47 protein-coding genes are annotated in these 56,017 nt (G+C 38.0%); 8 read left to right on the top strand and 39 right to left on the bottom strand.

All coding sequences use genetic code 11. The features are described 5' to 3' along the window. Positions 1-62 precede the first annotated feature (62 nt). The 6 genes from CHI14_RS11300 to CHI14_RS11275 all read right to left on the bottom strand — a co-directional run bounded on the left by CHI14_RS11300 (position 63) and on the right by CHI14_RS11275 (position 7,610). Positions 63-887 carry a hypothetical protein gene (locus CHI14_RS11300; protein ID WP_095288540.1) on the bottom strand — a complete coding sequence of 275 codons (825 nt, stop codon included), beginning with the start codon at positions 885-887 and terminating at the stop codon, positions 63-65. Between the two features lie 72 nt (positions 888-959). After that, positions 960-2,459: a TnsD family Tn7-like transposition protein gene (locus tag CHI14_RS11295; RefSeq protein ID WP_095288539.1), complete on the bottom strand. Its 1,500-nt coding sequence runs from the start codon at positions 2,457-2,459 to the stop codon at positions 960-962. Then, positions 2,456-3,928 carry an ATP-binding protein gene (locus CHI14_RS11290; RefSeq protein ID WP_170948098.1) on the bottom strand — a complete coding sequence of 491 codons (1,473 nt, stop codon included), beginning with the start codon at positions 3,926-3,928 and terminating at the stop codon, positions 2,456-2,458. The genes CHI14_RS11295 and CHI14_RS11290 overlap by 4 nt, the downstream gene beginning before the upstream one ends. Next, entirely contained in the window at positions 3,921-6,047 is a 2,127-nt protein-coding gene (locus CHI14_RS11285) for a Mu transposase C-terminal domain-containing protein (RefSeq protein WP_212676990.1), read from the bottom strand. Before CHI14_RS11285 ends, CHI14_RS11290 begins: the two co-directional genes overlap by 8 nt. Before the next feature lie 23 nt (positions 6,048-6,070). Next, positions 6,071-6,865, bottom strand: a complete 795-nt coding sequence (locus CHI14_RS11280; protein ID WP_170948096.1) for a TnsA endonuclease N-terminal domain-containing protein — start codon at positions 6,863-6,865, stop codon at positions 6,071-6,073. Between the two features lie 175 nt (positions 6,866-7,040). Further along, positions 7,041-7,610, bottom strand: a complete 570-nt coding sequence (locus CHI14_RS11275) for a tyrosine-type recombinase/integrase (protein ID WP_095288535.1) — start codon at positions 7,608-7,610, stop codon at positions 7,041-7,043. A gap of 420 nt (positions 7,611-8,030) precedes the next feature. Here CHI14_RS11275 and CHI14_RS11270 point away from each other — a divergent pair, with 420 nt between their 5' ends. Both CHI14_RS11270 and CHI14_RS11265 read left to right on the top strand, forming a co-directional pair. Then, complete coding sequence (locus tag CHI14_RS11270) at positions 8,031-10,283, top strand: dynamin family protein (RefSeq protein ID WP_170948095.1); 2,253 nt, start codon at positions 8,031-8,033, stop codon at positions 10,281-10,283. A 65-nt stretch (positions 10,284-10,348) separates the two neighbouring features. Beyond that, a complete protein-coding gene (locus CHI14_RS11265; RefSeq protein ID WP_249281070.1) occupies positions 10,349-10,885 on the top strand; it encodes a YkvA family protein in 537 nt (178 codons plus the stop codon). 1,009 nt (positions 10,886-11,894) lie between these two features. Here CHI14_RS11265 and CHI14_RS30455 read toward each other — a convergent pair. The 3 genes from CHI14_RS30455 to CHI14_RS11250 all read right to left on the bottom strand — a co-directional run bounded on the left by CHI14_RS30455 (position 11,895) and on the right by CHI14_RS11250 (position 15,976). Further along, a complete protein-coding gene (locus tag CHI14_RS30455; protein WP_249281069.1) occupies positions 11,895-12,830 on the bottom strand; it encodes a four helix bundle protein in 936 nt (311 codons plus the stop codon). Between the two features lie 509 nt (positions 12,831-13,339). Continuing rightward, complete coding sequence (locus CHI14_RS11255) at positions 13,340-15,067, bottom strand: hypothetical protein (RefSeq protein ID WP_095288533.1); 1,728 nt, start codon at positions 15,065-15,067, stop codon at positions 13,340-13,342. A 132-nt stretch (positions 15,068-15,199) separates the two neighbouring features. Next, the gene (locus tag CHI14_RS11250) at positions 15,200-15,976 is read right to left on the bottom strand and encodes a hypothetical protein (RefSeq protein WP_095288532.1); all 777 of its coding nucleotides are present in this window, start codon (positions 15,974-15,976) and stop codon (positions 15,200-15,202) included. A 796-nt stretch (positions 15,977-16,772) separates the two neighbouring features. On the opposite strand from CHI14_RS11250, the gene CHI14_RS11245 reads away from it, so the two are divergent. Together CHI14_RS11245 and CHI14_RS11240 are read left to right on the top strand one after the other, a co-directional pair. Next, on the top strand, positions 16,773-17,753 hold the full coding sequence (locus CHI14_RS11245) for a ParM/StbA family protein (RefSeq protein ID WP_095288531.1): 981 nt from the start codon (positions 16,773-16,775) through the stop codon (positions 17,751-17,753). Further along, complete coding sequence (locus CHI14_RS11240) at positions 17,740-18,018, top strand: hypothetical protein (RefSeq protein ID WP_095288530.1); 279 nt, start codon at positions 17,740-17,742, stop codon at positions 18,016-18,018. Before CHI14_RS11245 ends, CHI14_RS11240 begins: the two co-directional genes overlap by 14 nt. 474 nt (positions 18,019-18,492) lie before the next feature. Here the strand turns inward: CHI14_RS11240 and brxL are convergent, their stop codons facing one another. From brxL to CHI14_RS11175, 13 genes are all read right to left on the bottom strand, one after another. After that, positions 18,493-20,547 carry a protease Lon-related BREX system protein BrxL gene (gene brxL, locus CHI14_RS11235; RefSeq protein ID WP_095288529.1) on the bottom strand — a complete coding sequence of 685 codons (2,055 nt, stop codon included), beginning with the start codon at positions 20,545-20,547 and terminating at the stop codon, positions 18,493-18,495. 18 nt (positions 20,548-20,565) lie between these two features. Further along, on the bottom strand, positions 20,566-23,127 hold the full coding sequence (gene pglZ, locus CHI14_RS11230; RefSeq protein ID WP_095288528.1) for a BREX-1 system phosphatase PglZ type A: 2,562 nt from the start codon (positions 23,125-23,127) through the stop codon (positions 20,566-20,568). A 78-nt stretch (positions 23,128-23,205) separates the two neighbouring features. Further along, positions 23,206-26,745 carry a BREX-1 system adenine-specific DNA-methyltransferase PglX gene (gene pglX, locus CHI14_RS11225; protein ID WP_095288527.1) on the bottom strand — a complete coding sequence of 1,180 codons (3,540 nt, stop codon included), beginning with the start codon at positions 26,743-26,745 and terminating at the stop codon, positions 23,206-23,208. 83 nt (positions 26,746-26,828) lie between these two features. Next, entirely contained in the window at positions 26,829-30,395 is a 3,567-nt protein-coding gene (gene brxC / locus CHI14_RS11220; RefSeq protein ID WP_095288526.1) for a BREX system P-loop protein BrxC, read from the bottom strand. A gap of 18 nt (positions 30,396-30,413) precedes the next feature. Continuing rightward, complete coding sequence (locus CHI14_RS11215) at positions 30,414-30,980, bottom strand: DUF1788 domain-containing protein (protein ID WP_095288525.1); 567 nt, start codon at positions 30,978-30,980, stop codon at positions 30,414-30,416. A gap of 3 nt (positions 30,981-30,983) precedes the next feature. Beyond that, positions 30,984-31,583, bottom strand: a complete 600-nt coding sequence (locus tag CHI14_RS11210; RefSeq protein ID WP_095288524.1) for a DUF1819 family protein — start codon at positions 31,581-31,583, stop codon at positions 30,984-30,986. 3 nt (positions 31,584-31,586) lie between these two features. Next, positions 31,587-31,877, bottom strand: coding sequence for a TIGR04540 family protein (locus tag CHI14_RS11205; RefSeq protein WP_249281071.1), 291 nt, complete (start codon positions 31,875-31,877; stop codon positions 31,587-31,589). A gap of 107 nt (positions 31,878-31,984) precedes the next feature. After that, a complete protein-coding gene (locus CHI14_RS11200; RefSeq protein WP_095288523.1) occupies positions 31,985-32,929 on the bottom strand; it encodes a hypothetical protein in 945 nt (314 codons plus the stop codon). Between the two features lie 62 nt (positions 32,930-32,991). After that, on the bottom strand, positions 32,992-33,498 hold the full coding sequence (locus CHI14_RS11195; protein WP_095288522.1) for a helix-turn-helix domain-containing protein: 507 nt from the start codon (positions 33,496-33,498) through the stop codon (positions 32,992-32,994). A gap of 502 nt (positions 33,499-34,000) precedes the next feature. Further along, positions 34,001-34,930: a PD-(D/E)XK nuclease family protein gene (locus CHI14_RS11190; protein ID WP_170948094.1), complete on the bottom strand. Its 930-nt coding sequence runs from the start codon at positions 34,928-34,930 to the stop codon at positions 34,001-34,003. 1,414 nt (positions 34,931-36,344) lie between these two features. Continuing rightward, positions 36,345-38,432: a DUF262 and DUF1524 domain-containing protein gene (locus tag CHI14_RS11185; protein ID WP_095288520.1), complete on the bottom strand. Its 2,088-nt coding sequence runs from the start codon at positions 38,430-38,432 to the stop codon at positions 36,345-36,347. Between the two features lie 1,251 nt (positions 38,433-39,683). After that, positions 39,684-39,953: a DUF7669 domain-containing protein gene (locus tag CHI14_RS11180; RefSeq protein ID WP_095288519.1), complete on the bottom strand. Its 270-nt coding sequence runs from the start codon at positions 39,951-39,953 to the stop codon at positions 39,684-39,686. Between the two features lie 32 nt (positions 39,954-39,985). Continuing rightward, complete coding sequence (locus CHI14_RS11175) at positions 39,986-40,684, bottom strand: metallophosphoesterase family protein (RefSeq protein ID WP_095288518.1); 699 nt, start codon at positions 40,682-40,684, stop codon at positions 39,986-39,988. Positions 40,685-40,797: 113 nt separating this feature from the next. Here CHI14_RS11175 and CHI14_RS11170 point away from each other — a divergent pair, with 113 nt between their 5' ends. After that, a complete protein-coding gene (locus tag CHI14_RS11170) occupies positions 40,798-42,114 on the top strand; it encodes a competence protein CoiA family protein (protein ID WP_095288517.1) in 1,317 nt (438 codons plus the stop codon). A 120-nt stretch (positions 42,115-42,234) separates the two neighbouring features. Here CHI14_RS11170 and CHI14_RS11165 read toward each other — a convergent pair whose 3' ends face one another. The 3 genes from CHI14_RS11165 to CHI14_RS30640 form a co-directional block, all read right to left on the bottom strand. Beyond that, positions 42,235-42,552 (bottom strand): hypothetical protein, encoded by a 318-nt coding sequence (locus CHI14_RS11165; RefSeq protein ID WP_095288516.1) that lies wholly within the window; start codon positions 42,550-42,552, stop codon positions 42,235-42,237. Positions 42,553-42,572: 20 nt separating this feature from the next. Beyond that, positions 42,573-42,722 carry a hypothetical protein gene (locus CHI14_RS29970; RefSeq protein ID WP_170948093.1) on the bottom strand — a complete coding sequence of 50 codons (150 nt, stop codon included), beginning with the start codon at positions 42,720-42,722 and terminating at the stop codon, positions 42,573-42,575. 69 nt (positions 42,723-42,791) lie between these two features. After that, positions 42,792-42,923, bottom strand: a complete 132-nt coding sequence (locus CHI14_RS30640; RefSeq protein ID WP_283163818.1) for a hypothetical protein — start codon at positions 42,921-42,923, stop codon at positions 42,792-42,794. An 846-nt stretch (positions 42,924-43,769) separates the two neighbouring features. On the opposite strand from CHI14_RS30640, the gene CHI14_RS11160 reads away from it, so the two are divergent. Both CHI14_RS11160 and CHI14_RS11155 read left to right on the top strand, forming a co-directional pair. Beyond that, positions 43,770-44,048, top strand: coding sequence for a hypothetical protein (locus tag CHI14_RS11160; RefSeq protein WP_095288515.1), 279 nt, complete (start codon positions 43,770-43,772; stop codon positions 44,046-44,048). A gap of 42 nt (positions 44,049-44,090) precedes the next feature. Continuing rightward, positions 44,091-44,438, top strand: coding sequence for a hypothetical protein (locus CHI14_RS11155; RefSeq protein ID WP_095288514.1), 348 nt, complete (start codon positions 44,091-44,093; stop codon positions 44,436-44,438). A 196-nt stretch (positions 44,439-44,634) separates the two neighbouring features. Here CHI14_RS11155 and CHI14_RS11150 read toward each other — a convergent pair whose 3' ends face one another. The 10 genes from CHI14_RS11150 to CHI14_RS11105 form a co-directional block, all read right to left on the bottom strand. Continuing rightward, positions 44,635-44,907, bottom strand: coding sequence for a CPCC family cysteine-rich protein (locus CHI14_RS11150; RefSeq protein WP_095288542.1), 273 nt, complete (start codon positions 44,905-44,907; stop codon positions 44,635-44,637). A gap of 196 nt (positions 44,908-45,103) precedes the next feature. Continuing rightward, positions 45,104-45,562, bottom strand: a complete 459-nt coding sequence (locus CHI14_RS11145; RefSeq protein WP_170948092.1) for a hypothetical protein — start codon at positions 45,560-45,562, stop codon at positions 45,104-45,106. Between the two features lie 447 nt (positions 45,563-46,009). Beyond that, positions 46,010-46,636 (bottom strand): DUF1643 domain-containing protein, encoded by a 627-nt coding sequence (locus tag CHI14_RS11140; RefSeq protein ID WP_095288512.1) that lies wholly within the window; start codon positions 46,634-46,636, stop codon positions 46,010-46,012. Positions 46,637-47,071: 435 nt separating this feature from the next. Beyond that, positions 47,072-47,440, bottom strand: coding sequence for a hypothetical protein (locus tag CHI14_RS30450; RefSeq protein ID WP_249281068.1), 369 nt, complete (start codon positions 47,438-47,440; stop codon positions 47,072-47,074). Positions 47,441-47,458: 18 nt separating this feature from the next. Next, a complete protein-coding gene (locus CHI14_RS30445; RefSeq protein ID WP_249281067.1) occupies positions 47,459-47,698 on the bottom strand; it encodes a MarR family transcriptional regulator in 240 nt (79 codons plus the stop codon). 597 nt (positions 47,699-48,295) lie between these two features. Then, positions 48,296-49,153, bottom strand: coding sequence for a hypothetical protein (locus CHI14_RS11130; RefSeq protein ID WP_141236661.1), 858 nt, complete (start codon positions 49,151-49,153; stop codon positions 48,296-48,298). 110 nt (positions 49,154-49,263) lie between these two features. Next, complete coding sequence (locus CHI14_RS11125; RefSeq protein WP_095288510.1) at positions 49,264-50,190, bottom strand: hypothetical protein; 927 nt, start codon at positions 50,188-50,190, stop codon at positions 49,264-49,266. Positions 50,191-50,378: 188 nt separating this feature from the next. Continuing rightward, positions 50,379-50,672 carry a hypothetical protein gene (locus CHI14_RS11120; RefSeq protein WP_095288509.1) on the bottom strand — a complete coding sequence of 98 codons (294 nt, stop codon included), beginning with the start codon at positions 50,670-50,672 and terminating at the stop codon, positions 50,379-50,381. Positions 50,673-50,714: 42 nt separating this feature from the next. Next, complete coding sequence (locus tag CHI14_RS11115) at positions 50,715-51,071, bottom strand: hypothetical protein (RefSeq protein ID WP_095288508.1); 357 nt, start codon at positions 51,069-51,071, stop codon at positions 50,715-50,717. A gap of 296 nt (positions 51,072-51,367) precedes the next feature. Further along, on the bottom strand, positions 51,368-52,075 hold the full coding sequence (locus CHI14_RS11105; RefSeq protein ID WP_095288506.1) for a Fic family protein: 708 nt from the start codon (positions 52,073-52,075) through the stop codon (positions 51,368-51,370). 258 nt (positions 52,076-52,333) lie between these two features. Here CHI14_RS11105 and CHI14_RS11100 point away from each other — a divergent pair, with 258 nt between their 5' ends. After that, positions 52,334-52,633, top strand: coding sequence for a toxin-antitoxin system TumE family protein (locus CHI14_RS11100; protein ID WP_095288541.1), 300 nt, complete (start codon positions 52,334-52,336; stop codon positions 52,631-52,633). Positions 52,634-52,913: 280 nt separating this feature from the next. Here the strand turns inward: CHI14_RS11100 and CHI14_RS11095 are convergent, their stop codons facing one another. The 4 genes from CHI14_RS11095 to CHI14_RS30300 form a co-directional block, all read right to left on the bottom strand. After that, on the bottom strand, positions 52,914-53,897 hold the full coding sequence (locus tag CHI14_RS11095; RefSeq protein WP_095288505.1) for a hypothetical protein: 984 nt from the start codon (positions 53,895-53,897) through the stop codon (positions 52,914-52,916). A gap of 53 nt (positions 53,898-53,950) precedes the next feature. Next, positions 53,951-55,087 carry a helix-turn-helix domain-containing protein gene (locus tag CHI14_RS11090; RefSeq protein ID WP_095288504.1) on the bottom strand — a complete coding sequence of 379 codons (1,137 nt, stop codon included), beginning with the start codon at positions 55,085-55,087 and terminating at the stop codon, positions 53,951-53,953. Positions 55,088-55,117: 30 nt separating this feature from the next. Then, positions 55,118-55,801: a hypothetical protein gene (locus CHI14_RS11085; RefSeq protein WP_095288503.1), complete on the bottom strand. Its 684-nt coding sequence runs from the start codon at positions 55,799-55,801 to the stop codon at positions 55,118-55,120. A 2-nt stretch (positions 55,802-55,803) separates the two neighbouring features. Then, a partial coding sequence (locus tag CHI14_RS30300; RefSeq protein WP_212676989.1) for a hypothetical protein occupies positions 55,804-56,017 on the bottom strand: 214 nt, incomplete at its 5' end.

Below are 56,017 nucleotides of genomic sequence, written 5' to 3'. Positions count from 1 at the left end.
TAGTAGGGATATAGGTTTGGGGAAATAGGATTTATAAGATTTCGCAAACATAATCCACAAATTTATAGAGATACTACTTGAGATAATTCAGTCTTCATAACATTTTTCAACTTTTCTTTCTCTTGTTTCATTTCCTCCCTAACATTAGAACCACCGAGTATTTCCTCATATGAGCAACCGTATATCTCCTCCAAATCAAGGTATTCCCATAACTTATTAAGAACCTTTCTTGCTTGCTCAGAAACGGATTCTGAAAGATATAATTCGTTGAAAATTAAAGTATCGTTCGCATCAGACCAACTTTCATAAGCTGAATTGATTTTTATTCTCCTTCTCACCGAATTAATTCGCATGACGGCATCTGCATTGGGTTCACCGTCTACCCAAAGATCCATTATTTCTTGCATATCTTTTTTTGTTACACCTTCCATTTCTAAATAAGCCTTAACATCGTCTTTATTTACATTCTCAAAGGACAAGTCCCTATATTTACCGTGCAACGAAAAAATAGCCCCATATGCAGTTTCAATACTTTTATACACCTCTGGATACCTTTCATGTTTTTTGGATATATAAAGCTCGAAGTCCTTAAATGCTCTTTGTTGTTCGTGTTTGAGTTTTTCAATTTCTGCATTAAGCTCATTTCTAAATTTATCATTTACTTTAGCTAATTCACTTTTCTTTTGTTCAGTTTCGGCATTAATCATTTTTGTTAGCTCAGCTTTATGGCTCTCAAGATTTTTATTAAAACTTGAAGTTATCATTGAATTGGTAGTAGTTTTCAAAATAAGAAATATAGCCCCCATTACTAATGCTGTGATACTTATACCTCCTATATACTTCAAGAAATCATCAATTAGAAATTCAATTGTATCTTGACCCCACATGTACTCTCTCTCTCCCTTTTATATCATTTCCTTCTTTATTGGAGTCATATCCAAAATCAATCTGCTTTAGAACTACAAAAATTGCTCTATAGTTAATTTAATTTCTTTATTATTGCCTCCAAACCCTGCATACAACTGAACTTGATAAACCGTTGCCTTCCCTTGCTTCTCCATTAATTCTGCTATCGCCCATTTAATTTTTCTGATTCTATAGCTGTTTATATCCTCTGTGACTGCCAGCAAATACTCCCATGTCTTGCTTAACTTTTTGTGAAGAAACCATCTCTTAACCCCTGCAGCTCTTCTAATGCTTGCTGGAACAATCCTAATTGGTTTGCCATCATTATTTAGAAGTGTCTTAACCGCCTCTTTTGCAAGCCTCAAGCACTCTTCATCCCTTTGGTTCCAATCAATTACTGCTTTTTTATTCTCTCTCTTTCGAATCTTGGGTGTTACTTCTTCATACCAAATTCTATCATGAGCAATAATCCATGTATGAAGCCCCTTCCCGATAACTTTTAACTCAGCTCTCGTAGCCCCCTGATTATCTTGTATTAGCTTTATCCATTTTCTCCTTCGTTCACTTAACTCATAAATGGGTTTTCGATTTGACTTGGATGGAATTCTTCCTACTGTTGAACTACAATTGAATAAGTCTGCGACTTCTAAGCCAAGAAACTCTAACAGTAAAAGATGTCTTAGTGGACTTCTATTCTTATTGTTATTTCTTACAAAAAGCCTCAACCAGTTTGTTTCGTTATTAATATCTATAGCACTTTGCATAAGATTTAAATACTCAATTGGGTAATAATTCACGAAGACTGTTACCAAATCTTTAATATACAAGTTCCCACTTTTTGAGGCGAGGTTTTTCTCGCGTAATCGGTCTATATAGTAATTGTTAATAAAGGAAAGGTCTTTTCTTTCCTCATTAACGTTTAGTAAATAGAAAACATTACGAAGGTATTTCAGATTTAGCCGCTTTATTTCTTCAGAGTAGTTAGTTATTAAGATATTTTCCAAATCACAGACATCCTCATCCGCACAAATAAAATCAACAATATTATCTGAACATCCTACCTTACTGTTTACTAAAGGAACTTCATGCTTTAAACAAAACAATGCCCCAACAATTTGATGGGATCTCCTCCAATAACTTTCTCCTAAGTGTTCGTTATCCTCTATGAGACACGTAGGACAGACCTTCAGATAATCATTTAATTTCACTTTGCTTCCTGCGATACCAACCAGGGCTTCAATTCCAGTTCCTTTTCCTTTGATCATTCCATCTACAACAGTTTTAGAATGCTGATTGGATAAAAAGGCAGTATAGAAATTTATAGGTGTGTGATTTCTGATAAGTTCGTGTACCTCTATTTTTGAATTACAGGGTAAGTTTTCTATCAGCTTGTTCAGATGTTGCGGAAACAACGTTGATTTGAATGCTGTTTTTCCGCCAAATACGTCCCGAATGAGAGCTGTTTTGCTTATCATCCCACACATTCTTTTATATCGTGCCACAACACTATAGAGCACTTCGTCTTCGTATAAGATCGGCAAAAAATTCATCATACAATTAGATCACCTTGCTTATATGTCATTTCATCAATATAGCCCTGTTCTATCAATAGTTGGTATGCAGGTGTACCCGACTTATTAGCTTGGTCAAGGATTAATCTTATATCATTAGATTCATATTCCTGTTTCATTTTGTTCTTGAGCTTGTTTGAAGTTGCTACAGTTCTTTCCTTGGTTCTCGCTTCATTATAATTTTTCGTTGGCTGAGCTAACACCTCGCTTCTAATATTATTTTTCTGTTCACTTTTCCTCAAATCATCATATTTAGCGATTTTATAAGGGTTGCCTGATCGCAGTGCATCCAGCATTGGCTTCATCATTTTAAAATTGTCTCTAACCGTTCTTTTCACAATATCAACTGTTAACTCTTCTTTTCCACTGTGGATTGCCATATGTTGGACGTTGACAAATAACTTGATAATGAGATCCGATATCCCTTGAGTTTCTTCATAGAAAATCTGAATCAATTCATCATTTAGTTGTGTGAATTTTCGGTTCCATTGATATTTCCATATTGAATTCAAAAACAAACGAAACTCCTCGTCATTATTCATGTTATTCCAGATTACCTCGCCACTCCCCGTTACTCTTCTTGCAATCCTAAATTCATTTTGGAAAATTGGATACGATGCTGGTGTACCAATAAAAATTACGGGTACACCGAACGAATTCATAAGAGTAACAAAGTAATTCATCATCTGCTGTACACCACGGTTTTGCAAATGTTGAACTTCGTCAATCACCATCAAACCAAGACCGATATTTTGTGATACAATCCCCATTAGAGGGAGCATCGCATCAACACTTAGATTTCGTGATACATACTTTTTAAAATTATTAGTTCCAAGTATTTCATCTACTTTCATAAAAAACTGAAGTGAAAGTGCCTTTAGGCTTGCATTATGCGGCGTTTGTAAGGTTATATGAACCAATTGTGTTTGGTTAAAATGTTGACCATTATAAGTATCATGCACAATTACTGATGACACGTTACTTAGAATCTTATTAATTGTAGTTGTCTTTCCCATTCCCGAATAGCCAATCACAAGCCCACAACTTGCTGTTGTTCTAAAATCCGTTCTACTATTGATATCAAACGATCTATTAATAATTTGTTTACCCGTTGCATTCACATATCTGCGGTATTCCTTATTAAATGGATTTCTCGCCAAGTATCCCTGAGAAATAAGCGAGAATACCATATTCCAAATTTGGACATGTTGAGGTAAAGGCTGAAAAAGCTTATACAATCGATTAACAATATGCACTCTATATGAGCTATCCAGTTGACGCTCTTCTTCTTTAAAGTTAGGAACGGTCAATAAATTTCTGATTATTGTCTTCTTATCTGCGATTGGGGGTAAAGCTTGAATATAAGGATTTGTGTTATACTCTTCAATCGGAAACTCATTATAGTGGGCTTCCTGAGCTTCCATTCCATTGGGTAGATAGATTTTATTCATCGTAATCTCCATCATCTTTATTAAAAAACATTCGTAAGTCCTCTGTTTCATTATCTGATTCTTCGGCATGAACATCGATCGTTTCAACAATTGATGTTTCATGGAATTCCTTTGCCCGTTGAAATAAACGCTCTTGTTGTTGATTTTCCTTTATACCCGCTAATCTTTGTGATTTACTTTTACCAAAATCCCTTTCGGATGCTGTTTTCCTCTTTGCTTCTTCGACAATATGTTCAATTTCAGCAAAGAGATGAACCTTTTCTTGCAACTCTCTCTCCTTGCTCCTCTCATCCATTGTTTGTTCATGCTTAATCATTTGTTCTATTTCCTCAATTCCTTTATTTTCATATTTTAATAAATGGTCTAATAGAGTCAGTTTGATTAAACCTTCGTCACCCTCACCCATCACATAAATATTTGTTAAATCCCGTGGATCAAAGCAGATATTTACTCTCCAGCTACCATTTATACGAGCTTTCTCAAACCACTGATTTTTTAATGCATATTCCGAAGCGTACAGCATCTTTTTATAAGATACTCCTCTGGCAGAAACCAAAGCACGGTCGATTGGGTAGAGGTGAGTTTTAATCATCTCTTCTGACAAAACCCTCAATTGCCCTTTTTTATGTTTTAATCCATGATTCCAAATTTGGATGGGTATCTTTTCTATCCCCTCTTCTATCATTAGTTCATCTAACACGTAATCATTAAGGACATGGTTTTTATTATGGAACAGCACGCACTTTATAATGATTTTAGTAAAATCCTCAATTGATAGACTTGCCCTCAATCGATGATCGGACTCACCTCTCTCTTTAAAACCCTTTCCATTAATAACAACACCTTCAGCAAAGGGCTTCACTCTCGAATTCATTACTGCAAATGCAACCTCAATTATCCCTTTATAATCTGCATGATATGGCGGGCTGTTTTGTATCGTAATCCCCAAACCTTGTATGGCATTCTCAATCTGTTTGCCAACAAGTTCACCTCTATCTGCCATTACTCTGAGTGGTACGCAGAAGGGCCAATCTTTGTCTTCAATAGTTATGCCATACTTTGAAGCGAACTCTTTCTTGGATGACATACTATTTGCGAGTGCAACCATTGCCCCGCTATACGAATTTAATGATTCAAAGCTGATGTTAATCCCCATAATGAGGCGTGAGTACACATCAACGCACAGAAATACAATTGGGCGACCTACAATTAAATCCCTTGATACGCTGGATGTAAGGTAGATATCGAATAACGTACTGTCGATCTGCAAAAGCGATCCGCATGCTCCACCTGCATCTTGTGTTGAATCGCCAATGATTGTTCTAAAATTTTGTTGATATGCTCTGGTTCCTTTCCTTTTTGAGATCTCCTTTTTAGGATTATTCAATTTCTTATACCAGTACAAAAATTGCTGATAGGTCGGTAAATGGGACTTGTCTATGAGTACGGGTAATTTAATCCCATTTTGTTCAACTTCATCTTTAACAAAGGAATCCCTGAGCATCAGCTCATAAGTGATTTTCAAGGAATTATTACGTTCAGAGTAGTAATACCTATTGAGTGCTTGCTTAAAAACCTTTTTCATCTTATCATCAACATTTATGCCGATGCCTCTTTCACCGCTACGTGGTCTTCCACGCTTATGGTTCCCGCTAATTCTCTCCCTTCGCTTAGCCCCGCATCTATGATAGCTTGGTAACAAGCTATCTTTAGTTTGTGCTCCATGCCAATAGCGAATTAACAAGTTTTTTACTCCGTTATAGCTCAGCTTAAACATCTGCATCGCTTCCTTAATTGCTGGTTCTCTATATTTACTGAGATACAGATGTTCTTCAGTTTCGACATTATTTAGTATGTATTTTACGATCCCCCAGGCATGCTCCCTCTTCCTCTTCTCCGCATCGCTTAAATCCTCTTCGATAAAAATTCTGCAATAGATATCTTCTTCCAACAGTATAATTTCTGACTGCTCCTGAAACCGCCTCAGTTCATCCATCTTCAGAGGATACGCCCATCTATTACTCGCCATATCGATCACATATATAATTGATGAAACTCGATTAATATGTAGAATTCTAATGACTTTACCATCACCATATTTAAACAGCATATTCTCCATGAATTTCACAGTAATCCCCCCCATCACATTAGTAGATCTATAATTCTTGCCGTTGTATCGAACTTTCTACTCATATCAACCCTAATTGCTTTTTTGGCTATTAAATATCGATATAAATAGAGTCCTGTACCATTACTTGCTCCAGTCTTCTTGTCGAAATCCCTTAAACTATCCCGTAAAACTGAATCTGGATTGCTCAGAAGATAATGATTCAATAACATATCGGATAGCTGATCTTTATTTATATCCGATTGTTCGTTCGATAATAATGTCTCTCTAACCCACTCAATATTTTTAACAAACTGTCTTGAAAGCTGTTTATCCGTTATTACTCTCCACTCTATTCCCTTGGCTCTCCAGTATCGATTCTCGATCTCAAGTTTTTCAAAAGTAATTTTTCTTGTTAATTCGGATGAGTCTTTTATAGCTCTTGCAAGATATCGTTCTTTTCCATCTGCATCTCTAATCGTTAAAAGGAAACTGGTTGTCAGTACCAGCTGTTCTCCAGACTCTTTATCACGGAATTTATCAAATCGAAGGTTCTCTTTGTCATCAATAACCTCCATAACATCCAACAATGGAAAACCTTCTCTTATATCAATTACGTTGTCTTCCCACTCAAACATATGGAATGCCCTTAACTGATTGTCTGAGTGAAGATGGTGTATACGTTGAGTCTTAATTCCAAATATTCTCGTTGCTCTTCCCTTGGAGGAGAACTCGTGCGTTTTCGTCCATGGAATATAGGAGACTTTTTCCCCTTGCCCTCTTCCTTCTTTAATATATCTCTGAAGTTTCTCCTTGTTCCAACCGCTCATAATCTTACCTCCAAGTAGCCGTTCATTGCCTAACATGCAATGCAAAAAAACATTGGTATTACAGGCAATTAATCCGCTTTTTTTTGCGGCATAGCCTATAATTCAATGCTTTATCACTTATTGCATATGAATTTATTAAGAATGACATGAAGTAATTTTGAAAACTCATGCTTTATTATAAATTGATCTGAAAATAAATATCATCCAAGTCTTCTTGAAGTAAACCAAGGTATCGTTTGGTTTCAGCGATTGATCTATGGTTTAGGGCTATAGAAATATAGTCCAACGAAATGCCCTGTTTGAATGCGAAGTACCCCCAGGTCTTCCGAAGACCGTGGCTCCCGAACTTATCGGGAATTCCGCACATATCACATGCATGATCTAATATATCACGAGCTTGTTGCCTGGTGATCGGTCTATTTTCTCCTTTTCTGCTTCGAAACAGATATAACTCTGAATCACTCATGTCATAAACAGCGGCGTATTCTTTAATTGCTTTCGCAAGATTAGTTGTTACAGGAAACCTCTTGTATTTCCCTGTCTTTTTCTCATTTACTTCAATAAACTCGGACGGTCGTTTGTTATTCCATACATGCTTCACTTTAAGGCTCAGAATATCTGATATGCGAAGGGCTGACGATATGCCGACTTGGAACATAAGATAATTTCTCAGGCTCCTTGACTTCAGATAACTCTTTACAAGCTCAATCTGTTTTTTATCTCGGATCGGGTAAACCATCTTCATTCGTCTTCTTCCTCACTGCCCCACTTTATTTGAAGTCAAGAAATCGAGAATCTATCTTCAAAGGTGGACTCTCTTCCTCAAAATATGCCAATCATACAAAACTATTGTATCAGGACCCTTGAGGAAGATTCAATGGCCAAGTGTTTTGGGCTAATTTTATAAATCCCTATTTTATAGGATTTTTAGGTTTCCTTAATCAGATTAAGTAAGGTTCGATTATTTTGCCAAGTAATCACTTCGATTCGTCATTTCGCATCAACTGGGATACCTGACCATTCAATCAAATATGTCCTGATGCATCCCTTTTTTTGTTATTCGTATATTATAATATGGATTTTTGCATATCCAATATTTACATTTAAAAAGCATTATGGTATAAGTATCTTGTACATAAATTTCCCAGTAGAAAGGCGTGCTAAAATGAAAGATTTTGATCTAAAAGGTCTTAGAGAAAAGTTAGGATACACCCAAGCTGAACTTGCTTCTGCTCTTCAATGCGGACAAGACTATATCTCCAGAATGGAAAGTAATCCTGGAAACATGTCACTCGAATTCTTTATGAATCTGTGCAGTGTAGCTCGCATGCTACCAAACGATGTTTTGAGTAATTTTAAATTAGAACAACCTAAAGCCCTTGATATTCCTAATGTTTATGGAGAAGAAAGCTTAAAGAAAAACGCCTTAAAATATTACATAGCTCCAACAATGGAACTTTTCAAGAAAAAACCTGAATATCAGACGGCTATTAAGAAAATATCTGAATTAGATGATCTAATTAACATTTACGGAGCAAAACCCCTCGTTGCTTTGCTCGGTCCATCTGATGCTGGGAAAAGCACAATGATCAATAGCCTTACAGGAATTGATGCGCTCTTGTCTCAATGGACACCGACAACGTCATCAACCGTCTACGTGAAACATATTAATGACAAACCAGCTTGGATGGGCGAAAACCATGTTAGTATTTTCAAAGCAGAAGCTCATGACAAAGGCTGGAATTTCAGAAGAATTCATGATATAGAGTATTGCAGGGATCATGCTCTGCACGTAGGAAACTACGATATATTAGAAAAATACTGTAATAGAAACTCAAACAAACTTCATAAAGAGGTGGATTCCGCTGTCGTTTATTTAGATTCAAACATCTTACTGTCTTGCGACATTGTTGATCTTCCAGGGTTCGGAACTGAAGAAATGGATGATACGGTTAGAGCGCAAAGGGCTAAAGACGAGGCAGATATTGTTTTGTTCTTATGCCAGAGCAACAGTTTCTTAAATAAGCAATCTGATATTTTGTTCCTAAAAGATGTAATCCGCACATTGCCAGTTTTGAACACAAAAGAAGTTCCGTTGCTTTCAAATCTATTTGTAATAGCTTCTCAGTCACACGTTGTAGGTCCTGAAAAAATTCCACATGTATTAGAAACAAGATCCATTGCGTTTTCAGAGCAACTCTCTGACGAATTGATTAAACAAATCTTTAATGTTAGTAAAAGAGAATTTGTTGAAATATTTAAAACAAGATTTTTCTCGTACTCACTTGATACCCCAGTTCTTCGTGAAGAATTTGAAAATGCATTCAGAGAATTGCTTGTGAATTCATTACCTACTATTCGAAAGGCAAGATTAAACCAAGCTATTGAGGATTTTAAAAATGAATCTCGCACCTTATTTGCAAATGAAGTCCAAAAATATGAGACCATTTTGCGAGACCGTGAAAACTCCAAAAAGGAGTATGAGAAAGCCGTTCGAGAAAAGCCTCAAAAGTTCGAGGAGATAAACGCCCTTCGAAACCAGCTTATCTCGTTCATTGATAAGTCCCAAAAAAGCAACACACTCGAAATAAAACTTTGGGAAAAGGAGACCATCACCGAAAAATACATTATAAATTTAATTAATGAAAAAAACTACGATAAAAAACAGGCTAAAGAGTATCTTCTCTCCAACATCTCTGATCTTTATTATGCAAAGATGCAGGAGATACTTAAAGGCAGTGCCTCAGAGTTCAACACCATGTTGACTCAATTTTTTAAAGATGTTGAGAAGAAAGCAAATTCATTGAGTAAAATATCTGTCGGTAACGTTCAAATACCCTTTGATTTTAAAGGTGCACTCGCAGGAGGAATCGCTGGAGCAAGTGTACTTGGTGGATTAGGATTATGGGCGGCAACTGTTGGAAACCTTGGTGGATATATTCTTGTTGCAAAAGGTGTCAGCTTACTGAGCGCTTTAGGAATTTCAGTAGGTGGAACTGCGGCGGCGGCTTCTTTCGTAGCAATGATTGGAGGGCCAATTACTATTGGTATAGCATTAGCTATTGGAGCATTTGCAATTGTTACATCTCTCTTTGGTGATGGTTGGAAAAAAAGGTTGGCAAAAGAAGTGATTAAAACTCTGGAAAAGGAAAAGGTTATTAACTCTTATTCGGATGCAATCACTAAGTTTTGGGATGATAGTAAGATTGGGTTAAATGAAGTTGTCGAAGGAATTCTGCAAAAAATTGAAGAACACTTGGATAACTTGAAAACGATTATTGAAACCAGTGATCCACGAACAATTGAAGATATGATTACAATAAATAAAGGGTTAGAAGATTTTTTCGGACAACTCCCCTGGGAAGGCAGTGAAAACTTAAAGGCATTACCTACTCAAAACATGTCAATGTCAATATAACAGACTTCATATTCATCTCTTATTAATTTTAGATTCCATCATCATTTTAAAGGGGATAATATACGTTGATTAGACAAATGGAGTGTCAAAATTGTGGTCAAATCAATAACATTGATACTGAAAGTTTTGCACAAGCAATCTGCGGTACATGCAAATCCAAATTTAGTGAGGATGTAGAACTAAGTGTATATAAGTCAGAACAAGAATTAGCTACTGCATTGGCAACAGACCACGCCTATTCTAAAGATGAAAAAATTGACACGAAAACTTGGATAGCAAAAATTGGCGATTCAAATGAGCAAGAAAAGTATGTTAAAGATAATTTTCTGAAAAAATTAAAAAAACATGCATCAAAAATCCCCTTTGCCAAAGATGCATTAGCCATGTATTACTGTGCGATCGATATTAAAACACCTATGAAAGCAAAAGCAATTGCTATTGGTGCGTTAGCATATGTTGTACTTCCAATTGATTTAATTCCTGATTTCATCTTGATTCTTGGGTACACTGACGATGCCGCCGCTTTCTGGGTAGCGTTCAATAGCATAAACACCCATATCACGGATGAACATCGGAAACAAGCTGAGGGCTTTTTCAACTAAAGTGTTCGGAGAGAATCACGCATTCTCTCCGTTCTCTTGCATGAATTTAATTAAAGTATAATGAGAGCAGACTATGATCGTACAGTCAAACTATTACAACAACTTTCAGAACAAATTAACGAATAAAAGCGATCCATGACTTCAGGGTCATTTTTAACATAATTATATGTTCTGTCGAGAGTTTCTCATTTTCAAAATCTGCGAAGCCGCATTCCTTCGTTTCGAAAAATCAATTAAACAACTCGAAACTCGGTACATAACTTATTTAGACCGTTTTTTAATCATTTCTACTTCTCAGACTTCCTTCACACTGAGAATCGCACCTTCCTACTCCATTAAATTTCCTGTCAGACGACAAGAAGAGGTATTCCAATCTTTAGGCAACGCTACTGGTTTTTTTTACCAGTAAATTACCTTCGATGAAGTACCTCTGTGTTTGCACATAAATTTTGACATTAGTATAGCACAATCAACATAACCAATAAAGTGTGATTTATATTGATGTGTTTGACCGTCTATTGCTAACAACTTAATTGTCGATTAAACTATCTTCAACCAAATAGGAACATATATTCTCGTCATAGTTTGGAAGGTAATGGTATTGGGAAAAGCCAGAAGAGGAGGATCTACAGATGAATATTTATGATATCCCATGCGATGGTATGGCAAGAAAATTAGAGTTCTAAATTCCGAAGTGACAATACTCCTTGTGAGTGCCCTATTTGTTTAGATGATGAAAATGATGTTCAGAGCATAGAGAATGTGAGAGGATCAAGAAGGCGAATATTTCGAGGAACGATTATCCGATTACTGACGGAGTTGCTTGTCCAAAGACTGATTAAAATGTTGACCATTCTTAATGGTAAATGGTCAGCAACCTTTATGACAAACTTGCTGACTACTGCCGCCGCTCACATCAAATCCTGGACAAATATCTCATCAGATTTCAGACACTGAATAGATCTATGTAAGCCATGGAAACAAAGACCTCCATGGTTTTTTCATTCTTCTAAGCAGATTCACCTTTCAAACCATCTAAGCGTTTGAACATCCCGCCCATTATTCTCCTCAACTCTTGTGTCATTTCATCCAACCGCTCAAATGTCACTTGATCAATATACGTCTTGCGAAAAGCTCGCTCAACCCAATATCTAACTTCATTTGCCGAGGAAAACGCTACACCGAGATGATAGCGTTCCCTGCCAGCATACTGACCGCCATTTGACTCCGCAACGTTTGCACCTATACTTGTGGTACAACGAATTAACTGGTCCGTTAAGCGATATTTTTCATCTTGCGGAAAAGATTCAGCCAATTTATCAATTATCTCCTCAAGTTCTACTGCCTTCTTGTACAAGGTCAACGTCTTGAAATCCCTCAAAAAATAATCTTTCTCTGTTGATTCACCCAATTGTCCATTCCTCAATTTTTTATTGGCTTGAGAATTTTGAGTAGAATACTCCGTTTGAACAGTTACATTATGCTTACGATACCAATCGTTTAATCCAGTATACAGCTTAGAATGTAACTGGTGATATTCATTCCACCTTTGTGGATCACGCAGTACCCCATCTCTGATGCGTTCCCGATGGTCAATTCCTTTTAATTCACACCAATCACGTAAAGATAATCGATCCTTAAATTTCTCGAAATCGGATGCTTCATCATAATCGTCCCACTCAAATAGGTAGTCTGCCTCACTTATTTTCATTAATATCAGATAGGAATGCTTCGGATCGATGAGATGTTCATGACCGCTCACTATTTCCCCATTTTTAAGGTCGAACCACGCATAGCCGTGATCCCATTCCTTTGAGTACGCTTCCCAGGCGAGTTCAAAGAGATTCTCCATTTTATACTGCTTTATCCTCTCACTTGCTTCTTGCAAACTAATTAATGGTTTCACGTTTTCATTTCCCTCAATAATTGTTCCATCCGATAGCATTATATTCCCCCAGTAGTAAGTTTATTTGTTGATAACATTACTCTATCCTTTTTGGAAGTTCGTAAAAAGGCTTTTTCTGTCGAACCTCGTTTGAGTATAGGTTATCCTACAGTAAAGTTGTATCTGGACGTTCGTTCTTTAAATCCCTTGAGTTTTCCGCTTCATCAATTGGGTTTTACTTAGAAAGTTGTATTGAATTCTTCCTATATAAGAGGAATTGCTAATTTCGATACAACTTTTATTAATTGGCATCATCTTCATAGAGTTAAGCATCAATCACTGATATATACGGTTGCCTTATGGCAACCTAAATCTTTAGGATGCAAGTATCATATCCCGCAAAGTATAAAACCATCGTTTCAATTAAAAATTTGCTTGTAGAGATCTAATCAATCATTTATGATATCCCTCAATCAAAGCCTAACACCTATAAGAACAAGTTCTCTCGAACGTCCAACACAAGAGTATAGCTTACATGAAACAAGAACATAAGCTTCACCCTTTAGTTATTAAGCAGATTCACAAAGTTTGTTAAATTCACAATCCTTCAAATTATCGTGAAACCAAATTTGCTGACCAGTTTGACTTATCCCGTGTTCTTTAAAGAAAGCCTCTAATTTATCCAGTATCTTGGTGAGATTTCCTCTGCTTTTTATCTCCAACAAGTTCCTCAACTCCAGCTTTTGCATCATTTCTATACCGCTTTTCTTAGCTTCGAGAAGTATTGTTCTTGCCTTTTCACTTTTAGTGGATTTCTCTCTCTTCGTTTTGTCATAATGTCTCCCAGTATTCTGCTTTTCCTCAAGATCCTTTTTGTTGTACTGAATATTCGGCAATTGCTCAACCACCATATCTATAGCTTCCTGAAAATCGGCAAAAACGTATATATCTGCACGCCTGCTATTGTCCCGATTAATCCTTTTTATTGCTTGGTACATCTCACCTGCAACTGTACTTTTCCGAATAGCCTCCACTATTTCATGTTTGAACAATTCAACATTCTCAACAGGTTGCCCAGTCAACCGTGTGTAGTATTGGTAGGTTAAGGCATACGTGAGATAATCATAGTGAGGAGTTTTAAGCAAAACAACGGCATCATAATCATGATAATGGTTCACCCCTATTAAGTTACCGAAATAGTCGATCTTAATTTTGATTTTTAAATTACCTTCAATTTCTGAAAGGTTATTTCCGTAATCTGAGAAGTATTGAACAATTTCTTTCTCTAATTTATCAACGTTTGCTTTTTCCGTTACGAAAAGAATTCCTTTTTTACCTTCAAGCTGAATTTCTTTTAACGCCTCTTGAACAAATTTTTCGAACTTCTTTAATGCGTTCTTAGTCGTTTTAACGTTAATATGATGTAGTGTATCCTTAGCATAATCGTACATTTTCTCTTTCTCATGAAGGTCAAATTTTCCATAAAGTTTATACCTATAGTCGAACGCAGCGTTCGCATCGAGAATGATGTTATTCTTTAAGAGTACAAATTGTCTGTTGTCATTAAAGGTATGAAACCCCTCTTCAAACAAGAATCCACCATTCTTTGTTAGTTGAAGACTTTCCTTCAAAATACCCTTATATATCTTCGAGTTGTTGTCATCCAACTTGTTAATGGCAGATTTTATCATCGGTTCATAGTGCTGATCCTTACCATCAGAAAAGTCGGTAAATCTCATGACATTATTAGCTACATTACCTCCATCTATTAAGTCACGAAGCAATATCGCCCATTCCTCTATTGCAGGTACATTCCTTTTTCTACATTCAGTCCAAAGAAGACCTATTTCGTAATTTGATATATTAATCTTCTCAAGCAAGTCTGGAAACTCGTCTATGATTAGAATATCCCGATCCTTTATCAAGTGTTGGTGCTCCCCTTTACAAACCTGAATGTACATTTGATGAGTAATACAAATAACCTGGCTACGTTCAAATACTTCTGTTGATTTACCTTTCTCTGTGTCCTTTCCTGTGATGCTAATTGCCACTTTCCGTCCTGCGTTGCGATTAATAGCCTTCACAGTATTGTTCAGCTCATCGTCTTTAAGGAACCGTTGCACATACAGTACCCGATGTGATTGCTTCTTCGTCATTCCACCGATAATCTGATGCGTTCTTGTACTTTTGCCTGTCCCTGCCTCATGATTAAACACCACAAATTTATCTCGACTCCATTTTGCTTTATTAATGATCTGTTCTGATAGTCCACTGAAGTAGCTCTCTTTTACTTTCATTTATATCTCCCCCTCGGTTTGCATTATGTTCTGTTGCATATAGAGGATAACGGAGATTGCAATGCCTGAATACGGCTTTGTGGTTCTATAGCGTCTGACCCCCTTGCTTAACATTTATTCATGGCATGCTAATTAATCCTTGATAATGATCTTTGATGATATTGCTAATGGTCTACGATACTCCAAATTGAACTGCCCAATCAATCGCTTCATCTCATCCTCACTGTCAAAGAACGGGATAACCTCGTATTCGCTTACTATCATTTGGGCGTATAATACTTCTCCACTAACCAACAACCATTCCCCCATGTAATCTCCCCAAATGATATCACCATACTTATTCAGAAAACCTACCATCTCATCGCTCGACTCGAATTGAATCGCCACATTGAAGCTTAGCAATCCCATCATCTCTGTAATCGAAAACGGCATGGCAGGCTGTAACATTGATATCCCGCCTATCCTGTTTACAGTAAATTGTGGGTTAATAGTTGCCGTTCTCAAATTCGACTCCATAAAAGCATGCACGCAGTTATTACCCCATTCATCAAAAGTAATTGAGAGCGAGTTAATAAATGTGGCTATCTTCCTATATCTATCACGGCATCGTTTGTAGTTCTTTAGCTTAATGAAAAACACATCCTTGGTTTGTTCAATCCATCTGTCCAAGGCTTCATTCGTAATTTTTCTCACCTCAGTATCCTCCAATCTAAGCAATAACTTAATAAACCGAGTGACATCTTTTGTAGACCTAAAGTCAACATCCTCTCCGTACTTCCCTACGATTTGATTCAGCTCTTGCCTTAAAAATTTCCCTTCCTCAATGGTACTGCTAAGCATTTCTCGCAGATAAACTAAATTTACCGTGTATTCCGCTCTATTTATCTCACAGACAATTGTTTGTATCATACTTATTCCCCCTATCACTCTCTCCCTATCATATGGAAAAAGTAATTGTCTGAGTGGCAATAAGCGTCGAACCAGGTCGGAGCATTCAGGGGTTGACATAGCCAACAGGAGGATCCTTGGGGAGAGGGGAAGGGAGAAGTCTGTTCGCTGTGGACAGACCTCTCATATTCATTCAGCGACAGCAGATAATGAGCTATTAAAACCTCTTGGCTTTGAAAGCCTACTGAAGAAAGACATACTATCAGGAACTTTAACGCAAGCCAATTGAATTGATGCTTAATACCAAAATCATTACGCAAATGCTGTTCATTGCAACCTGAAACGCTGATTTTGGCGTTCCTATATAGGTTAATGTATAAATCCTACATGACGATCGATTACTTCTGGCAACAAACAGGCAGACGGTTGCTAAGATTCAAAAGCGAAGGCGAAAATTGAAACCTGTACCGTAAGACGAATGCTTATGTTCTTTGGAGGGTTGCATAAGGAGGATGCTACATATTATCTGACGATTAAATCTACTGGTATGGATGCGAAATTACCTACAGAAGATCGCATGCGAGAAACTTATCGAAGAATTTTTGCCCTTATATACAGGTATATGTATTCCGAAAGTTGATTTACCCCTCTGATGTATCTAACAACCCTTTTTATCTGTCAATTCCACGTCCCCCGCCAAGTCCGACTTCATCGCCCATTATCCGACAGCCTTAGACCAAAACATGCGATCATGTCCGACTATCTCAGATAAAATGTGCATATAATCTATAAAACTACTAAAGAGGGGGCTACTAACATGCACAACCATTTTCTAATCGCCGTGGACAGCGGCAAGTCAACTACAAAGGGAATCATGAAGGAAGGGACGCTACAAAAGGTCAAGTTCGAAACCAAAGTTGAGGAAGTCAGCAACTTAGGGGCTGACTTAACACCAGGTTCATATTCGGTTGAATTCGGAAATAAAACCTATCTCTTGGGGAACATGCTTGGAGAAAGCAAGATGGATTTTTCTCTTAGCAAAAAGACTGACACGCATCGAATATGCATATATCTCGCTATCGCCCAATTGCTCAAAAAATCGAAGCAGAACATCGTGTTAAGTAAAATTTCATTGGCAGTTAATATTCCGATCAGCCTGTATAAAAATGAGAAACAGAAGATCGAATTCAGTGAATTCATCCGAAACAACGGCGATACAATCAATATCATTGTCAATAACAAGCCGTTTCTTTTCCGTATTGAAAGTATCCACCTCTTCCCTGAAGGCATTGGTCCCATCTACAGCAACCTAAATTTATATCGGCAGAAACGGGTATTGATCTTCGATATTGGCTCGCTTAATGTCAACATCCAGGAATTTAACAACCTCATTCCTATTTACGACAAAATGGTCACTGCTGATCTTGGGGTGAACATTCTTCGCTCAAAAATAGCGGACAAGCTCTCAACGGAATACGGCATCAGCGTTTCCGATTCTGACGTTGAGGCGATATATCGGGACAAACACTTGATTATCAACGGGGAGAAGATGGTGGAAAGCAAACAAATTGTTGATCAATCGATGACCAATCATGTTAAGGAGATATTCAACTATGCTCGTAGTCGAAAAGTTAGTTTTTCAAATAGTGAAGTCATAGTCGTAGGTGGGGGTTCGTTATTGCTAAAGGAGCATCTAAAACAAGAATATCCTGCCGCCGCTATATCTAACGATCCACAAATGTCAAACGTATTGAGCTTTCTCACAATCCTGGAGGCGAAACATCATGGGAAATCGTAATCGGTTATCCATATCATTCAAGAAAGAGCATCAGTATATTTATGACCATTTGCAGGGTATTACGAATAAAAGTGACTATATTGCAAGAGCGTTAGAAGTGTTTATCAGCGGCGGCGGGCAATCACCCGTATCAAAAAAAGAGATCAAGAACATGGTGTTGCAGATCCTTCAGGAGCAGGGCAATGCTCCGCAAACCTTGTCCGCTCCCCCTCCTGAGCACCAGATTTTAGAGGAAGATGTCGAGCTTTTATCACAACTCTTCTGATTTCACTTGTTTTCAAACGAAAACCCTGCTTTTTTGCTCTATTTGAGCATTATCGGCAGGGTTTTTAGCAATTCACATGTATTTCGACTACAAATAAGATCCAATGAGTGTTACCTCTTAAAAGCCGTGATGGAAACTTCTTAGGCAGTAATCCTTAAAAAGTCCGAAAACCACCCTTCCGACGACCTGACAACTTTTATTTTCAGTCGATTTTACGGATATGGAACTTATCATAGGCTGACAGCTCGATCAGTTTCCTTGTGATTTCTGTCTTGCTGTACCCAACAGTCTGCCCAACCTCTTCTGGTTTACCATCAAGCAATTAGATGGTCTGTAAACGGTATATAGTGTCCTCTTTGTCTAACCAAAGATCATAACACCTTTCTTCCCCGTCAGGATCGGTATAGGTAATGATAAAAAGCAGAACCATAATCAAGCTCAGCAATGATTTTATGTACCTTATCCTCCATATGTTTATCCTACCCCCAACGCCTTAAACACAGCATCAGTCGGATCCGAATAAAACACGGGTTGAACCTTTATCAGCAGATCTGCGGGAACCGTTTGAAAATCAACTACGGACGACGCAGGTATCAATACCTTCTTAGCTCCTGCATCTACACACACTTGAAGAGTATTGGCAAACTCATCGACCTTCGCAATTGTACCGCCTACTGTCATGTTACCAAGCACGACCATCGATTCTTGAACGGGGCGTTCCAATGCACCTGAGCATAATCCAATCAATTCGGCAATCGCTAATTCTTCCGTCAATCCGATGCCTTGCATGTCACTAATATGCATCAGATAGTCCTTGGTCTTTGTACTAATCGAGCCGCTGATACTTTTACTATTTGAAGTAAAGTAACGGAAGGCGGTATCCAAGCTCTCTTTCGCTCCCCGATGGGATCCGACACCTGACTTCTCGAATTTTCCTGACCCCGAAACAACTTGGTTCTCCAGTTTGTATACCCCAATCATTCCAGAATCTCCATGCCCAACGCTATATACATGCCCTGGTTTGCCCATGCCTTCAGGAATTAACTTGCCGCCACCTTGCTCTGGTACAGATACATACTCTTCGCTCAATGATTCCTTATCGATATAAGAGAAGTGAACATCGTAGAACTCCATACCTCCGATTTTCTTGAGCTGTTCTTTTACCCTTCTTCTTCCTTCAAGGGCATACTTCAAGATCTCCTCGATGTCATCTCTCGTATACTCGCCGTTCGGATACAATAGCTTCACTAACCCTGATACCGTTTTACGCACTGCAATAACATCACGTTGATTCAGGTTATTACCCAGCCTAAAATACCGATCCAGAGCATCCGCAAACGAACGCTTCCGCATTTCTCTAAAGTATTCAGCCATGTAATCGACGATGAAGCCATACTTATCTGTGAAGAAGTCAGGTCGCATCTTCGGTACTTCCCAGCCTGGGAGGTAGTAATGCATCCGATCAAAGAATGCAGAGTCACTCGCCATTGCCTCAGGGAATGGCGCAAACAGATGGGATGTCTTGATCAGTGAATCAAGACTTTGGTTGATGTTTCCGACGAATACCATGGAAGCAGAAGCCGCCTTCTCTTCTCTGCCCCGTGCAAATGATCCTGAAGCCATGAAATCCTTCATGATCTGTATACCATCTTTGTCTTTAAAGGTTATACCCGCTACTTCATCGAATGCCACGGCATCGTACATCCCAACAAGCCCTACTTTTTTCGAAGACATATTATAGAAAAGGTTAGCAACCGTCGATTGGCCACCAGAGACGAGAATCGAGTTAGGTGATATTTCTTTATACACATGTGATTTACCCGTCCCCCGTGGACCGAGTTCACACATGTTATAGTTGTTCTCAACAAGTGGTACAAGCCTGAGAAGTATATGCCACTTTACTCTATCCTCAAGTTGTGTAGGCTCCATTCCTGTCGAGCGAATAAGTACATCGATCCATTCTTCTTTCGTAAAGCTCTTCCTTCCTTCAAACACCTCGTTCAAATCCATGTTCGGCATTTGAATCGGCTTCAAGCTACTGATGCTGAACGGATTGCTGTTCTTAACCTCTTCATCGAAGAAGTATTCCATCTTCAGCATGCACCAGATCCCGCCTGCCAAGAGCTTGTCGTACTCTTTGACATAGTTCGGCGATATCGGAACCCCTTTAAGCCCCAAATTTGAGAATTCCGCCACGTAGGAATCAATCTTCTCATTGAGCGTTACTGTAATCTTATCGATAACGGAATATTGACCAAGTTCCCGAATTCTGGATTTGACCTTCTCCGCTTCATCTGGTCTAACAAAATTCTCGGAGAGGATCTTCTTTACCCGTTGAATCCCTTCTTGAATGTTGTCTTCATCATCTGTAGCGGCATACATACCAAGAAGATATTCAAGAACATAAACAGGGACATTTGCCCCCTCTTTCATTAGCTTTGTCAGGTCTTTTCGAACAACCCGACCTGAAAAGACATCATTCAGTTTCCTATCTAAATCGATCGTTTGTCCTTCGCTTATTGACTCCATTCGTTCCTCTCCTTTCCTCTAAAAATCGAAGTCACTAACTATGCCCAAATTGATTGTGAACTGCGTTTTTTCAATGACGATATTGGTCTCAATGTCTTTTGTAATGAGGTAATAGTTACTATTCTTATCATATGGTATCGACTTTAACGCAAAGCGAAGCTTAAATGTACGCTCGTCTGGCTTATCTGATGTTCGATCACAGATGACGAGTTCCTCATTACTAATCACGCTTTCGGCATCATCCACCATGTAGATCTTAACCGTTCGAGGAACCCGCTTGTCCTCCACTTTCTCCGTCTGGAAGAAGGTAAGGTTGAACAGGCTATTCGTGATCTTTCTGGTGGTATTTGTGAGCTTTACATCCACTTTCTCGATTTCACGACTGTTCTTTTGCCCAGCTCGAATGTTCTTAAATTGTATGAGCGGCACAACGATCTCTTGAAGACTGGCGCCGCCATGAACAAAGTTAGCACCAGCACCTTGAAATTTGAAACGAATAGTCGCCTTCGGAACATAAGTGGTGATTTTATGCTCATTCTTAATTAGACTATCCATATTGATATCAAGGAGACCGCTTCGTTCTCCATTTTCTTGCGAGAAAAGATGTCTCCGTTTGACCTCAAACGCTTGAATACCTTCCTTTTCAATCTTGTCACTCTCTTCCAATGCATCACGTTGATAAACGAAGCCATGATCCGCAGTGATGAGAATGTTTGTACCGCTCAAATCATCCTTGATGATTTTAACTATATCGTACAATTCATCAATAGCTTTCTCAGCCGCTGTGAATGTATAGACCTCGGTCGATGCCTTATCTCCCGTTGCATCAATGCTATCGTGATAAATATATATCAGTTTCTTACCTTTGAAAGTTTCCCTACGACCAGCCTTGTTCATGTTTTTCAGCTCTTGATAGTGAATGGCGGTACTATCAGCTACTGCTCCTTGTAGGATATCAATACGATTATCTATCCCACTGGAAGATTTCCCATTCACCAATACTTTTCCACTTAGATCGATCTCCAAATTATTCTTATGCGGCAGAAGTGATGCCATTCCCATCTTGGTTACAGAAGGTACGACTCCCAACAGTGGTTGAATTTCACAAGCTCCTGTCGTCTCCGAGTTAAGCTTGTCCGTAAGCTCTGAGGCTATCTCATAACGCAGAGCATCCGATATGATAACAAATACTCGATCACCATTAGAGATTTTCGGTGAAACAAAGCTTCTATAGAAATCCTTCTGGTTTAGAATACCTGGTAGTACCCAGCTTGATTTTAACTCATCGTGCACAGCGGCGGACCAATGCGAGCTTAATTCGCTCATATACCAGTTCGTATATAGATTCTCAACCATCACTTTGAGCTTCTTCAAGATTTCGCTGTTCGAATCATTATCGTATGCAACATAGAATTTCCGATAGAACATGTCCATTTGGTAATAGTCATTCACATAAGCTCGGTACATGTCCACTGCTTGCGTTTTCGGAATACCCATGCTGTATTTCTTATGAAACTCGAACATCTTAACGGTGTAGTAGAGGGCTTCATAAATGGATTGATATCTCTCGTAGTAATGTTTCGCTCTCCGCAGGTTAATTAGCTTCGTATATGCATCATAATCCTCAAGTCGATCTTCCAGACTATTGGCGATATAAATGATAATTGCTTTATCGAAGTATGGGAATATATCCGCCGCCTTGAATTCTTCAATAGGGAGCTGATTTACGATATCCGATAGCTTGATTTCTTTCTCAGCGATTTCTGCATATCGGTCATACAGATGATAATCCGTTTTATGATGCATCCAGTGGTCAACGAACACCAAAGCATTGGACTTATTTCGAGTGGCAATGTAGCTTTTAACCAGTGAAAGACGTTCCTCATTAACCGCATGGCTAAGTGCAGTGACCGTCAAATGGATAAACAGCGTTTTAAGTGACTTTTGACTTTGCTCATAGCCATACCGCTCAGCTACCGCATTCCAAAACACTTCTAACCCTACATACTTCGCAATCGAATCCAGATGCTTATTCTCACTGTCATCAATTGAATCCATCAGTACAACCTTTAGAACATCCTCAAAATCTGGAGTCTTGATGTTGCATAACGCACTCATCATCATTAGTTCAATTGTTCCTTCAGAATTCGCCTTAAGCTCGAACCCTTTGAATTTCTTAATCCGATCCTTACTCCCAAAGAACTTCTCATATTTCTTTACTGAACTCCGAAGAGAAGTATCGATGTTCAGTTCATTCATGATGAGGGATATCCTATCCGCATAGAACATCTTCGAGTACAGAATTGTATCCAACAACCAATTGCCTTCCATACTCATGTCCAGGTTGGAATAAATCAAATAGTTCGAGTTCGGATCCTCTTCTTCGAGCAACACCTTCGTATAGAAGTTATTACCCTCAGTCAACGTATGCACTTTGACGTTCTCAAGGGAAATCTCATGTATATATTCAGCAAACTCCAGGTCTTTATCGAACCAGAAGATGATTTTTCGATGTTCGCCCTCATTGAGCGGTAGAAGAAAAGCATCTTGGAGTGCCTTAGTAACTTCATCCATATTCATTATTCATCAACACCTTTTTCATCAGGCTAAAAACAGGGATATACCAAGACTAACTGGTATATCCCCATTGTAACCAATTTATTTGATTCGAGCGAGTAAGCCTGTAAATTTAGCATAGTTCATTGCAACACCGTCATCGAGATCAATTTCGATTTGCATGTCCGCCATATGATGGAGTTTCTCATCGTATGCCCGAAGTTCTTCAATTTTCAGATCAAGTGACTTCAGCTCTTTTTGGGCATTCGCAATTTCCTTAGTAGTTCCATCTCCATTAATAACATCAAGCAGAGTTTTCTTCTCAGCATCCATCCGAATCTGAAGTTCATGCAAATAATCTGTTCTGATTCTTGACAAAGTTGATTTGTCATAGCGATGCATGTAAATTAGGCAATTGAACGCCTTTTGTTTTCCAGAAGTAAATAACCAATAGATTGGTTTCTTTTTATACGTTAGCAAATGATCCTTAAAGAAGTCGTTAAGGAAATAACGTCTGATTGTTTCTTTAGCTGTTTCTCCTTCTTTCCTCTTAAGTGAATCAGCAAGGAATTCAAGATTAGTTGATGATAATTCACTACCAAATGTTACTTCAACAAAATGAATAAACCTTGATACTATATCATCTTCAAAGTATGCATCCGAAATAATCGGCAAAATATTATCCTTATCAGGTTTAAAGCTCTGATAGTTGTTTTGTGGAATTTCCCCACCAGCAGATATTAATCCATCTTTATCGATTGAATATCTACCAAATAAACATCCAGTTGCATATGAAATAAAAGACTTCACATCATTTTCAGTCTGAGCCTTTCTAATTGTTATATCTATATCATTTAAATCCGCTTTGAGTTCACCCTTCAAATTATATAACTTTATTAGCTTTTCGTTTATCCACTCCTCATTTTTTTTAATTTTCATAAATCTGTCAATCGAATAACTATTCCAATTAGTAAAAGTTTTTTCAATTGTATCACTTTTAAAACTATTATTTAAAAAAGGATGTTGAGAAAACTCCATTGATAATTCATATGAGTCCCATTCTTCTTTAGAGAGCAAAACATTTTCTTCTACAATTTCAACAATTCCCATAACATCTTCGTTATTTATAACCACTGGGATTTTACTGATATTTCCTGGTTGGAAATTTAAAGTTGGATTTATGAATTCTAACATCTGTTGCGATATTTTTGAGCATAATAATGCCAAAATGTATTTTTCAATCGTATTATTCTCTACGGCAAGAAATGGACTTGCATCATCAAATAAAAATCCCTCATTTGAATATCTTGCTGAGAGCTTGCCACTGGTTATTTTATTCCAAGTAATTGCTGGTTTAAAAATAAAATCAAGGTTATGATTTGTAGAGCCGACTTTATATCCATTTCCCTTCATATTAAGAAGCTCAAATCCATCATTTTCCCAATTCACAACATCTTCAATATTGCCATACCACTTCCTGTACTCCCCGCCTTTTTGATATGGAAACCACTTTTTCTCACTTTTTCTCGCGTCAGTTCTATTTTGAATACCGAAACCTATCTTGTGAATGTTAACTTCACTCCAGTGACGTATAAACCTGCTATTATCAGCAGTTACCATCCCTTTTCTTGTTTGTCCATAATGATCAATCAGTCTATTTTCGACAAAAAGATCTAAAACACTGTTACTAACCCAGTAAGCTATCGGATTACCTGGGATATTGCCGAAACTCTCTTGATTAATTAAATAGCGATAAGAAACTGATGGATTATAGACTGCTTCTAACGCCTTATCCTTCTTATTTTTTGATGTCTTTTCATCAATCAGGCGGACATAGATACCGTCTATCTTTTTCTCAGCAATATTTCGCAACACAAAAGCTGTAGACTGAACTACTTCTCCTCCTATTTCTTCAAAAGCTCGCGGACCCAAATGCAACATAGTATCGAGTTGTTTATTATTACAAATTTTCTTGCGTAATTGTTCATAGCTCGATAAAAACATCCATGAATGCTGATTAATACTTGCAAATAAACTGTAGTCTTTTAAATAATGATCAGCTTCCATAAAGGATGCAAACAGATCCGTTTTTGAATCAGGATAATGTTTATTTAAATATTCTGTTAAAACAGTATTCATATTTTTTGCTCCCATGTATGGTGGGTTTGTAATAAGCACTTCATACTTAGTGTGCATAATATTAGCTTGTTTAATTAGTTGAGAAAGGACGAGTATTGACTTCTCTCTTGATTGCATTACAAATAAATCGTCAACTGGTTGATTTTTAATAATTTCTAATCTATTTTCTAAAAACTCTTGAGGATAGTTACTTAGCTTAATCAGAGAACCAATCGTCTTAGCTTCTCTAAACAATTCAAGAAACTCTTTTGTTTGTTCTAAATTTGATCCATTAGACTCCCCTGCAATGTACAAGATATCTTCACTTGTCAGGTTTTTGGATTCTTGTATAGAAGCCAAATTCAACTTTAATCCTTCTTTTTCAACACTTCTAAGAAACCGTTTGTTATATTCCATTGCCTTCATAACGACCGAAAAACAAGCCAGCTGATACGCTCGGTCATCTATATCGAGACCAAACAAGTTATTCTCAATAATGAGCTTGGGTATTTCACGCTCCATATAACCACATTTAGTGTAAATCTCGTATAGCACATCAAACATATATACAAGAATATGACCGCTTCCCATTGCAGGATCGAAACACTTTATACTTTCAACATTTAATTCTTTGTTTACGAATGAAGCAAGTTTCTTCTCTATTTCAGATTTTCGATCCTGATCTTCAAGATAAAATTCCCAATTATCTGTTAAGCTACTGTGTTCAGAATGTGCCTCAACCCAATAACGTCCGAGTGAGTTTTGCACCATATATCGGACAATCCAATCTGGTGTAAATAGCTGCGTTGCATAGGGGATTTCTTCAGATTTGAACTTCGCCTTTTCTTTAAAAACTCGATCTTTTTCATCGGAGATATAAAACTGATATAACCATCCAATAACCTCAACCTGTTCCCAATCTGATTCGGGAATAGAAGTCACATTAGTCATTTCACGAAGAAATGAATCCTTCGCCAACAACCCATCAGGGAATAGAATTTCTTTATAATCATCGATTGTTTCAAACATGAATGGAAGAACGTTATTCAAACTATTACATTGCTTGATGACCAAATATTTAAAGAGTTCCTCTGTCTTATTATTTACCTTCAATTCATAAACCACTTCTTTATCAATATCTAAGTCAACTGTCATTGCCTCTTTAATAATATCTGGCTCAGAACTGTCAGCATTGCTGGAGGACAACACTCTTACTTTAGCTGGAAGATAATCGTTCACCTCCATGAATCTTAGTGCTGTAAAACGATTAAACCAGGTATACGCTACTTCCTCCATAACCTGCTTATATCCGATTTCATTAATTCGGTATATTAATTTTTCCCGTTGCTTCTTCTCAGTTGCGGAGAGTTGTTTACCATGAATATAGATGGCATCTGAACTCTCAAATTGAGCCTTCTTAATACTCTCCTCATTAATGCCTATTCTAAAGGCTTTTGCCTTGACCTTATCTATCAGCTCTTTACGTGCATTTGTCGCAAAGTTTTTCAATGCTGTCTTATTCACGAGCCTATTCACCAACCCTAATATGGAATGTGTTTTACAATAATAATCAGAGTGCCGTGGCCTATGGCCACGGCACACCAGACTTAATCAATAAACTCGATTTGTTTGTTACTCTTAATAATTTGTTTTAGCTTTGCTGACAATGTATCCAGCAACATATCCACATCTGCTTCCGTACGCAAAGTCTTAGTAGCAAGCAGTTCATTCACTTTCACTCGTTCTCTCTGAGAAACAGGTTTTACTATAACTGGAGGTTTATCTCCTCCGCCAACTCCTGTAACTGGCGGTTCTACTTGTTGCTTCTCTTCATATTCACGAATTTCACGGTTGATAATCATTTCTTGTTTGTCTTTGAAGGCAGTGCTTTGCGTTATTGTCGCATCCACCTTAAAGATATCGACAAGCTCAACCATTCCGTTGAACAAGTTTTCATAATAAGCAAGAATCCGCTCTTTTGTTTCATCCGACACACCATCTTCATTAGCTCGCAACGTAAGATAGTTCAAATCCAATTGAATAACGTTTTTTGCCGCTACTTTCCTTTCTTCAATTACACCCTGAATCTTCTCATCGATTTTATTCACAAGCTCAGGAATATCCTTAATTCTGCGGTAAGGTTGTACTTCCGTTAGGATCCCTTGAAGTTTATCGGCAAAACCTTTGATTTCTTCTCCTGACAAATACACATCATTTTCATTGTACTTCTCGATTGCACGAAGACCTTTATCAAAGATGTCCTTTTGTGAAGCGAAGAAGCTCTTTACATAGGTAACGTCTTCTTCCCAATCCAATAAATTGTCTTCCAAGTCACGAAGTTTGGTGAAAAACGAAACATTGTCCAAACCCTTCGTAAATTCACCAAAATACTCAAGACCTTTATTCAACAAACTTCCGCCAGGATACTTCCTACCCTCATAACGGCTCTTCAGTGCATTGATTTCGCTAACCTGTTGTTCAATAAGAATTCGAATATCCTTAATCAGTCCATCTTCATCCTCAGCAACATCCGTTTTATTGAACACTTGCTTACAGATGTTCTTCGCCACTCGTAATAGTGATTCATCAACTTTAACCCGTTTCGTAACAATAACCCTATCAACTTCACTTACCTTGGTCAAAGCGTTTAAGGTATTACTATCTTCTGGCTCCAAGTATTCAGAGTTAAGTCTAAGACGGATGCGTTGTTCCTTCATCAATTCTGCTATCAGTCCTGCAATATCAAGCTCTTTCCACCCATACGGTTTATCTTTGAAACGATCTAAAAGACTTTTTACTCGCATTTGCTTCTGAATGCTATCCTGTAGACCAATAAAGTCCATGACTTCTTTGACAGCCAGCTCGTTTGAATTCGATGACTCTCCATCTATAGTCAACTGCTCATTATTACTTCTCAAAATCGAAAGGAGATCCTTTTCCGATTCCAAAAAGTTCTTTACATATCCGAGCTTTGTATACACATTCTCAATTAGTGAGTAAAATCCAGCGTTGATTCGTTCCTTAACTGTCGCAACTTTAATATCTGCTTTATTACCGTTAATGTAGAATGTGCCGTTTTTGATGGCTTCTTCTAAAAAGCTGTTTACTCTCCCTCTACGTACTCTCGCTTCGACACGTTTGTTATTAAAAATATTTTGAATATGCTCTGGCTGTTCTGGATGGTTTTTCTTAATATACTCTTCAATCTTCAAGGCTTCTTCCATATCCTCAATATATGTTTCACTTCCACCCAATCGTAAAATCATTTCACTCGATCCAGATGACATAAGCATTAATTCTTGCTCAGACTTTGAATAGTGATCTGATAACGGAGAGAGAATATTGATTCCAATACTTGCTGTTTGAGACCCGTAATCTTTCTCATCCATTTTCTTGTTATATGAAAATAGATAGTTTTTCGAAATAGGAATCCTCTTTACATCGAATAATCCATCGAAAATATAAGTTCTAATCTCTTTCTTCAAAGTGTCTTCATCAATCTTCATTTCTTTAATTTCACGATTAACATCTTGTTCATCGTCAGTAAGGAATTGATAGTGCTCCCCATTTTTTTCTACTAATGTTTCTTTTATCAACTTCCGAATTGAAACATTGATTTTTTCTTTCAAAGCCAACTTATCTTCATCGATCTGTGTAACCATGAGCGTAGCAATATTGTCGATATTCGCAGGAAGCTCTTTAATATACTTAATCATGAACAACACTTTAAGCAGATCCATATTAAACGGATCGTCTTTTAATACTGGATTCTCATATGCACCTTCAATAACCCTTGCGATTGTAGGGGTTAGGAACTCCTTAATTGTATCGTAGAAAGCATAAAACGGGATGAGTGTACCCTCTTCTGCATCCTTAAACTGCAATCCAGCTTCCTTGAATGCAGAGAGCATGGAACGCTCCCCTTCAGATAAGTGCTTACCTGAACTACCATGTTTACGTACTTGTTCGAAAACGTTCTGGAGGAGCTTGAACTGGTATGGAAGGAATGGATATACATCAGCAAACTCCAGATCATTTTCAAAGCCACGCAAATCCGCTGTGCTATCCTTAAAGCTCATAAGGTTCTTGAGTGTTGCACTCTTCTCATGATGAAGTAGTTTCAATTTATCAGCAACATGTTCCTTCTTATCAAGGATCCGCTTTTTTATTACCTCATCAACCGATATGGAGGAGAGTGACAATCTCGTATCGAATCGTCCTTGAATACGGGAGAAGTCATCACCCTTCACCTTAACAATACTATCAATGCTCTCCTGCGAAGTAACCATGATCCATACTTTACCCTGACAATGCGTTCCGAGATCCTCCGCCAACGTTTGCAAGTTAAGCATCAGTTGTCTACTGTCACCTATGTATTGACCAATCTCATCGACCAGGAAAATGAGGTGGAAGTTGCTCCCCTTCTGAGCAATGTACTCTTTTACGTCCTTCGAAAATTTTTCGATGCTAATCTCAAAGTTATTAACACCATTCTCGAACCAGTTACGAGCCGTCTCCTCGGACATGGAAGTAACCTTGTTTAAGGCTCCAATTACATAGTCAGCATCAAAATAGAAGGTGTTTCTGCGGTCAACCCATTCTTCGCCTGCCGCCACTTTAAACTCACGTTTAAAGTCCTCATACACACCTTCTTTGGTCAGGTACTTCTCCATCTCGGCCACACCAGGGATATCCCCATAAAAGCCCATATGCTCGTAGAAGACTTTCGTGAATACCCGAAGGATCGCATCCTCTTTCGACTTGTTATCCAAAGAGCTTTTCGAATCGATGTTAAATAAAATGACCTCAGTTTCTACATTTGCCGTTCTCTTCATATTAGCGTAAATGAGTTCATCTTGAATTTTATCAGCAAAGAAATCCACAGCTCTCTTATCCTTTGCCTTTTTATTTTCAAGCAAGTATGCAAGGATCTTCAAAAAATGTGACTTACCCGAACCAAAGAAGCCCGAAATCCAAACGCCCATTTTATCTGTATTTCCATCAATACCTTGCTGATAATTTTCATAGAATTTGGATAAGTGCTTATTAAGTTCTCGTGTCACGACATATTCATCAAGTTCCTGATATATGTTATCTTCATCGGTTTGAGCAACCTTTATTACGCCTTTAATGCTACGTTCAATGTCTTTTACAAACATGTCTTTAATTTGCACAAGTCTTCCCCCTCGAAATTAATCCACTAAACGAAATGCTCTATAATAGTTATCGTCTTTGAAGCGATCAAATAAGCGTAATGATAATCCATCGTATTTCCCTGGGAAAAACATAATGACAGGAGTTTTATCCAGCACCTCTTGAAGATTGTTAAGAATATTGTGGGAACGTACGAATGGATACACCTTTCCAACACCAGTAATGAGCACAACATTATTATCGGCCAATTGTTCCTTTATCTTTTGAAGAAACACTTCAGGTTTTGCAAAGTTAGCCATCGCTTTAAACAAGGCATCCTTGCCCTGTTTTTCTTCCATTTGAGGAATTCGGTCATAGATCCGTTTCTCTTTGGCAATCTCAATGAGCATCTTATATAAATCGAACTCAATGAGTTTGCGTCCAGAACCTTCGTGACTGAACTCCTTCAATACGTGAGGGATATAATCTCGAACCAGCAGTTCGTTCTCAGGATCGTAATCAAACACATAGAAGCTAATTTCGTTTCCCAAGCCTCTGCCCTCAATGAACTTATCTTCCCTGATCTTCGGTATTATTTTATCAAGCCTACTTTTAATATTCGCCATACGCTATACCTCACCCATTGCTCGAACATAAGCAATGTCTCCGATTTGGATCAAATGTTGTTTCAACTGTTCATCCATCATAATCCTGCTTAACTCGCCTGTCTTCTTGTCCTTCAACACACCTGACTCAAGTAAGATTCGTTGGATGACATTCTTTAGCTTCGTAACGGTTTGTTCCGTCCATCCAGCAATACCTTCGTCTTGCTCCGCTTTAGAGTTAAAATAAAGATTAAGATCCTTCTTCTCCAATAAATAGGTATTCGATTCAAGCTTCTCACGAATGACCTCATTCATGAATTCATAAAAGAGCCTGTCTGTTTTCATTATGGCATAAAGGTTGATAATCTTTCCCGACTCCAGCGAATGCTCCAGCACCAACCGACATAATGTATTATCGAGAATGCTTGTCCTCCGTATTACCGACGGTATGCTTCTTTTAAGGCTTGCACTGACCTGATACTGAAATAAGTTCTCTGATAGTACCTTTTCCCTTATCTCTTGCTCATTTAAGCCCTGCACTTTAAGACTTACGACCTGCTTGAACTCGAAAAATAGGAATGAAGCCCCTGTTAATGTAGCACTATATTCTAATTCTGTAGACATAACTCAACTCCCTGCTTTTACAACAATAGTATTTTGATCCTTCATCATTCCAGTCATTAATAGTACCCGTTCGATAACCTCCAATCGTCGCTTCCCGCATTGTTGTTTAAGTATCGTTGTAAACTGTTCTTGCTTTATAATCTTGTTCGGGTTGTTTATGTACATATTCGACACACTCTGCATTAGCGAATCTTCGCTTACGGTATTATCCCAATAAGCATCAACGATCTCGTTTAACGCCGTAGCGAGTTCCCTCTGAGTTTTATAAAAAAGTTTCAGTTCCAAATTAACCACCTCGCACAAAATCTGCTTATACTTCATTATTACTCTACTCTTACTTTTTTATTATACAGGATCATCCCAAAAAGAAAAACCGCTTGTTAAGCGGTTTGATGACAACATTATTTCCCCCAATACAATTCTGGTCCCATCACCTTTAGCATCCTTTCAAGTATATTGGCCAACCTTCTGATAGTATCGTCCAGTTCATCTTGCGGGTGAAATCCTAATCCTATTTTTCGATCCTTCGCAACGAGTACAGGGTGTATATTTGCCTGAAGCTCTTGAATCTTACTCTCGTATGAGTGATACAACTCCGCCTGAGATTGATCAAAATGCAGATAAATCGATGCCTGTCCATATTTATTATGAGCACTCAATTTGAAATTAACACCATTGCGACCACCTCCAAGTGAGAGCTGACAATCGTGACTATTATGCTTCTTAGCTTTCCATACATTGGTTAAGTGGGGTACGTATCCCCTTAGCTTTTCAAGCATGTATTGCTTCACATCCTCCGTCCGCTTAAAATCATACTTTGTCTTCACTATTATCCGCCCAGTATGAGTTGACGGAACTTGTGAATAAGAGTCATACAGTTCCAGTGGCGGATACGCCGAATCTCTTATGCAATGTAGTTTTCCCCACACTTCAAGCTTGTATAGCTTGTTAAGATCACTTGCCCACAATATGGCTTGTTCATGTAAACGCAAGGCGTAAAAATCGATGTACTTGTGTTTATGACTCTTCATGTATGATCTAACTCGTTGAAGATAACCCTCATTGAATCCTGAAGCAATCCAGATGATTGTTCCCTCCGATGTTCCATCTAATATTTCAAGCACTTTCTCTAAGTGACGTTGATCAGATTGGTTAACTTGAGATTCAATAAATATCGGCAATCTCCGAGATACATTTATCGCATACAAATCCACTTTGCGTCTGCCAATCGGAACCTCTGCCTCTGCAAGCTCTAACTTTTGTCCAATGAGATCCTCCAGGTATTCGGGATACTTTAGGAGAAAAAGGGTTAGAATAAACTCTTTCTCGGATCCGTTTTTACTCATTCAACATCACTCTCCATCATTTTAGAAAGGGAAGACAACGCCTTCCCTCCCTTACTCATCCTTTATATAGCCGATTTAAACTCATCCAGCATTTCAGACAGCATGTACAATTCCTTCACTTTACTTCCAGCATCCCATTGGCAATTAACCAGAAACTCGTTAATCGTTATCAGAATGGAACGTGCTTCTTTGCTTAGTGCTTGGTCGTTTAAGGCAAAGTTACTTTGGATCAGCACGTCTGAAATTGATGGCTGTCCTTGCTCTTTGTCGTCTGTCTTTTGGAAGATAGTCGCCATTAGGACGGAATACGGGATCTCAAGGCTCTCTGCCAATGAAAATACAACGGGTAAGCTTGGTGATGTTTTTTCACCTCGTTCAAGTCTGTTGATGTACGAGCTTGACACTTGGCTCATTTCCTCCAGTTGCTTCAAGGATAGATCTTTTACTTTCATTCTGTAGTGCCGAATCAAGATTCCGAAGCTCTCCGAAATTGCATACCCTCCTACGTGGTTGCCTTCCTCAATTGCTAAACCTGAAGCTGTATTGTCTTTCTTTTTGTCATCTACCATTCTTAAATGGCTCCTTTCTGCTTTTCCTCGTAGTGAGAATCCTTTGTTCTGTAGAACCTTTTATCATAAGCATTGACCTGCGTTTCAATAACACTTGAAGCATCAGTTATCTAAATTTTGATGAGTGCAGATGATGTTGTCTTTGGACGTTTAACAAATGAATTACCAGTTGAAGAATGGCAATCTCCTTTGGTGTTTAAATCAACAATTCATTTATTGAGACATTGTTTTTATCAATTACTCAAGGGACAATACAGTAACATCTTAGCTGTTGTCTTACGACAACAGAATTCAATCATCTTGGAGTATTAGGCAACATTTGGTTTCAATGAAAATCTCTTGGGAAATCAACTCCAGAATTCTGATCAAAACTAAAAGTTGTACTGAATTTCATCCTGCTTCCTTATAGAAGGTAAATTAGATACAACTTTTTCATTCAGGGATTGAAGCAATAACATTCAGGTTTACAAAAGCGGGCATCCAGATACAACTTTTAGAATGCTCACGCTTTCCCACACAGCTCCCTAAACTGACAGCTCCTACACGTTGGCTCGTACTTTGTCTGCTCAAACGCCTCCATTTCGAGCGGCACATTATTCTGAATATCCTGTAAGTAAGACTGCATCCAATCGATGCTGGTATGAATGAGATAATCAATATTTTCAAAATCGTAGCGAGTTGGGGCGAATGAAACAAATGAACCATCGTTTAGATACTCGTTCCGAAGCTCAATCTGATCCTCAGTGCCGATCTGGAATGATTCTTTTACGAACTTGGCATAAAGGGCGAGCTGTGTTCGATCATTTTCACTTCTCTTGCCAGTCTTGAAATCAGTTATCACATACTTTCCATTCCCCAAGTCCCTGTACAAAAGATCAATTACGATCCAAACCTTAACGCCCCTAACTTCAATAAATCTAAACCGTTCTGACGCTATCAACTCCGTATCTTTCCGCCGTTGAAATAAGTCATTAACCGTATTGCAGGAAATTAGATTGTGAACTGTATCAGGCAATCTTTGTTGATAATCCGAAATTGCTTCAAGCGAAAATTCACCATCAAAATAGATTTCAGACAAAATCGAATAATCACTCGGCATCTCTAACCATAGATTCTGTCGGTACTTTGAATCACAATAAGATTTGTTCAAGTCTGAGCGTATATTCGCCATAATCTCAAGCTGTAGAGGCAGTTCCTTCAGTTCATCTAATGAATTTACAATTCGATGTATTTGTTCGTGTACTGAAGAGCCGAAGACCATTGCCAGTGATTGCAGATTCTTCAGTCTCCAAGCATGCTTTTGGAGGTTGGACGCATTCCTTCGTCTTCCAATGGGAGAGGCATAGTAACTGAAGTAGTAGCGACGGGCACACTCGGATAACGTCTTATGGCGGCTCAAACTCCATGAGAACTCAGGATATTTTATATTCACTGCCCTCACTCCCCCCTCGCATACTGTTTACATTCAAAATAAGGCACGCCCTGTCATGATTTGGTTCCATGTAACCTAAAATCATTTCAAATACTCATTCCTATACCGTTCTCATCACAACGAAATAAAAAAAGCACACTCTCCATTTCTGATACTGGAGGCATGCTTCTGAATACTACTGAATATATTATTGTCTCGTGTGACTCGGTACTGCATATAGATATCCACCCCTTTATAAGAACTTACGTTCGGTTAAATTATAACAAGCGTTCGAGACGTAAACAATGCTTGTCTAAATGAAATCTCACACACCGTATCGACTGAGGGGAAATATTAATCAGTAAAATAGTGGAGTCAGGGATTAGTTACTAAGGTATCCACAGGGGAATCGTAGATACTGTGTATAAATACAGTCGCTTCTTCATTTGATTAGAACTGTTCACAATTGATCGTACATCTTCATACCTGTTTCATACATCCTCTTAACTTTATCTTAACTTATGCACAAGGGATGGAGTATTCCCAAATAACTGCATCTCCATTTGTTCATTGTTATGAAAGCCTTATGAACATTGTCATAACATTTGCATATATTCAACGTTAGTAGAGCCACTTATCATAATGGCTTTGTTAAACGTCGGTGTTGATTTTCTTCATAAAGCTAACTTGCAGTTTAATGTAATCAAGGATGTGGAAAGATATTAAAGCAATCATGAGCTTAATCGAAGGGACCACTGTGATTGGTACAGCAGAAATAAACAAAGTTATACAAAAGATAATAACTCCTGTATTTAAAAAGAATGGATTGACAAAGGCTCGAACGAGAATTTTTTGGGGATGGCGTAATGCTTGTATATAGGTGGTTAATATTCTTCCGTTGGAAACTACTTTTCGCAGGTTACAGGTTGGACTCCAACATCAATTGTCGTAGAATTAGGAATTTATTATGACTTTATACCCTCAGAGCAGGATAATGATAAAGACAATCTCTTGCCTAAAGTACATGAGTGTCACATTCGAACAGAATTAAGCTGTTCATTAGACCAATTAAATTACACCAAATGTTTAGAAAATCCTGTTGAAAGAGCAAGAACTGATATCTGGTAGATTGAACCTGATGGGAGCAATATTGAGGTAGTAGTATCTAATATTCGGGACGTTTTTCTTGCTTACGGATTGAATTGGTTTGAAAAAATGACTGATATGAATGAAGCAGGGAGCAAGGCATTTAACGAGCAACGTAAGATTAATTCAACCGCCCTGAAAAAGGTTGTTTTTTCTGTTGCTTGAAAATCAAAAATGAGCTTTAACAGAGCCACCTAATAAAGACCTCCTAAATAGTATAAGACCAGCAAGAGTCTATCTTACTGGTCCACGTCATACCAAATTTCTTTACTACTGTATATTGAACAACTTATTCATCATCCAACTGCTTTTCGAATGACTGTTTGATTAAAAACATCGCATTCTCAATTTCATCCATGGACGAAAGCCCGATTTCTACGTCGCCATTACCCCAACGTCCCAGATTGCTCACGTCTTTACATATGCCTTGTGGATCATTTATTTCATCGAAAGCCATATTTAGACTCAACCGAAGTCTACTCTTTTGCGGTACAATGTCCACGAAATTAGTTGTTGTCTTAAACGCAATGTACAGCTTTTTGTATTCCATACGAACGGAGCTATCGAGATTACATATTCGTTTTCTTAACTCCTCGAATAGTTCCAGCATTTCTCCCTGCAACTCTGGATGATCAGCTATTGTATAGGTAGCAGATTCCCCTTTTGTTGCTTTTTTATTGTATTTAGACAGGATTTCATCAGAAACACGTGGATACCCCCACACCTGAACCGACTGTTCTGCAAGTGAACGAGCACGTTTATTGATCTCTACTTCATTCCAAGTACCAAGTTTGCCCATTCCTTTATTCAGCCGTAATGGACTATCTCCAAAGCCCCCCTCCATATCACGCTTCTCAATAAATGGTTTATCACTAAGTTCAGAGTTGTATCGAGTAAGCGTTAAATTCCCAAGAATATGTAAATATTTCTTCTGAACCTCCTCCCAATCAGCTCCGAGTTCCTGCCTCCATTCGGACGAAAGATTTGGATTCTGCGGCATAATATGCTCAATCGTGTAACTTTCAATGTCCACAATCTCTTTACGATTGAAGTTTTCCAACTTACGAAGCAAATAATTGCGACTTCTGAAATTATAAACATCTTTTATAACGGATTCCTGAATAAACTCTTCATCCTTAGGGAACCGCCGATGCGAATCTTGAAGTACGAATGCCGCAATTGTACTTTCCAAATATTGATCTTTATCAACTTCTTTGCTGATTGATGCAAATGTTTTGTTCAATGAATTTGTCGGAACCCCACAAATCGATCTTCGGAACACATACGATTCAACCATTCTTAGAATCTTGATAAAATCTTCTTTGGGAAGTTTTAGTTGTTCATAGTCCTCATATAATTCGAGCAGGAACGGATACGATACATCCACCTTTAAGGAGTTAATATCATTAAGTACCTGATTAATATCTTTGTCCTTTTCCGTCTGAAATGCCAACTTCACAAAATACTTGGAGAATCGATAGATATCTTCGACAATCTCAGTTACCGTATGTTCACTCTGTTGATACACATGATCCTTAAACACTGCATATACGTCTTGAATATTAGGGATTTTCCCTTGTTTGACTGTTAAATAATCACGCATAAAACGGTCAAATAGAGTGGAATCGTTTAGATTGCCAAAGCTCTTCTCCATTGGATACCAGTAATCGGTATATAAGTCCGTCTGCTCTTTCGGCTCTAATTTCATAAGGACGAAGTTACGAATTAAATCCGCTTGTGATAAATCAAGTCCAGTAGAGTTAAGACTTTCAAAAATTAATTGAGGATTGTCATGATCACGATCCAGCGATATGTCCACAACAATTAGCTTCGATATACCTTGAAATAGCTTGTTTAAATCGACTTCGCTCTTTTGAATTGCTTCTAAGAAAAACATGTAATTTTCGTATACTCGCTGTGAATATTCATCAGGTAGTTTTTTATCTGCTGTCAAACTGATCAAGGTGTCTTTGTCACTTTTCGTAAGAATAAGCTTATGGCGTTGCTCACCCTCTTCGTCATTGTTGACCAGATAGTAATTCATGATCTTCTTTCTTGTAATATCACATACTTGCTCACTTCCTTCAATAGCTTTCCCCAGTGCAAGTAAAAACAGGGTTAATGTGGTCATCCGCTGTTGTCCATCGATTACAAGTAATTGGGGAACGGAAGAAATCTGATACAATCCTCGCTCGATATAAACAATCGAACCGACAAAGTGACCCTTTACCTTCTCATCCTCCGCCGCTCGCACAATATCATTCCAAAGCTGGCGACATTGGTTAATCGTCCAACTATATTTACGTTGATAAATCGGGATAATGAATTGTTTTGTCCCTTGCAGAAACTTTAGTAAATTTGTTTCAACTGCCTTCACTTTGTCATCTCTCCTCCACAAACATTCACTCATATTTGTCATTTTACGACTTTTGAACAATTCTTCCAAGAACTTGTTGATTGTCGGTTAGATCAGTTCATCCAATAGTATCCTTTTTTTATATAATTTCCTTTTCTGATTACGAAAGGACGATGAAAGCATCATAGGATAAGCAATACTTTGATTTAATGATTTTCTTTGAAGGGTACGTTCGTAATGGGCAATCGATGTCCAAAAAGCAGTTTGTAGAATGGACGATCTGAGATATTGGTCTATGTATTTCAATGAGGAGTACGTGGGAAGGATAGGATTAAGCGAAAGGGGATGGCAGGTTGATAGGCACTATCTTTCGCTGTTCAATAATTCTTTCACTAATTGTAGCGTTTATCACCATCGTTTCTCGAAAATGGCAGTATATAATCGTAAGTGTAGTTTTATATGTCCCTTTCACACTATACTTGAATGCAACACCTCGCTTTACAGGTGCTATACTTCTGTTCGTTTTTCATATTCTAATCGCTTATTGCATTCTTCTCAAACAAAGGGAATTCATCTGGCTTGCATGAATTTCATTACTACCGCTTGTATTGTTTCCGCTTAGGATTGCCCTTTTTGTAGTAACCCAATAAACTAAATGTATTTAAAACGAGGTGATGATACATGACTCAAACTCAATACTTCACGAATTTCACGCTTAGCCTGTAACCGTTCAACTCTTTCTCTGGAGGCAGTTGCAGGCTAAGCCCTTCTTCCAGGGAGCGTGATAGTTAGTGAAACCATATCAAACCAAGAGAACCAGAGATTATTACAGGCATCATCGTAATCGTGTAATTATTCGTAAACATGACATTGCTAAGCAATTACATTGGCATGTCCTGCATCAGCAGTTTGGTCGTTTAAGCAAAGGGAAGATCCATTGTTCATGTCAAAGGTGTAGCGAAAAGACTCATCTGCTTGGTCACAAGCATTCAGAAAAGGTAAAACTGTTTGGCTTATCTGATCAAGTCTCAGATTATCATTTCTAAGACACACAACGACAAAATGAAAGCATCCCCTGATTTCTGTGAGGATGCTTTTCTTATTAAAGAACCATATCTTATTGTTCTTTATTACCGTCCTGACGATAGTACCAATCCTTGTGAATTTGGATGCGTCTTGCTACCGAAACAGGAATACGACCAAATCCGCTTGCCTTTTCTCACGAGTCTGAATGCTTTTTGCGATTTCTGTTCTGCTATCTTGGCATCCTCCTCAACGCTCCACGGGTTGATATAATCGATACATTCCATATCCAACTCGCTCATAATCGTTATACGTAACTGCATGATTAGCATTTGCGTTCACACAACACCTTGACCCAATATGCGTTCGAATGGTCGATTCATTTAGTTTCGAATTCTTGCTCAACATATAATCGACGACTTCTTTTACCTCAAATTCGTTTCGCCCTTTTCTTCTTACGATGTCATGTACAGCCGCTACAATCTCATCTCGGTAATTTACTTTTTGACGATCCGACACCTTGCATCCTCCTCAAAATTACTATTCACTACTTAAAATCTTGCAATCTCCCGTTTCTCTATCTTCTTATGATATTGCCGATAGACGAGATAGGTCATTTCTGTCAGGTTCACCAGACCTAATCCCCGCTCCTCCTCGATAATATATGTATTCGATCCCATATCTGCATTAAGGTGGATTCCGTCAAAATAGATTCTCTCAGTAGGAGTATGTCCGTGAATAATTGGCTTACTCTTTGTTAAATTAAAGAGGCTTTCTTTAGAGATACTGTAGAAGTCTGACTCCGACATCCATAAGATATCTCTGCTTTGCTTTTCCAGCGGCTCAAATGGATTCAAGCCAGCGTGCGTGTATACGAATTCGTCATCTTCATAAACCAGCGGCAGATTACATGCCCATTCTATATGTTCATTTCTTTCCTTCTCATTCGGGAAGTTCTTCTCAAGATCCCTTATCGTATTTCGCCCGTCATGATTTTGCCACAGCATGTCTCCGCTCTGATAATAGTCCCCCATCATCTCCTCATGATTGCCGATCAGAGCAACTACATTGTGGGGATACATCTCAGTCAGCTCCTTGATTCTCCTGATTACTTTGCCGCTGTCTTTACCTCGATTGATATAATCGCCTCCAAAAACAAGCTGATCTTTCGTATAATCGATCTCTGCATACTTCAATAGTAACTTCAAACCCTTGTACTCACCATGTAAATCCGTCATAAAATACTTCAACGTAGTTCCTCCTATGCGGAATGTCGACTCTTGGCATCTCAATTTTATTACACTTCACAAAACCGAATACTAATCTGATAAAATATAGAAAATCAACCAAGTGAGGTGTCTGTATGTACCACGCTCTCTATGAAGGCAAAATCTTCAACTTAGAAGAACAATTAAATAATACTTTAGATCGTAAGCAAGAAATTTTCATGCTAAAGAAGAGAGCTGACAAGGGAGCTTATACATGCCCTCACTGCGGTGCTTCGCTTATTGTTAAAGCTGGAGATATTCGAGGCGTCTTCTTTGCACATTCTTCAGGAGATGCCTGTGAATTGAACGAAAGTTATAACACATATAAAAATCAGACGGCGAGGGAATCAAAGCAACATTCCGTAATGAGAGAAATCGTCCATGAAGTCCTTAAAAATCAGGAAAAAATACGGACTGATCTTCATGTTGATTTTGGTTACATTGCAAAGGCAACTGAAAAATGGAACCATTACCCTGACATCATTTTGCGAAATCGTGAGGACGAGCTTGCCATTTCTATTTTAACAAATGTTGACCGCTCCAGGGACAGCAAACTAACCAAACAAATCAAAAAGAGAAATCAGTATTACAGGGATAAGGGTTTGCAGACGATCTGGTTTATTGAGGATCAAGAACTATCACTGGACTGGGGCAATCAAGTTATTCATCTCTGGGAGTCTGAAATTGATCTGTCCATTAAAACGGCAGAAGATACGCAATGGGATGTATTCATTAATGGATTAAACAACAATCTCCCCGAACTCTTTGATATATTTAGCTACTGGAGAAAAAACAGTGAAATTAAGATGGATACCCGAAGCCTGTACTACATCCATTCCACTCAGGAGGGCATTGATTTTTCCGTACACCGTTTCATCATTGATGAATTGCAATTTCCCCATCGTGCATTTGCATTATCAAAAGGATATCGAATGAGTATTTCAACCGCACTCTCATTTAATGAAAAGTTGGCATTGAGTGATGCCACACTGGAGAAGAATGATCAGGATACCTTTCGTCAGAAATACGATCTAATGAAAGCAAAATGGAGCGAAAAGAATGAAGCCAGACTCAAATCCCAGGAAACGATTCATGTCAACCATCCCAGTTCTAATTTAGCAACAGAAGAAAGTAACAGATTTATTAATGAGCCTGCTGAATTAGCAAGACAGCAAGTAGCTTCATCTTATAGCCCAGCTATCACTCAACCCGCTAAGAAAATGAATTATACCGATTTTAAAGAACGACTCATTGCAAAGCTTGGAATGACCCAGAAACAACAAATGCATCTTTGGCATTACTATGTGTTAAAACGTGGGGTCAAAGAGTTTGATCAATTATGGCTCGTAGCTGAATATCTTGAAACCTTTGATCAATTTGAAGAAGCACTAAATGATTATCTCAGTAGATGAAACAATAAAACCGCCATTCAGTAACGGGCGGTTTTCATCTTTATATCACTTACTTGCTTCTAAAGATAAACTACCTGCGGAGGCAATAGCATATTAAAAGCTTAATCTCCTCTCATACCGTTATCCCCTCTCATCATTCGCTTTGGCATCTTTAGATGGTATCTGGCTATCTACTCGATTCCTCTTAATCTGCTCCATATGCTGTTGATGAATCAAATTTAGCATTAACATGCAATCATCTCGTGTCGGTTTTGTTGTATATATGACATCGTTGATTTGATCAACCAAATCCAGGTCATTTATCTCCCGCAACATCTTGAAATACTCTGCCTTTAGCTGGTCAAAGTAATGATCCATAAATCTTTGGATAGCCTTCGTCATGCCGTATGCCTGTCCCAACTCCCAACTGATTTCATCCTTAATTAATCGTTTACCCATGCATTCTTCCCTCCTATCCTTCAAAAATAATTCATAACCTTTCTGATAACGACCCTGCCAGTTTTCTTATCTCCATAGATTGCCTGATTATATTGAGGCAGAATCAGAAACTCATCATCGTCCAAATCCATAACAGCATCTCTGACAGCCTTCTTTTGTTCATCTGTCATCACAACTATATATACAATTAGCAACTGTCTACCCACTTTATAACCATGCGTTCTACCTCTCCCCCGTCCTTAAATCATCATCGTTTTAAAGTAGTACCCAATTATAACTCCTGCCGAAAGCATGGTTAGATCCGCCACCACCATAATCACAATATTCTGTATAAATTGCTGCTCCTTCAATCTCCCCAACACGAATTTCAACGATTTCACCTCCATAATGTTGCTTACAAAACTCCATTAAAAACAAAACCACTTAGCCGCCATTCGACTAAGTGGTTCATTCGATTCTTATTGAGTTATTTTTAAATACACTACTACGCATCGGAGTCAATCCCGATCACCTCCCCTATACTATTCCATTGCTAATACTAATCTGGAAATGGGGGACAGTCAATAAAAATGTAATATTGTTACTGTTATAACCTTATTGCTTTTTGAATCCATCACTGCATTCAAATCAGCCTCTATTTTGCAACAAAATACATACAGCACTATGGCTTTCAAGTATATGTTTGATTGAATTAGACTGGCACAGCCATACCTAATTACGAAGCCCCTTTCTTCGTACTCACCTTATCTTCAAACATTTTCTTATCAACTTCGAAATTCTTGACGGATTTCTCACAAAACCTTTGCCAACTGACATTTAGATCTCGATTGCCCTCCTCTCTTCATTATACTGGCATTGAACAACACAGAATTTGAACAAAACATGACCTAAAATGAGTTTCTATACGTTTACGCTTAATCTACTATAAGTAAAAAGACGCTATTAGTATTTTTTCCCACTCAATCAATTTTCAAAAAAATTTCAAGGGGGTGCAACCTGAACCTCATTTCATCGTTTAATATGGTACTACTATTACAGAAAGGTAAAATACCCATGGTGGAAATAATTGAATCAATCAAGGCAGAGAAGTGGTCAAACCTCATTCGACCAACGCTCTCTACTTATCGTTTGATGATTAATTATCATAGTTAAGTAAGTGCATAAGATACTATACAGGGCAATTACGACCCATTACTACACTTAGAGGGGGGAACACCATGAAGATAATTACTATAAAAACTGACGACAGTAAGCATTATTATTTTGCTTCTCAAGCATTAGCAGACAAGGGATATAAGGAGATCGGTAAGGTTAAATACAACCGAAAATTCAGGACCATTTCCACAGACCTTTACGAAAAAGATGGCAAACTATATGCCTTCAGAGAAATGTACCACTACAACACGACAGTTTACTCTATTAAGTTGGGACTTGTACACACATTGAAAGGAGAATATGAGATCGTAGAGGATACTACCTCTTCTGAAATAAGATGAGAACCATCCAAAAAAAAAAAAAAAAATCAAAGGAGATTCAAAATGAATAAAAAAATTGAACTTAATGCCTGGAGAAATCATTGCTTGCAAAATCAAGCAAAAGTGGAGAATGATCGTATGATATATATGTACGGCGATAACAGGGAAGGACTTGTAGGAGTGCTTACAATTATCAATCATCTTGAATTAGCAAGTATCGAAGCTCTGCGGGAGGAAATTAAGGAGCAGAAGAAGGCATTAGAGACAGGCTTCGACAGCGATGGGAAACCGTCCTATGATGATGAGCTTTATCCATGGGAAGATCACTTAGTTTGTAGGGAAGGAGTCTTTATATGGGATTGGGACTCCGATGACTACGTACTGATCAGGGAAATGCCGAGGAGAGGATAAGCATAACGATTGCCGCTCTAAATCATTCGAATGAGTCTCATCCATTTCGAAATATCGCTCGACTCTCTCCTGGTGCTTGGAAACAGAAATCCATAGTAGCTCCCTCCTCTTTTTTTTGAATTCCTATGTTATAGCGAGAGGGCGGGAAGAAATAAATACGATGGGGTTAGGGAAATTCGTAGTAGCGTGCATATCATTACCTGTTGACCTCAAATGGTTTCCATTTAAGGTCCCGAACATCATCAATACTTGGAGCACGTACAAGGTCAAGCATGCATTCATCACAAGCTCCAAACTCAATATAGTTTTTTTGAGCTTGTCTTAGCGATGTGCTTCCGTTAGCTCCTCCGTTTGCGTCAAGGTCATTCCAGCAAGCAGGGTCATCCTGCCACCAGCAAATGGAGCAAATATCATGAATCTCACTTTCCAAAGTAATGTATCCACAGCAACGACAAGTATATTTAGATATCTTACTCACCTCAAATTATAAAAGTTGAAGGAATGACCCGCCTTTAACGGAAACCTCCATACTTTCTGAAGGTAATACGCCTTTGAACGGTTCAATTCATCGACGTCAATTCGGAAGATATCTTTGTCGTTGACTTATTCGATAGATGAGTGATTCTCTTTTTTCCCATAGGTGCGATCTTAGCCCGCATCGTATCTCACTCCCCTATTCTTGATTGAATTTCCCGCAACTCCTCAATTAAGTCTTTCCTTCCTTTAATTTTCATACCTTCGTCCATTAAATCTAACTCTTCATCAGTTAAATGCCCATATAACTCCCCAAATCCTCCTAAAAACACTTCCTCATACTCAGCAATTCGTTCTTCGATCTCAAGAAGGTATTCTTCTTGGGTTTGTGTTTTCAACTTTTTATCCTGATACTCTTTCTGCATCAGAATTCCATAAACGGAATCCTTCGCAAGTTCAATCGCATATCGAGGAATCATTCGATTATAAACAGTTAGTCCACATTGTCGGATGTATTTTTTCAAACTCATCTCTGATAACCCAAGCTCATGCATTACTTGCTCCATCGTCAGGTATGTCTTTAAACCTTCAATTTCTTCTATACGGCAAAGAGTAATTTGTTTGATATACTTATGATCACGCTCACCCAACTGCAACATACGAGAAGCAATAAGCCGACGCCTCCGTTAATCTCTCCTTCTAAGGTATTCGTTAGCTGAAGCTCGATCATGAATGTCTATTAAATGCTGGATTTCGTCAGTCAAGTTCCTTCTCTCCTCGTTTCCTTCTCAAATAACAATCAAGAACCAGATATTTATGATTTCTCAACAGACATAATGCTTCTTGCGTCATTTCTAATTCTCTTTGTCCTATCTTTCTTGTCTGCATATCGTATTTCAAATCCTTCTTAGGTTTCCGATTTACCTTAGCCATCGTCTTTGTCCTCGTTTAAAATGAAGTTTTATAAAAAAAGTGCCCAGTCATCCATGACCAAGCACCTATCACTTTCCATATGAGAATAATATATCGCATTTAGCCAGTCAATAAAAATTTGGATGTTGTTACAATGTAAACCATATTCGGAACAAATGATTATTTCAATCCTCCATTACATCCTTGTGAAAATCATAATCGGATCCTGTAACTGGATCATATCTATCTGGACTCTTCAATTTACTGTTCATAATAGTGGGCACTAACGAAATGACTTTCTGAGGTGCATGCAATTTTCTCAAATAATCGTCTGTTGAATATAGAGTCAGGGATTCGATACTATGACTCATGCGGGAAGGATGTCTTGGATGACCTGATTTAGCTATACCCAAGCAGTGTAGTTGGTGTCCCTTGGAGGTGAGAAGTCTCGCAACTTTATTATGCCGTTGATTGATAAAATGCTTTTCTCCCCAAGAAACAATAATTGTCGTTGCTCTACTTGCGGCTTCAAGAATGAATTTATCGTTCTCATCACCAATTGGATCGTGCACGAACTTGAGCTGATTTGGATCTGTTGAAATGATAGCATATAGATTAACGATTTCTAACGATCCAAAGCCAAACTTTTTGGCAAAATAAAGACACTGTTTAGAGGTTTGGTCCTCCTCTTCATGACTTGCCGTGCTGGGATTTAACATGACGTATAACAACCTCGGCAAAGAAGCATTCCACTCACGAGATAGCAAATATCTGTACTTCTTTGTTGGATCAAATACCGCATCCATCTTCATTCGTATCACTCCCTTATAAAAGCTTTTATTTAGAAAAATAATATTCCAGTAGTTTTCCGCATTAAAGTGTTGTGCACCACCTGACTTGGATGGTTAACATCATTTAATATGACGAATATGCACTTCAGTGAAGATGATCCTCGTATATCGATGCTTTGTTGTATTTAGTACGTTGGATGCAATCTATCTTATGTATGAGGCTTCCGCATGATGACTGCCAATCAATCATTAGAATATTGCAGAGCGAAGGCGTTAATTGAAATTCCGAACGTAAGGCGACTGAGAAGAAACCATACGTAATCTGCAATACACCAAGCACAGAAGGGAATCCATGTCATACTTCTGGGGTTGTCTGACATGGTGACTTACAAATCAACTTGATATTTTGAACAATCTTTTATAGATATTTATTTATGCAGAACTGAAGAAGAGCCATTAAGTTTCACTTTCATCAATACTACCCTGCTCATCAATGAATATTGCCGTAATACCAGTTCGTTTCTTCGCTAAGAGTGGAAGCCTACCCCAAAGATTACGGAACTGCCTCACATCGGGTAATGCAATGCTATATTTTACATTCGGATCATCCATTCGTTGAACTGTTTCCGCCAGCACACCCAAAAAACAATTCACATTCATCGCACTTAGGGATCCTAACCCTTTGACTTCAATGATCCATCGTTCTGTTCCTCTAACGGCATTGATATCAATTCCAGGCGTTCTCCCCCATGCTATCTGCGTTTCCCAACCATCCTCATGTAAATAATCTTTCAATATCTGCTTGAGATTATCTTCCTTAAACACCGAGGATTCCATCTTTATCTACTTTACCTTAACGACTGGAATTGACACAAAAGGTATGCCCTCAGTCACTAAGTAGTTTCCGATTAATCCATCTCTACGATTTCCCCTTTTGATCAACCCTTTGCCTTCCAAAGCCCTGCATGCCTGGTTTACTGCCTGCTGAGGCTCATTTACACCCAATATCCCATTCGCAATTTCACGATCAGTCAAGCCATCCTTGTCTTTCAGATAACCGATGATCTTATCCTTTAAAGTCATGTCCCCACTCTCCCTACTCCAGTTATTCCCTATCGTTCTATTATAGGCTACCTCCATAATCTCCGTAAATAATTGGGTGTTGTGACTTAGTTTGTGATTGGTATTAATCACCGCTTACCTATCATATCCCTCAATTTCCCGATCCGCTGTTATTCCTGCCATCTCATACCATCATTTATGGAAACCTACGACGAATTTCTGCATAACAACCATCACATACAATAATATTATTCTCTCCCAAGCCGATGAACTTTGACTCCACTCTGTATTTAATCCCTTCATGCAACTACATCAGGCATGAAACTTTCACTACACACCGCACACGACCCCTGAAATTTCAAGTAACAATTAAGACAGAGCGACCCTATATCATGCGTCATGTGATTGAACAACTTCTCAGCCTCTTTCGAGCAAAAAGTACAGCATTTCATAATCTCTATCCTCCAATTTGTCTCGGAAACGCAAAAAGACCGCAACGTCCCCTTATGAAAGGAGATTTGCGGTGCTTCCGACAAACCCGAACATTATATGATGTTAGATATAATATACTTTAGATCTGGTTAAGGTACAAGTATCTCTTTTATCTACAAATGCAGTCTAAAAGGAAAGTATTATGTATACAATGTCCATTTCATTTTCATAGGCTTGACCACCATAGAGTGTTACAAACGAAATGTCAGTAGGATTGAACTTTTCCGCCTCAGCACGAAGTTTAATTGTTAAATCTTCAATTATTCTACTAAAGTCATTTTTATAACCAATCATTAGCTTGTTTAATGACGTATAATTGGGGTTATCAGAAGCAATAAATCGATACTTTTCTGAACGATGCCTTCGAGGACAGTTGACTGCAAGAATTGCATGAAAGTCAACGATGCCTGCGTGCCCCCTTCTGGCATCACGCATTTTCTTAATGTCAGAAGCTATTCCCCCATCATTTTTGTACTCCCATATACTATCACTTGCTTCGTATCCTAAAATAAACGGAGAATATGCATTTTTGATTTCTATTAATGTGTGAGGAATGTATTGATGGTTGTGATACCCTTGCTCAACCGATTTCTCTTTTAATATTGCCACATCAAATGATGGATTTCCATCACATTGCCCCCACTTCTTTGCCTTCAATTTTGGGGTCACTATATAGTTATCGTGCTGGATATCTTTTTGAATTAGGTAGGATAACTTATCCCTAAATAATAATTCATTCTTCTTTCTAAATAATAGTATTGCTAATTCATCACTTTGGAAATTAGCCTCAAATTTCATTATCTTATTAACAATAAAGCTGTGGTCAAATCTTAAATTAATCTCTGATTGGGAATAACCTATTCCATCAGTTATCTCCATAAGAAAATCTACTCCATGTAAAGTGAAGTCTCCAGATATATTATCTTTATTTGCATCTTTAATCATGGTCCCAACTTCTTTTAATATCCTGCTGTCACCCCTCATGATAAGGATTCATGCATATTATCCGCTGAAGCAAACTTGACGTAATGGAGTGCAGACTTGTAACAGTCCAGCAACTACATTTCTCACTTTCTATATTTTTCGTCCGACATTCAGAAATGATTAATTACGTATTGATTTGCATAATCATCTAATTCCTGAAAAGTTCTTATATCTCTATTTTCTAATAGCTTAGTGTATTTTGAATTGACATATTTAAAAAAACTCTGTTTAGATGCTGTATAAATCGCTTTTAGGGAACCATTCTGAACATCGTCAAGGATACAATCATCAACATTTTTTAAGAATTTTAATGCCTCGTAGCGTTCAACCTTTCTTCCGTTTAAAAAGGTGAGAATGTATAGGATATCCCCACTCGTGATACGCTCTGTACGGTTTAATTTGGGTTTCTCCAACTTTTCTTCTGTTTCCTTTGCAATGCCCCCATCATAAGATAAAATATCCCCCAATCGATCCATGTGTTTGCAATGGTTAATAAGCATTAAGGATTGTATTAAATGAGCATTTTTATCAAACGATTCTTTAAGTTTCATATCCACGTTTTCTGGATGCATCAATTGAAGATACACCTTCAACTTAATCATTTCATGTACTACATCCATTGGGTCGTCGTTTCCTTGCGGTGAGTAAATCATAAACTCGTCCTTATACGAAACAACTCCTAAGCCGACTTCCGCCGCTAAATCATATTCGATACCACCCTTAATCTTATAAAACTTAACATTGTCTCTGACTACATTTTGAGTTGGAGCGACCCACATTAAATCCTTTTCTTTACCCTGTTCTTTAATAACATTCTTGGCTTGCTCCAAAAAACCAGTGCTACTTTTGAATATTTTATTGCTTGTGCTCCCAAGAAAGCCACCCAATGAAAATGTATCAAATTCGTTGTCCATCACTATCATTGATACAATCTCGAAATCGATATCTTTCACCAAACCAGATGCATCAATAATGGAATCCATATATTGTGCCAATAGACCCGTTTCATTCTTCCTGTAGTAACTTAATTCTCTCATACAAAGCTCTCCATTCTACGTAATACCTGACGTTATGAACGAATTATATATCCACATTTATGGTTTGTACAGGCATGTATCAGTGGTTTCTTTTCACACGCTTTTTTTATGTTTTTTTAACGAATTGGTGAACAAAACCCACTTCCAACGTGATATCAAAAAGACAAAGGACCCGCCTCAGCGAGTCCTCAGCCATGTGAAATTCGGGCATCCCAACCTCCCATCGTCAACCCCTTGACTTCTGCTTTTCTCACATCTTTAAAACTGTATCTTTTTATTCCCATTTCCACCGCCTCTTTTACTTGTTTTGCAAAGCGAATATTGTCGGGACCGTTTGAAAATTGCTCACCACATTTAGAGCAAATATAAAGGGGAACTTCAATCACGGTAATTATTATTTTGCCGACCCTACCACGCTCATTAACGAAGTACAGAAATGATTGCTCACCGCAGATACATTTTGATAGTGCTTCTCTCAGCATTTAATCGGGCACATCCCTAACAATCAAAGATTTACGTAATACTCATTTGATATACATCGAATAGATGTCCAAGATGCATTCCAGTCCAAAATGCGCCTCTTCTGCTTCTGGGCTTCTTTCGCTTTTTAGCGAAGAAATTGTCGACGACTTTACACCTTCTCTCGTTGTTAGTAAGTAGTCCTCAGCAAAATTAAATGTTTGATTGATCTGCACAATATAAGCATTGTATTCCGATTTATCTATATTTTCCCCGCCCTGAAGCATTAGTTGATTAATAGCTCTCCTGGGTATATTCGTTAATTCTGAAAACGTTAACCTTGAGTAACCCTTTTGCCGCATAAATGCTAATAGGCACTCTTTAACGGTTTGCTGATGATCATAATAATTAACCATAGACATCGCTCCTCTCCTTATATTCAGTATCCCGTTTCTTCCTACTTTCATGTTTCTTCAAGGACGACATATCTACCTTTAAGCCAGATATGGATAAGTGAGAAGCTATAATTGTCGTCGTCTTGACTTGTCTGCAAATAAATCCGCTCGGCTCAATCATGAATTGTTTCAACTCATCTTCACTTAACGGACCTCCTATCTTATATTTCTCCATCTACTGTGCAATTCTGCGTATGCTGTATTGCGGCAGGCACTTCGGTCTTGGGACCTCATATATACCATCATCGAAATCATCGTCAAAATTATCTTCCTTTTTTTCCATTAGTCTCTCCACCTCTCTCTTTGGAAAGAGAATTTAGGAATGCATTATATCGCTGTTGCTCTTTATCTATAGTTGCTTTAGCGTACACAGCAAATCCTTCTGCATCTTGATTATCGAGAAAATGAAAATACTCTTGCTTGTGCTCTTTTATAATAACAAGGGGCAAAATTTGATTTTGCAAAAACTGATGCATCATAATTAATCTACCCGTTCGTCCATTCCCATATGGATGAATTCGTTCAAATTCAATATGACTGGAACAGATTGAGAAAATAATATCATCAGGTGATTTCACTTGTTTAATCTGGTTGTTTAGCTCTTGAACCCATTGATACATAAGGGACGGTATTTCTTTTGGAGAGGCAGTAGAGAGTTTCTCTCCTACAAATGCATTATGTTCTGATTTGAATTGTCCTTGTTCATGGTGAAGTCTATCCATTAGAATCGAATGAATGTCTTGGATTAATGATATCGTAAGTTCTTGATCGATATTATCAAAAATGAACTTAAAAGCTAACCGATGATTTTCTATTTCGTAAAATTCACGAACTGAAATTTTGCCAGGAATCACTCGATAAAGTAGGATGGAAACAGCTTCACTTAGCGTGATATTGTTACTTTCTAATGTACATGAATGATGAGTCATACGTACTAAAAGATCATCCAAATATTCTTTTGGAAGATGCATCGTTTATGCCCCCGCTCCTAAAAGACTTGAGGATTGCCAGAGCCATTACATTCTTTTCCTCATTTCACATTAAGATACGATCTTTACAGACTCGCTTTGTATGACAATACTCAAGGAACTTGATTACGTCAAATAAAATCTCGATGTCGTTACATTTGTAACCATATTGAAAATAATCTTAGCTCCATCTTGCCTTTTCTTCAAAATGGTAATATACATGATCTAACGATCACACAGAGGAGTGAAGTTAGTTTGGAGATGTTGACCGACCTTGAAGTCTTAACAAAGAAGTTTGCCCCTGCCATTAAATTAGTGGAGGACATAGACGGAAGTAGAGAGCGGAGTTCAGAGGGGATTCAGCGGGCAACTATTACTTTTATCGACGATACCAAGCTTTGTGTCACCGAGAAGCTTAACGTGGGCTACAGCTATGATTGGATTTCGAAAGATGGGAAGTTACTGTTTCATCATGACAATGAGGATAAAACGCCCAACTTTAAACATAGGGATTTACACTCCATTGTAAGGGGGATTGTCACATTTCATCTCTTGATATGAGTGTAGTTAGTATTAACAAGGAATTTGCAGGAATTGAATAAAGTTCGACCCTTATCGAATTCGGGAACTGGTGAAATTGATGTCCGTACACTTCAATCATCTCCTTCTTAGTAATAGATACTGTGATTGTACGCAGATTGTAGAGGGCTTGCTACCGCTTTAATGTTCAAGTAAGTTTGAGCTTTGGTGCAGGAAAAAAAGGTTTCCCTTGAGAAAATTAAATAAGCCAAGTTACTTCAGATCATTATCTGAGGTGACTCGGCTTTTAGGAGGAGATATATTAATTGCTAATGCAAATCAATTTTTGTAAAGCATCTTCAATTGGCTTAAATACGCTTTTCTCGTTATAGTGTAACGGGTAATTCGGATGATAAGTTCGGTATGTATGATATGGCAATTTGGGATGAACTACTCGTGACAATGCATTTGCACTGAAATCCTTAACAGATTCAAAGCTTAATGGCCTGCCCAATCCTCCAACACTTTGGTAAGTTTCTCTCAATCGGTCATCGTAATCAGGACCCGTCAAGAATATAACTATATCAGGCGAAAGAGCCGATATCTCCATTGGCAAGATGTTATATTCACGCTGGAGTAAGTCTTCAATTTCATGGGGTGGTCTTTTATTCGCATAATCAAACCTAACCAATTCCGTATGTAAAAAACCTTCGTCACCCTCTCCAGGTGAAAAAGCCTGATAAAGCCTCCGCATACCTTTCCAGAACGCCGTATGATCGAACCTACGATGATATCGTAAATCCTCATACATCCATTGTAAGAAATCAATGCTGTTCTTCCGCCGCACCACCTCATCGTGGCTCCTAAATGTATCTAAAGTTGTTTTAAATGAGTCCCAACCGTTCGTTTCTTGACCTACAAACAGCACTTTTTTATTTGCCTTTCTATAAGCAGGCAATGCTGTAACTAAAAACGGATTGGACAAATGTTCAAGATCCTGTCGATCTAATTGTTCAATTGCTAAAGTCAGTCTATTCCAACATTCGTAATATGCCATCCTTAAATGAAGTTCCTGATCAGACTCTATTTGATATTTACTAATACTCAAAATACATCCCCCTCTCCTCAACCAGATATTATCAACTTTAAACTTCAAAACGTCTACGCCTTTGAATTCAATAGCCTTATTAAGTTGCCATTCATATATTCGAAGCATACTACTCGTATCAAAAACAAGTAAACTTTTATCCCATATGTCCTCGAATTTTGCTAAGTAACGTTCTGTGATGTATTCCCCCGCTTTCATATTATGTAAAAAGCTCCGTTCAGTTGTGAACTGGAGCTTCCCTTCAGTATTATTTATCCCTTAATCAACCTAATGGTGGGTTCAGGTTCTTTATGATTTAAAGTGCCTTGATCAAGGTTGCAGAGCATTTCAATATATTCTTGTGGTACGGATATCTCCTGTATTAACTGCAATTCATTTTTAATTTTGTTCTCCAATAGCAATAAAATGCTCTTCCTAAAGACTACAGGTTTCTGTAGAGGAAAGACATCATCGAGTGGCTCTTTTGTCCTCATCTTTTTCATGGACATTTGTTTAACAAGTGAGGTATATTTACTCTCATCAATTAGCTTTAAATCTAAACATCTGTATAACATAGCGGCAATAGAAACATTCCAATATTTTTTTAAGTCTACGAAATGAAGCAAAGATACTGAGTTTATCGTTTTAGCAAAAGCCTCTGCTGGCATTAACAATGCTGAAGCAAACCTATTCGCTTGACTCTCCATATTCTTAAACTCTTCTCGACTTAGCACATCTTGATTATGAATATATTTGTGCATTAAGACATGCCCTAATTCATGAGCACCATCAAATTGCCTTCGGAACGCTGACTGCTTATCGTTGCCAAGAAAAATAAACGGTCTGCCTTTGCGGTGTTGACAAAATGCATCTACCTTTTCACTATCCGTATCAACAGAAAAGACCATTATTCCATTTCTCTCTAACAAATGAACGATATTAGTGATTGGCTTATCATCAATTCCCCAATATTCTCGTACTTGTTTAGCTAAACTTTCAATAGAATCGTTATCCCATTCTAAATTTATATTCTGCGATGTATCTGGCAGGTTCAAATCAGGGAACTCAATATACTCTGAAACATACTCAAAAATATATCCACCTAACAGCGATTTATTTAATTGTATTTCCTTGCTCTTTTTAGTTGCCGTTGCATTCGCACGAAAAAATGTATTACCAACGTATTGCTCCTTGAATTCACGGTAGAAAAAACTTTTCGGAAATTTCAATGTATTGATTAAAGCCATTACAGTTTCTGGCTTCGGCGTGTGATCACCTAACTCAAATTGTGATATCGCTTGTTTCGATACTCCTATTTCATCAGCAAGATTACTTATCGATAACCCTCTTACTAATCGAGCCTCCCTTAATCTTTTGGGATTAAATTGTTGTTCTTCCCTTACTTTCATTTTTATTTCCCCTAATCAAAAGTTATCCTTCTACGATGTAGCGTTGCTTTTTAGTTTAATAACAATTTCACTGTCTGTGTTAGGTACTTTAAGTTTCGGCTCTATGTTTGACGAATTATAGACGTTTACAGGTACGACATCTACCGTATGAGCAATAATTGAATCCGTAATATCTTCTTTGTAGATCCAGCCCTCTTGATCAGGTTTTAAAGCTCCCTCAAAAATAATGTCACTATCTCTGTCGTAGCTAACGATAATCCCAAAAGGCTGATTCTCAATACCCAACGCCATTGATGTCTGATATGTTAGATCACCGAGCAGTTCTTCTTTGGATGCTCCCATCTCCAAAAGGCGATCAAAATTCGAAGAAGCAAAATCACCTCGATAACCGCTCGGATTGTAGATATATTTGTTCTTCGGTAGTTTTGCTACAAGTATAAAAATGTTCCTTATTGTATCCTGAATCACGATATATGGATGAAATCCAGCCTTTTTCTTTAAAACTCTCATCTGTGTATGAGGATTGCTAAGGATTAATTCTTCTACATGAGTATTAACGCAATCATATTGCAAGCGGGGATCATATGTATTCGTAGTGAATTTCCTTAGTAGACTTTTTATGTTTTGATGTTCATTTTTCCCTTCCTGTACCCCTCTTACAATAAGAGATCTCTGCTCATCTGTAAGCATACACTTCGCTAAATAACTCTTCATAATCAACCTCCACCTCTATACCATTTGATATATATATTATTTACCTTTTTATAATAAATGTCAAGTAACTCATGTTTATAAAAAAAAAAGTAAAGTAACACTGCATTCAATAGAGATTTGTCTGCCAGGTTAATGGGTTCAAAGTCGGTTTTCCCTATACCCTTTTCCCAAAAGAAAAAAGAGAAAATAAACTTTTCTCTTTTTTCTTCCCTACTA

Origin of the sequence: Paenibacillus sp. 7516, assembly GCF_002272715.1 — a bacterium.
Lineage (GTDB): Bacteria > Bacillota > Bacilli > Paenibacillales > Paenibacillaceae > Paenibacillus > Paenibacillus illinoisensis_A.
This window is presented reverse-complemented; position numbering and strand designations above follow the sequence as displayed.

Excerpts from the sequence above, each read along its gene's own strand:
- CHI14_RS11300 (WP_095288540.1), bottom strand. The coding sequence starts at position 887 with ATGTGGGGTCAAGATACAATTGAATTTCTAATTGATGATTTCTTGAAG.
- CHI14_RS11295 (WP_095288539.1), bottom strand. The coding sequence starts at position 2,459 with ATGATGAATTTTTTGCCGATCTTATACGAAGACGAAGTGCTCTATAGT.
- CHI14_RS11290 (WP_170948098.1), bottom strand. The coding sequence starts at position 3,928 with ATGAATAAAATCTATCTACCCAATGGAATGGAAGCTCAGGAAGCCCAC.
- CHI14_RS11285 (WP_212676990.1), bottom strand. The coding sequence starts at position 6,047 with ATGGAGAATATGCTGTTTAAATATGGTGATGGTAAAGTCATTAGAATT.
- CHI14_RS11280 (WP_170948096.1), bottom strand. The coding sequence starts at position 6,865 with ATGAGCGGTTGGAACAAGGAGAAACTTCAGAGATATATTAAAGAAGGA.
- CHI14_RS11275 (WP_095288535.1), bottom strand. The coding sequence starts at position 7,610 with ATGAAGATGGTTTACCCGATCCGAGATAAAAAACAGATTGAGCTTGTA.
- CHI14_RS11270 (WP_170948095.1), top strand. The coding sequence starts at position 8,031 with ATGAAAGATTTTGATCTAAAAGGTCTTAGAGAAAAGTTAGGATACACC.
- CHI14_RS30455 (WP_249281069.1), bottom strand. The coding sequence starts at position 12,830 with ATGCTATCGGATGGAACAATTATTGAGGGAAATGAAAACGTGAAACCA.
- CHI14_RS11255 (WP_095288533.1), bottom strand. The coding sequence starts at position 15,067 with ATGAAAGTAAAAGAGAGCTACTTCAGTGGACTATCAGAACAGATCATT.
- CHI14_RS11250 (WP_095288532.1), bottom strand. The coding sequence starts at position 15,976 with ATGATACAAACAATTGTCTGTGAGATAAATAGAGCGGAATACACGGTA.
- CHI14_RS11245 (WP_095288531.1), top strand. The coding sequence starts at position 16,773 with ATGCACAACCATTTTCTAATCGCCGTGGACAGCGGCAAGTCAACTACA.
- CHI14_RS11240 (WP_095288530.1), top strand. The coding sequence starts at position 17,740 with ATGGGAAATCGTAATCGGTTATCCATATCATTCAAGAAAGAGCATCAG.
- brxL (WP_095288529.1), bottom strand. The coding sequence starts at position 20,547 with ATGGAGTCAATAAGCGAAGGACAAACGATCGATTTAGATAGGAAACTG.
- pglZ (WP_095288528.1), bottom strand. The coding sequence starts at position 23,127 with ATGAATATGGATGAAGTTACTAAGGCACTCCAAGATGCTTTTCTTCTA.
- CHI14_RS11215 (WP_095288525.1), bottom strand. The coding sequence starts at position 30,980 with ATGGCGAATATTAAAAGTAGGCTTGATAAAATAATACCGAAGATCAGG.
- CHI14_RS11210 (WP_095288524.1), bottom strand. The coding sequence starts at position 31,583 with ATGTCTACAGAATTAGAATATAGTGCTACATTAACAGGGGCTTCATTC.
- CHI14_RS11200 (WP_095288523.1), bottom strand. The coding sequence starts at position 32,929 with ATGAGTAAAAACGGATCCGAGAAAGAGTTTATTCTAACCCTTTTTCTC.
- CHI14_RS11195 (WP_095288522.1), bottom strand. The coding sequence starts at position 33,498 with ATGGTAGATGACAAAAAGAAAGACAATACAGCTTCAGGTTTAGCAATT.
- CHI14_RS11170 (WP_095288517.1), top strand. The coding sequence starts at position 40,798 with ATGTACCACGCTCTCTATGAAGGCAAAATCTTCAACTTAGAAGAACAA.
- CHI14_RS11165 (WP_095288516.1), bottom strand. The coding sequence starts at position 42,552 with ATGGGTAAACGATTAATTAAGGATGAAATCAGTTGGGAGTTGGGACAG.
- CHI14_RS29970 (WP_170948093.1), bottom strand. The coding sequence starts at position 42,722 with ATGACAGATGAACAAAAGAAGGCTGTCAGAGATGCTGTTATGGATTTG.
- CHI14_RS11160 (WP_095288515.1), top strand. The coding sequence starts at position 43,770 with ATGAAGATAATTACTATAAAAACTGACGACAGTAAGCATTATTATTTT.
- CHI14_RS11155 (WP_095288514.1), top strand. The coding sequence starts at position 44,091 with ATGAATAAAAAAATTGAACTTAATGCCTGGAGAAATCATTGCTTGCAA.
- CHI14_RS11140 (WP_095288512.1), bottom strand. The coding sequence starts at position 46,636 with ATGAAGATGGATGCGGTATTTGATCCAACAAAGAAGTACAGATATTTG.
- CHI14_RS30445 (WP_249281067.1), bottom strand. The coding sequence starts at position 47,698 with ATGACTTTAAAGGATAAGATCATCGGTTATCTGAAAGACAAGGATGGC.
- CHI14_RS11130 (WP_141236661.1), bottom strand. The coding sequence starts at position 49,153 with ATGAGGGGTGACAGCAGGATATTAAAAGAAGTTGGGACCATGATTAAA.
- CHI14_RS11125 (WP_095288510.1), bottom strand. The coding sequence starts at position 50,190 with ATGAGAGAATTAAGTTACTACAGGAAGAATGAAACGGGTCTATTGGCA.
- CHI14_RS11120 (WP_095288509.1), bottom strand. The coding sequence starts at position 50,672 with ATGCTGAGAGAAGCACTATCAAAATGTATCTGCGGTGAGCAATCATTT.
- CHI14_RS11115 (WP_095288508.1), bottom strand. The coding sequence starts at position 51,071 with ATGTCTATGGTTAATTATTATGATCATCAGCAAACCGTTAAAGAGTGC.
- CHI14_RS11105 (WP_095288506.1), bottom strand. The coding sequence starts at position 52,075 with ATGCATCTTCCAAAAGAATATTTGGATGATCTTTTAGTACGTATGACT.
- CHI14_RS11100 (WP_095288541.1), top strand. The coding sequence starts at position 52,334 with ATGTTGACCGACCTTGAAGTCTTAACAAAGAAGTTTGCCCCTGCCATT.
- CHI14_RS11095 (WP_095288505.1), bottom strand. The coding sequence starts at position 53,897 with ATGAAAGCGGGGGAATACATCACAGAACGTTACTTAGCAAAATTCGAG.
- CHI14_RS11090 (WP_095288504.1), bottom strand. The coding sequence starts at position 55,087 with ATGAAAGTAAGGGAAGAACAACAATTTAATCCCAAAAGATTAAGGGAG.
- CHI14_RS11085 (WP_095288503.1), bottom strand. The coding sequence starts at position 55,801 with ATGAAGAGTTATTTAGCGAAGTGTATGCTTACAGATGAGCAGAGATCT.